Raw genomic sequence first — 57,671 nt, 5'->3', positions numbered from 1 at the left:
CCAGCATTGCGGCATCGTCGGGACCCTGGGTTCCGGCTTCTATGGCGCACTGGAAAGCGGTCTGCACACCACGCCGAATCCGATCGCCGTGCAAGCGACCCTGGGCGACCTGAAAAAGGCCGGCGCCAAAGCCGTGGCCATGGAAGTCTCGTCCCACGGCCTGGATCAGGGCCGGGTCACGGCGCTGGCGTTCGACGTCGCGGTGATGACCAACCTGTCCCGCGATCATCTGGATTATCACGGCACCATGGAGGCGTACGCCGAGGCCAAGGCCAAGCTGTTCGCCTGGAATGATCTGAAGTGCCGCGTGGTCAACCTCGACGACGATTTCGGTCGACAACTGGCCGCTGAAAAACGTGAGTCGCGCCTGATCACCTACAGCTTGCTCGACAGCAGCGCTTATCTGTTCTGCCGCGAAGCGCAGTTCGACGACCATGGTGTGCGCGCCACATTGGTGACGCCGCAGGGCGAGCATCATTTGCGCAGCACGCTGCTGGGTCGTTTCAACCTGAGCAACGTACTGGCTGCCGTCGGCGCCTTGCTCGGTCTGGACTACGCCCTCGACGAAATACTCAAGGTTCTGCCGAAACTCGAAGGCCCGGCCGGTCGCATGCAGCGTCTGGGCGGCGGCACACAGCCGCTGGTGGTGGTCGATTACGCCCACACCCCGGACGCGCTGGAAAAAGTCCTGACGGCATTGCGCCCGCACGTCAAAGGTCAGTTGCTGTGCCTGTTCGGCTGCGGCGGCGACCGTGATCGCGGCAAGCGTCCATTGATGGCCGAAGTGGTCGAGCGTCTGGCCGATCAGGTACTGGTTACCGACGACAACCCGCGCACTGAAGATCCTGCGGTGATTTTCGATGACATCCGCGCCGGGTTCACCGCTGTGGATAAAGTCACGTTCGTGGCGGGCCGTGGTCAGGCGATTGCGCAATTGATTGCCGGCGCCTCGGCTGACGACGTGATCGTCCTGGCCGGTAAAGGTCACGAGGACTATCAGGAAATCAACGGCGAGCGCCACGCGTTCTCCGATCTGGTCGAAGCCGATCATGCCCTCACCGCATGGGAGGTGGCCCATGCTTAAGGCCCTGACATTAAGTGAACTGACCAACGTGCTCGATGCACGTCTGATCAGCGGCGATGCGCGTTTCGACGGCGTCAGCATCGACAGTCGCGCGATCAAGCCTGGCCAGCTGTTCATTGCCCTGACCGGTCCGCGTTTCGACGGTCATGACTACCTGAACGATGTTGCCGGCAAAGGCGCCGTCGCTGCCTTGGTCGAACGCGAAGTCGCTGACAGCACCTTGCCGCAACTGCTGGTCAAGGACACCCGTCAGGCCCTCGGTCAGTTGGGTGCATTGAACCGCGCCGCGTTCACTCAGCCGGTCGCCGCCATTACCGGCTCCAGCGGCAAGACCACGGTCAAGGAAATGCTCGCGAGCATCCTGCGCACTCGCGGCGCCGTGCTCGCCACTCGCGGTAATCTGAACAACGACCTGGGCGCACCGCTGACCTTGCTCGAACTGGCCCCGGAACATACCGCGGCCGTGATCGAGCTGGGGGCTTCGCGCCTGGGCGAAATCGCCTACACCGTGGGCTTGACCAAGCCGCACGTGGCGATTCTGAACAATGCCGGCACCGCTCACGTCGGTGAGTTCGGCGGCCCGGAAAAAATCGTCGAGGCCAAAGGCGAGATCATCGACGGCCTGGCGGCTGATGGCGTGGCGGTGCTCAACCTCGACGACAAGGCTTTCGGTATCTGGAAGCTCCGAGCCGGCGGACGCAAGGTGCTGACCTTCTCCCTGGGCAATCCTCAGGCAGACTTTTACGCCAGTGACCTGAGCACCGATGCCCGGGGTTGCCCGGCTTTCAACCTGCATACACCTGAAGGTGTCGAGCATGTTCAGTTGAACCTGCTCGGTACCCATAACGTCGCCAATGCCATGGCCGCCGCCGCTGCCGCTCACGCCTTGGGCGTGTCGCTGTTCGGCATCGCCACTGGGTTGGGTGCCGTGCAACCGGTCAAGGGTCGCACCGTCGCGCAACTGGCGAAAAACGGCATGCGCGTGATTGATGACACTTACAACGCAAACCCCACCTCCATGTGCGCCGCCGTTGATATACTCGCCGGCTTTTCCGGCCGCACCGTTCTGGTGCTCGGGGATATCGGCGAGTTGGGCGATTGGGCGGAGCAGGGGCACCGCGACGTGGGTGAGTACGCCCGGGGCAAGGTTTGCGCACTTTACGCAGTCGGACCGAACATGGTTCACGCCGTAAAGGCATTCGGTGAACAGGCGCATCACTTCGGCACGCAAGCCGAACTGATCCAGGCCCTCGACGCCGAGCAGGACACAAACACCACCATTTTGATCAAGGGTTCGCGCAGTGCAGCGATGGAAAACATCGTTGCGGCTCTGTGCGGGTCCAGTCTGGAGAAACATTAATGCTGCTGCTGCTAGCGGAGTATCTGCAACAGTTCTACAAAGGCTTCGCGGTCTTCCAGTACCTGACCCTGCGCGGGATCCTCGGTGTACTGACCGCGCTGGTTTTGTCGCTGTGCTATGGCCCGTGGATGATCCGCACCCTGCAGAACCGTCAGATCGGTCAATCCGTTCGTAACGACGGTCCGCAATCGCACCTGTCCAAATCCGGTACGCCGACCATGGGCGGTGCGCTGATTCTGTCTTCGATCGGTGTCAGCACCCTGTTGTGGGCTGACTTGAGCAACCGTTACGTGTGGGTCGTGCTGCTGGTGACCCTGCTGTTCGGTGCCATCGGCTGGGTCGACGATTACCGCAAGGTCATCGAAAAGAACTCCCGTGGCTTGCCGAGCCGCTGGAAGTACTTCTGGCAGTCGGTGTTCGGCCTCGGTGCGGCGATCTTCCTTTATATGACCGCTGCCACTCCGGTGGAAACCACCCTGATCCTGCCGATGCTCAAGGATTACAGCATTCCGCTGGGCGCCGGTTTCATTGTGCTGACCTACTTCGTGATCGTCGGTTCGAGCAACGCGGTCAACCTGACCGACGGCCTCGACGGTCTGGCGATCATGCCGACGGTGATGGTCGGCGGTGGCCTGGGCATTTTCTGCTACCTGTCGGGTAACGTGAAATTCGCCGAATACCTGCTGATTCCTTACGTTCCGGGCGCGGGCGAGCTGATCGTGTTCTGCGGCGCGCTGATCGGTGCCGGCCTGGGGTTCCTCTGGTTCAACACCTATCCGGCACAAGTGTTCATGGGCGACGTCGGTGCACTGGCGCTCGGCGCGGCACTGGGCACCATTGCGGTGATCGTCCGGCAGGAAATCGTCCTGTTCATCATGGGCGGCGTGTTCGTGATGGAAACCCTGTCAGTAGTCATTCAGGTTGCCTCCTTTAAGCTGACCGGTCGCCGTGTGTTCCGCATGGCGCCGATTCACCACCACTTTGAACTCAAGGGCTGGCCCGAGCCGCGTGTGATCGTCCGTTTCTGGATCATCACCGTGATTCTCGTGCTGATCGGCCTTGCCACCCTGAAGCTGAGGTAGAACGAGTGTCTCTGATCGCTTCTGACCACTTCCGCATCGTTGTCGGCCTCGGCAAGAGCGGCATGTCCCTGGTTCGCTTCCTGGCGAACCGGGGCGTGGCGTTTGCCGTGGCCGATACGCGGGAGAATCCACCGGAACTGGCCACGCTCAAGCGTGACTATCCGCACGTGGAAGTGCGTTGTGGCGAGCTGGACGTGGAATTCCTGTGCCGTGCCGACGAGCTCTACGTGAGCCCCGGCTTGGCGCTGGCGACCCCGGCCCTGCAAGCCGCTGCAGCGCGAGGCGTGAAACTGTCCGGCGACATCGAGCTGTTCGCGCGTAACGCGCAGGCGCCGATCGTGGCCATCAGCGGTTCCAACGCGAAAAGCACCGTCACCACCCTGGTCGGCGAGATGGCGGCAGCGGCGGGCAAGCGCGTTGCGGTCGGCGGCAACCTCGGCACTCCGGCGCTGGATCTGCTCAGCGACGACGTCGAGCTGTACGTGATGGAACTGTCGAGTTTTCAGCTGGAAACCACCGACCAGCTCAACGCCGAAGTGGCCACCGTGCTGAACATCAGCGAAGACCACATGGACCGCTACAGCGGCCTGCCGGCGTATCACCTGGCCAAACACCGGATCTTCCGCGGCGCGAAGCAGTTCGTGGTCAACCGTCAGGATGCGCTGAGCCGTCCGCTGATGGGCGAGGGCCAGCCTTGCTGGACCTTCGGCCTGACCAAACCGGACTTCAAGGCTTTCGGTATCCGCGAAGAAGACGGCGAGAAGTATCTGGCCTTCGAATTCCAGAACCTGATGCCGGTGCGCGAGCTGAAGATTCGTGGCGCGCACAACCAGTCCAACGCCCTCGCGGCACTGGCGCTCGGCCATGCGGTGGGCCTGCCGTTCGATGCGATGCTCTCGGCACTGCGCACTTTCGCTGGCCTCGAACATCGCTGCCAATGGGTGCGTGATCTCGATGGCGTGGCGTACTACAACGATTCCAAAGCGACCAACGTTGGCGCCGCTCTGGCCGCCATCGAAGGCCTCGGTGCGGACATCGCCGGCAAGGTCATTCTGATTGCCGGTGGCGATGGCAAGGGTGCCGAATTCAACGATCTGCGCGATCCGGTAGCGGCCAACTGCCGCGCCGTAATCCTGATGGGCCGCGACTCTGACAAGATCGGCGAAGCCATTGGCGACGCCGTGCCGCTGATTCATGCCGGTTCGCTGGTCGAAGCCGTCGAGCAATGCCGTGCGGTCGCCCAACCGGGTGACGTGGTGCTGCTGTCGCCAGCCTGCGCCAGTTTCGACATGTTCAAGAATTACGAAGACCGTGGTCACCAGTTCGTCCGCGCCGTGGAGGATCTGGTATGAGTCTGCGCAATATCATCAAGCCGTACCCGTCGCCGATCATCACCGGGCGTGGCATCGACCTCGACTTCCCGATGCTCGCCGGTTGCCTGGCGCTGCTGGGCCTGGGCCTGATCATGATTGCCTCGGCGTCCACCGAAGTGGCGGCGGCGCAATCGGGCAGCGCGCTGTACTACATGATTCGCCACCTGATCTACGTGGCGCTGGGCCTGGGTGCCTGCATCGTGACCATGATGATTCCGATCGCCACCTGGCAGCGTCTGGGCTGGATGATGCTGATCGGCGCATTCGGTCTGCTGGTGATGGTGATCGTCCCGGGGATCGGCCGTGAAGTGAACGGGTCGATGCGCTGGATCGGTTTCAGCTTCTTCAACGTTCAGCCCTCCGAGATCGCCAAGGTGTTTGTGGTGATCTACCTCGCCGGTTATCTGGTACGTCGTCAGAAAGAAGTGCGCGAAAGCTGGATGGGCTTCTTCAAGCCATTCATCGTGCTGCTGCCAATGGCCGGCCTGTTGCTGATGGAGCCGGACTTCGGTGCCACCGTCGTGATGATGGGGGCGGCGGCGGCCATGCTGTTCCTCGGCGGGGTCGGGTTGTTCCGCTTCTCGCTGATGGTGGTGTTGGCGGTCGGCGCCGTGGTCCTGCTGATTCAAATGCAGCCGTACCGGATGGCGCGTCTGACCAACTTCGCCGACCCGTGGGCCGACCAGTTCGGCGCCGGCTATCAGTTGTCGCAGGCGTTGATCGCTTTCGGTCGCGGTGAGTGGCTGGGCGTCGGCCTGGGCAACAGCGTGCAGAAACAGTTCTACCTGCCTGAAGCACACACTGACTTCGTGTTCTCGGTACTGGCCGAAGAGCTGGGCGCGGTCGGTTCGCTGTGCACCGTGGCGCTGTTCGTGTTCGTGTGTATTCGCGGCATGTACATCGGCCTGTGGGCCGAGAAAGCCAAACAGTTCTTCGCCGCTTACGTGGCTTACGGTCTGTCGTTCCTGTGGATTGGTCAGTTCCTGATCAACATCGGGGTGAACGTCGGCCTGCTGCCGACCAAAGGCCTGACCTTGCCGTTCCTCAGTTATGGCGGCAGTTCCCTGGTGATCTGCTGCGCCTGCCTCGGCTTGTTGCTGAGGATCGAGTGGGAGAGTCGAACCCACCTGGGCAGTGAAGAGATGGAATTCCATGAGAGCGACTTCGCCGAGGAGCCGAACCATGGGCGCTAACGTATTGATCATGGCCGGCGGCACCGGCGGCCACGTGTTCCCGGCGCTGGCCTGTGCCCGCGAGTTTCAGGCGCGCGGCTACACCGTGCACTGGCTCGGCACACCACGCGGGATCGAAAACGATCTGGTCCCGGCGGCCGGCCTGGAACTGCACCGCATCCATGCCACCGGTTTGCGTGGCAAAGGCAAGCTGTCGCTGCTCAAGGCGCCGTTCATGCTGCTCAAATCGGTGTGGCAGGCGCGGGCAATCATTCGTCGGCTGAAGCCGGTGTGTGTCGTCGGCTTCGGAGGTTATGTGACCGGTCCAGGCGGTCTTGCCGCGAAACTGGCCGGTGTGCCGGTGATCGTTCACGAGCAGAACGCCGTGGCCGGCACCGCCAATCGGTTGCTGGTGCCGTTCGCCGCCCGGGTGTGTGAAGCGTTCCCCGACACCTTTACTCTGTCGGACACCCGCCGTACCACCGGAAACCCGGTGCGCAGCGAGCTGTTCCTCGAAACATCGCGACCTGCCCTGGCCGGCCGCAAAGCGCGTTTGCTGATCCTTGGCGGTAGCCTGGGCGCAGAACCGTTGAACAAGTTGCTGCCTGAAGCCCTGGCCCAAGTCGCTGCCGATTTGCGCCCGGAAGTGTTTCATCAGGCCGGCAAAAACCACGATGAAGTGACTGCAGAGCGCTACCGCGCCGCCGGCGTGGACGCGCAGGTGCAGCCGTTCATCAAAGACATGGCCCAGGCCTATGGCTGGGCTGACCTGGTGGTGTGCCGCGCAGGCGCGTTGACCATCAGTGAGCTGGCTGCCGCCGGTCTGCCGTCGATGCTGGTGCCCTTGCCCCACGCGATCGACGATCACCAGACCCGCAATGCCGATTATTTGGCCCGCGAAGGCGCTGCCTTCCTGATGCCGCAAAGAACGACTGGTGCTGCGGACCTTGCCGCGCGCCTGACAGAGGTCTTGATGCAACCGCAACGACTTGAAGAAATGGCCCGAGCGGCCCGCCGTCTGGCGAAACCCGATGCCACCCGTAGCGTGGTCGACACCTGTCTGGAGGTGGCTCATGGTTGAGAATCAGAAAGCCATGCCACAACCGGAAATGCGCCGCATCCGACGCATCCACTTCGTCGGTATCGGCGGCGTGGGCATGTGCGGCATCGCCGAAGTGTTGCTGAACCTGGGCTATGAAGTGTCTGGTTCCGACCTGAAAGCCTCGCCGGTGACCGAGCGCCTGGAATCGTTCGGTGCGCACATCTTTATCGGCCACCGTGCCGAGAACGCCGCGACTGCCGATGTGCTGGTGGTCTCGAGCGCTGTGAACACCTCCAACCCGGAAGTGGCGACCGCCCTCGAGCGTCGCATTCCGGTGGTGCCGCGTGCCGAAATGCTCGCCGAACTGATGCGCTATCGCCACGGCATCGCCGTCGCCGGTACGCACGGCAAAACCACCACCACCAGCCTGATCGCTTCGGTGTTCGCCGCCGGTGGCCTGGACCCGACGTTCGTCATCGGTGGTCGTCTGAACGCGGCGGGCACCAATGCCCAACTGGGCACCAGCCGGTACCTGATCGCCGAAGCCGATGAAAGCGATGCGAGCTTCCTGCACCTGCAACCGCTGGTGGCAGTGGTGACCAACATCGACGCCGACCACATGGCGACCTACGACGGTGACTTCAACAAACTGAAGAAAACCTTCGTCGAATTCCTGCACAACCTGCCGTTCTACGGTCTGGCGGTGATGTGCCTGGACGATCCGGTGGTGCGGGAAATCCTGCCGCAGGTCAAACGTCCGACCGTGACCTACGGCTTCAGCGAAGACGCCGACGTACGCGCGATCAATGTGCGCCAGCAAGGCATGCAGACGTTCTTCACCGTGCTGCGTCCGGATCGTGAGCCACTGGAAGTCTCGGTAAACATGCCGGGCAACCACAACGTGCTCAACTCGCTGGCGACCATCTGCATCGCCACTGACGAAGGCGTCAGCGATGAAGCCATCGTCCAGGGCCTGTCCGGGTTCCAGGGCGTGGGCCGACGTTTCCAGGTCTACGGCGAACTGCCAGTGGACGGCGGCAACGTGATGCTGGTCGACGACTACGGCCACCACCCGACCGAAGTCGCCGCGGTGATCAAGGCCGTGCGCGGTGGCTGGCCGGAGCGCCGTCTGGTGATGGTCTACCAGCCACACCGCTACAGCCGCACCCGCGACCTGTACGACGATTTCGTCAATGTCCTGGCCGACGCCAACGTGCTGCTGCTGATGGAAGTCTATCCGGCCGGCGAAGAGCCGATTCCGGGCGCCGACAGCCGCAAGCTGTGCAACAGCATCCGCCAGCGCGGTCAGCTCGACCCGATCTACATCGAGCGTGGCGTCGATCTGGCGCCGCTGGTCAAGCCGCTGCTGCGTGCCGGTGACATCCTGCTGTGCCAGGGCGCAGGTGATATCGGCGGACTCGCGCCGAAGCTGTTGAAAAGTGAATTGTTCGCCGGCGCCGTGGCCGCGTCGGTCGAGGGGAAGTTGAAATGACTGCTGCCTACGCCAACCTGTTCTCCACTATCGCGCCGAAAGACTTCGGCCGTGTCGCCGTGCTGTTCGGTGGCCTGAGTGCCGAGCGTGAGGTTTCGCTGAAGTCCGGTAATGCTGTGCTCGAAGCGCTGCAGAGCGCCGGGGTGGACGCGTTCGGCATCGACGTTGGCGCCGACATTCTGCAACGTCTGCTCAGCGAAAAGATCGACCGCGCCTTCATCATTCTTCACGGCCGTGGCGGTGAAGATGGAACGATGCAGGGCCTGCTCGAAGTGGCGGGAATTCCGTACACCGGCAGCGGCATTCTGGCCTCGGCCCTGGCGATGGACAAACTGCGCACCAAGCAGGTCTGGCATAGCCTCGGGATTCCGACGCCGCGTCACGCCGTGCTGTGCAGCGAAGCCGATTGTATTTCGGCGGCGACGGAACTGGGCTTCCCTTTGATCGTCAAACCGGCGCATGAAGGTTCAAGTATCGGGATGGCCAAAGTGAGTTCTGCGTCCGAGTTGATCGACGCATGGAAAGCGGCCAGTACCTACGATTCGCAAGTCTTGGTCGAACAATGGATTCAAGGTCCGGAGTTCACCATCGCCACCCTGCGTGACCAGGTGTTGCCTCCTATTGCCCTGGGTACACCGCACACGTTCTACGACTACGACGCCAAGTACATCGCCAACGATACCCAGTACCGCATTCCGTGCGGGCTGGATGCCGCCAAGGAAAAGGAACTCATGGATCTCACGGCCAAGGCCTGTGAGGCGCTGGGTATTGCCGGTTGGGGCAGGGCGGACGTGATGCAGGACGCCGACGGGCAGTTCTGGTTTCTCGAAGTGAACACCGCTCCGGGCATGACCGACCACAGTCTGGTGCCGATGGCTGCCCGTGCGGCCGGTCTGGATTTCCAGCAACTGGTTCTGGCCATTCTGGCCGCCAGTGTTGAAGACGCTAGAGGTTAAGACGATGCAAGGCGCTCAGCTCAGACATCAGTCACCCGCACCCGGCCGTAAGCCGGTGCCGCGGGGTGCCAGCCGAATGGTGGCCAAAGAGCCGATGTCTGCGCGCCTGCCGAAAGCCAACTTCGGTTTTCTGAAAAGCCTGTTCTGGCCAGTGCTGCTGGTGGTCCTGGGGTTTGGCACTTACGAAGGCGCGCAGCGGTTACTGCCGTACGCCGACCGGCCAATCACCAAGATCGCCGTGCAGGGCGACCTGAGCTACATCAGCCAGCAAGCGGTGCAGCAGCGAATCGCCCCGTACGTGGCGTCGAGCTTCTTCACCATCGACCTGGCCGGTATGCGCACCGAGCTTGAGCAAATGCCGTGGATTGCCCACGCCGAAGTGCGCCGGGTATGGCCCGATCAGGTGGTGATCCGCCTCGAAGAGCAACTGCCCGTGGCCCGTTGGGGCGACGAGTCGCTGCTGAACAATCAGGGCCAGGCGTTTACGCCCAAGGAACTGGCGAACTACGAACACCTGCCACAGCTGTTCGGTCCACAACGGGCCCAGCAGCAAGTGATGCAGCAATACCAGGTGCTGAGCCAGATGCTGCGGCCGTTGGGCTTCTCGATTGCACGCCTGGAACTGCGTGAACGCGGGAGTTGGTTCCTGACCACCGGTGCCGGCAGTTCCGGCCCCGGCATCGAGTTGCTGCTGGGACGCGGCAACCTGGTGGAAAAGATGCGCCGCTTCATTGCCATCTATGACAAGACGCTTAAAGACCAGATTACGAACATTGCGCGCATCGATCTGCGCTACGCCAACGGCCTCGCCGTTGGCTGGCGGGAACCTGTAGCGCCGACGACAGCCCAACCCGCTGTCGCAAAGAATTAAGAAGAGGCAGGACCCATGGCAAACGTGCAAAGCGGCAAAATGATCGTCGGTCTGGATATCGGCACCTCCAAAGTGGTGGCGCTGGTAGGCGAGGTCGCGGACGACGGCACGCTGGAAATCGTCGGTATCGGTACTCACCCGTCCCGCGGCCTGAAGAAGGGCGTGGTGGTGAATATCGAGTCCACCGTGCAATCGATCCAGCGCGCGATCGAAGAAGCCCAACTGATGGCGGGCTGCCGCATTCACTCGGCGTTCGTCGGCGTGGCGGGCAATCACATTCGCAGCCTGAACTCCCACGGCATCGTCGCGATTCGTGATCGCGAAGTGAGCTCCGCTGACCTCGAGCGTGTACTCGACGCCGCCCAGGCCGTGGCGATCCCGGCTGACCAGCGCGTGCTGCACACCCTGCCGCAGGATTACGTGATCGACAACCAGGAAGGCGTCCGCGAGCCTCTGGGCATGTCCGGCGTCCGTCTGGAAGCCAAGGTTCACGTGGTCACCTGCGCCGTCAACGCCGCACAGAACATTGAAAAATGCGTGCGTCGCTGCGGTCTGGAAATCGACGACATCATTCTCGAGCAACTGGCCTCGGCCTACTCGGTGCTGACTGACGACGAAAAAGAGCTGGGCGTGTGCCTGGTCGACATCGGCGGCGGCACCACCGACATCGCGATCTTCACCGAAGGCGCGATCCGCCACACCGCAGTGATCCCGATTGCCGGTGATCAAGTGACCAACGACATCGCCATGGCGTTGCGCACCCCGACCCAGTACGCCGAAGAAATCAAGATCCGCTACGCCTGCGCCCTGGCCAAACTGGCCGGTGCCGGTGAAACCATCAAGGTGCCGAGCGTCGGCGACCGTCCACCGCGTGAACTGTCGCGTCAGGCTCTGGCCGAAGTGGTCGAGCCGCGTTACGACGAACTGTTCACCCTGATCCAGGCCGAGCTGCGTCGCAGCGGCTACGAAGACCTGATCCCGGCGGGCATCGTCCTGACCGGCGGTACGTCGAAGATGGAAGGCGCCACCGAACTGGCCGAAGAAATCTTCCACATGCCGGTCCGCCTCGGCGTGCCGCATGGCGTCAAGGGCCTGGATGACGTGGTGCGCAACCCGATTTATTCCACTGGCGTGGGTTTGTTGATGTACGGCCTGCAGAAGCAGTCCGACGGGGTTTCGTTCTCCGGCATCGGCAGCCGCGACAGCTACAGCAACGAAGAGCCACAGGCGCCGTTGCTGGACCGATTGAAGAAGTGGGTTCAAGGCAACTTTTAGAAGCAGCTCGGAGCGTCAAGCTTCAAGCGGCACGCAATAGCAGTAGATGCACCGCAACAAACAGCAGTAGGCGAAAAAACTAGAGAATGTAAGGAGAGGGAAAATGTTCGAACTCGTAGACAACATCCCCGCAAGCCCGGTAATCAAAGTTATCGGTGTTGGCGGTGGCGGCGGCAACGCTGTCAACCACATGGTCAAGAGCAACATCGAAGGCGTTGAGTTCATCTGCGCCAACACCGATGCTCAAGCGCTGAAAAACATCGGCGCGCGGACCATCCTGCAACTGGGCACCGGCGTGACCAAAGGTCTGGGCGCTGGCGCCAACCCTGAAGTAGGTCGTCAGGCCGCTCTGGAAGACCGTGAGCGCATTGCCGAAGTCCTGCAGGGCACCAACATGGTGTTCATCACCACCGGCATGGGTGGCGGTACCGGTACCGGTGCTGCGCCGATCATCGCCGAAGTGGCCAAGGAAATGGGCATTCTGACCGTTGCTGTCGTAACGCGTCCGTTCCCGTTCGAAGGCCGCAAGCGTATGCAGATCGCCGATGAAGGCATCCGCATGCTCTCCGAAAGCGTCGACTCGTTGATCACCATTCCCAACGAGAAGCTGCTGACCATCCTCGGTAAAGACGCAAGCCTGCTGTCGGCTTTCGCCAAGGCAGACGATGTACTGGCCGGTGCCGTTCGCGGTATCTCCGACATCATCAAGCGTCCGGGCATGATCAACGTCGACTTCGCCGACGTGCGTACCGTGATGAGCGAAATGGGCATGGCGATGATGGGCACTGGCTGCGCCAGCGGTCCGAACCGTGCACGTGAAGCCACTGAAGCGGCGATCCGCAACCCGCTGCTGGAAGACGTGAACCTGCAAGGCGCGCGCGGCATCCTGGTGAACATCACCGCCGGTCCTGACCTGTCCCTGGGTGAGTACTCCGACGTGGGTAGCATCATCGAAGCCTTCGCTTCTGAGCACGCGATGGTCAAGGTCGGTACCGTGATCGATCCGGACATGCGCGACGAACTGCACGTTACCGTGGTTGCCACCGGTCTGGGCGCGAAAATCGAGAAGCCTGTGAAGGTCATCGACAACACCGTTCACACTTCGATGGCGGCTGCTCAGGTGCAACAACCGGCTCCGACCCGTCAGGAAGCACCCGCGGTGAACTACCGTGATCTGGACCGTCCGACCGTCATGCGCAACCAGGCTCAGGCCGGTGCTGCGGCTGCCGCGAAGATGAATCCGCAAGATGACCTGGACTACCTGGACATCCCGGCTTTCCTGCGTCGTCAGGCTGATTGATGGAATGTATCAGGGCTATGAAGGTGATTGGTGTTCAGCAAAGGCTCGGTCTGCTATCATCGCCAGCCTTTGTTGATACCAGTTCGCAATTTGCGCTGAAGCGGCCCAAGCCATGATTAAACAACGCACACTGAAAAATATTATCCGTGCCACAGGTGTAGGCCTGCACTCCGGTGAGAAGGTCTATCTGACCCTCAAGCCTGCGCCTGTCGACACTGGCATTGTGTTTTGTCGCGCTGACCTCGACCCTGTGGTGCAGATTCCTGCCCGCGCGGAAAACGTCGGTGAAACCACTATGTCGACGACGCTGATTAACGGCGACGTCAAAGTGGACACGGTAGAGCACTTGCTCTCGGCCATGGCTGGCCTGGGCATCGATAACGCCTACGTCGAGCTCTCCGCGTCCGAAGTCCCGATCATGGATGGCAGCGCTGGACCTTTCGTATTCCTGATTCAATCGGCTGGCCTGGAAGAACAGGACGCCGCCAAGAAATTCATCCGCATCCTGCGTGAAGTGACAGTGGAAGACGGCGACAAGCGCGCCACTTTCGTCCCTTTCGAAGGGTTCAAGGTGAGCTTCGAGATCGATTTCGATCACCCGGTATTCCGGGACCGCACCCAAAGTGCAAGCGTGGATTTTTCCAGCACTTCGTTCGTAAAAGAAGTCAGCCGCGCCCGTACCTTTGGTTTCATGAGTGATATCGAGTACCTGCGCAAGCACAACCTCGCACTCGGCGGCAGCGTTGAAAACGCAATCGTGGTCGATGCCGATGGCGTACTGAACGAAGACGGTCTTCGCTATGAAGACGAATTCGTGAAGCACAAGATCCTCGATGCCATTGGCGATCTGTACCTGCTGGGTAACAGCCTGATTGGTGAGTTCAAAGGCTTCAAGTCCGGTCATGCACTGAACAACCAGTTGCTGCGCAAGTTGATTGAGCAGACAGATGCTTGGGAAGTGGTGACGTTCGAAGACGCCAGTACCGCACCGATCTCTTACATGCGCCCGGTTGCGGCAGTGTAAGTAAAAAACCTCTCTAGTTTTTTGAAGGCCATCCTCGGATGGCCTTTTTTTATGCCTGTGGTTTCTCTAGTGCCTGATCTGGCCTCTTCGCGAGCAAGCTCGCTCCCACAGGGGAATGCACTTCAAAGGTGGGAGCGAGCTTGCTCGCGAAGGCGCCGGTGCAATCGCCACAGACCTTTCAGGTAGCCACCACCACCCGATTGCGCCCACCTTCCTTGGCCTGATACAGCGCCTTGTCCGCCGCAAACAACAGCTGCTCCAGCGTCATTTCCTTCGCCGCCGTCCACGTCGCGATGCCAATGCTCACGGTCATCGGCCACTCCGCGCCGTCGACCAACGGCAACTGCTCCACCGCCTGACGAATATGCTCGGCAATCTGCTGTGCGCCATGGCCATCGGTCTCGGCCAGAATCACCGAAAACTCCTCGCCGCCATAGCGCGCCACCAGATCCGCCGGTCGCCGCACATTTTCGGTGATGACCTTGGCCAGCGTCTTCAGCGCCCGGTCGCCGGCCTGATGGCCATGCCGGTCATTGAACGCCTTGAAGTGATCGGCATCGATCATCATCACCGACAACGGCTGGCCTGAACGCTGGGCGCGGAACCACTCGTGGCGCAACGACTGATCGAGCATGCGCCGGTTGGCCACGCCGGTCAGTGCATCGGTCGCGGCCAGTTGCGCCAGCTCGCGCTCGGCGCGCTGGCGCAAACGCAGCTCCCGGGCGAGCAGCCAGGTCAACCAGAGTAATCCGGCGCAGAGCACGCCGGTGGCACCACTGATCAGTATCGCGGTACGGCGCCAGGTGCCGAACACTTCATCGCTGGACAGCGCGACCATCACCGTCAGGGGCAGATTGCCGACCCGCGAATAGGTGTAGAGGCGTTGCTGATGGTCCATGCTCGAGGTGCTGGTGAAACTGCCATTGCCGTCCTTGTCGCCCAGTATCCGCATCACGTTTGGTCGGTTGCCGAAACTTTTGCCGATGGAGTCGCTTTGCAGATACGGCTTCTGCGCCAACAGGACGCCGTCGCTGTTGATGATGTTCAGCGTGCTGTCTTTGCCGATGTCGAGGCTGTTGAACAACTGATCGAAGTAGTCGAGCTTCATCGACGCCACCGCCACGCCGACGAACTCGCCGGTGTCCGAGGAGATCCGCCGGCTGAAGCTGATGCGCCACTGGTTGGCCTCGTCGCAATCGCAGCGGGTTTTGAATGGACGACTGATGAACATACCGGTGTCGCGGTTTAAGGCATGGGCGAGGAAGTACTCGCGGTCGGCAAAGTTGCCCGGCTTGGGCACTATCCGTGAAGAGTCGGCGACCACATCGCCGTGCTTGTCGAGCAACAGGATGTCGCCCTTGAAGCGGGCCGTCGTGGAGCGGTCGAACAGCGCCAGATGGCGGATCTGCGGGGTGACGTCGTGCAAGTCATCGCGTTGGGCGGCGGCGATCAGGCCTTGCAGGGTCAGGTCGTACAGTTCGACCGTGCGCAGCACGTCGGCGTCGATCAACTGCGCGATGGTGGTAGCGCTGCGGGTGGCCGTTTCCTGAGCGCTGGCGTGCTCGCGAATCAGTAGAAAAGTGACGATGCACAGAATCGCGATCACCGTCAGCGAACTGCCGCAGATCAGCAGCAATTCGGGGCGTCCGGTCTTGCCCGCAGGTGAGGTACGGTTCGCGATCATGGTGGGGGCTGTCGGTTGAGGAGATCTTGTTAGCGTAGTTGCACAAACACTGAATCGACTGTGGCGAGGGCGCTTGCTCGCGCTGGGCCGCGTAGCGACCCCTCTTTTTTGCGGAGGGGCCTGCTGCGCAGTCAAGCGGGAGCAAGCGCCCTCGCCACAGGATCTGTGCGAGTCGCGCCTGACTTTGGGGTGATCTTAGAAGACGTTGATCGGGTAGTCGATGATGACACGGTATTCATCTGTGTCAGTGTCGATCGCGCCGTAGCCGTTGCCGCCACGGTTGGTCGCCCATTGCAGGCGTATCGCGAGGTCTTTGGCCTGGCCGCTCTGCACCAAGTATTTCAGGTCGATGTCGCGCTCCCAGTGCCTGGCGTTGCGACCGTCGGCGCTGTACCACGAGGCGTAACCTTTGCTGGCCGGGTCGACCTTGGTCAGGTCAACGGTACCGCGCGAGTAGGACACCGCCGAGGTCAGGCCCGGCATGCCGAGACCGGCGAAGTCATACGCGTACTTGAGCTTCCACGAGCGCTCGTTCGGGCCATTGAAGTCCGAGTACTGCTGGGAGTTGTCGAGGTAAACGCTGTCACCCTGGCTGATGTAGTCGAACGGCGTGTTGCCGTTGACCCGTTGGTACGCGGCCGTGACGCTGTGGCTGCCGATGCCGACGGTGAAATGCAGGCTGTAGGTGTTGTTGTCGATGTCACCCAGCAATGCGTCGCCGGTGTCCTGCGTGTGATAGAAGTGCAGGCCCGGGTTGAGGCTGACCAGATCGTTAAGCGTCCAGGTGTAGTCGAGGTCGTAGTAGTACTGGTTCCAGATGTCCTTCAGCTCGGCGACGTACAGATTGCTGGTCAGGCCTTCGACGCCGCTCCAGGAAACCCCGGCCCAGTTCAGATGGCGGCTCTCGTCGCCCTCGGCGAGTTGGCCGTACGAGGTGCCGATGCGCTGGCGACCGCTCTGGTTGTAAGGCTTGGTGAAACTGGCCTGGCCACCCTCGAACATCCAGCCGTCGAAGCTGTGGTTGGTCAGGCTGACGCCACGGAAGGTCTGCGGCAGCATACGGCTGTCACCACCAGCGATCACCGGGTTGGTGAGGAACAGGTCGCCGGCCTTCAACTCGGTATCGAACGCACGCATTTTCAGGGTGCCGCCGGCAGTCGAGAATGCGCCCGGTGCCTTGCCGTTGCCATCGCTCACCGGGAGGATGCTCGAACCATCCGTGCCGCCACCGCCATCGAGCTTCAGCCCGAGCATGGCGTGCGCGTCGATGCCGAAGCCGATGGTGCCTTCGGTGTAACCCGACTGGAAGATCCCGAGAAACCCCTGGCCCCACTCGATGTTGTCGTCCGTCTGCTGCAGACGGTTGCGATTCATGTAGTAGTTACGGGCGTTGAGGTTGAGGCTCGCGCCTTCAACGAAACCTGCTTTGGCCGCTTCGTCGGCCTGGGCGGCGGGAACAATCGTTGCGGCGATTGCAATGAATAACGGGGTATAGCGGACTGGGTAACGCACTTGCGGTAAAGCTCCTTGGGTCAACTGACCCCTCAATGTCTTGAGGGGCTGGATGTTTCTTGTTGTTACAGACGAACCGGATGGCTTTCAGACCACAACGAAAAAAGGCCGCTGAACATCAGCGGCCTGGAATGACGACGGTTGAACGGGAAGAGCCAAACAACCGCGTCGAGGGAAACGTAGGAACGGCGCGCGACTCAGCTGTCCTTCTCGGACGCTTTAGCCTGGGAAGCGGCGGCCTGCGGGGCTTGTGTGGCGTCTTGCGATTTGGCCATCACTTCTGCCTGAGACTGTTCGAATGCGTGAGCGCGAGCGGCATTCTGCGCTACGAACGACTGCGATTCTTCAGCCATCGCCATCGGCGACAGGATCAACGAGGACAAAACGAAAGCGCTGGCAATACCCATACTGTTGGACATCTTGAAAACCTTCTTGCTTGGCAAGTGCTGTTTGGTGCGGGCAAAGATAAGGTTGCCGGGCGTTGGGAAACAGCGTGATTTTCATAAATGACTGTTACAGCAGAAGCAAAAGTCACCCCCTCACCCCAGCCCTCTCCCCCAAGGGGGCGAGGGGGAAAGGGAGCAGATCTCCATGCTTTTCAAAGCCTGAGTTCGACTGGCTATTTCAGGTCGGTGTATTTCGGAACAACAACGCGGTCAGTCCCAAGTTGGCGAGGGGGAAAGGGAGCAGACCTCCATGCTTTTCAAAGCCGGAGTTCGACTGGCTATTTCAGGTCGGCGTACTTTGGAAGAACAACGCGGTCAGTCCCAAGTAGGCGAGGGGGAAAGGGAGTAGATCTCCATGCTTTTCAAAGCCTGAGTTCGACTGGCTATTTCAGGTCGGCGTACTTCGGAAGAACAGCGCGGTCAGTCCCAAGTGGGCGAGGGGGAAAGGGAGCAGGTCTCCATGCTTTTCAAAGCCTGAGTTCGACTGGCTATTTCAGGTCGGCGTACTTTGGAAGAACAGTGCGGTCAGTCCCAGTGGGCGAGGGGGAAAGGGAGCAGATCTCCATGCTTTCAAAGCCTGAGTTCGGCTGGCTATTTCAGGTCGGTGTATTTCGGAACAACAACGCGGTCAGTCCCAAGTTGGCGAGGGGGAAAGGGAGCAGATCTCCATGCTTTTCAAAGCCTGAGTGCGACTGGTTATTTCAGGTCGGCGTATTTCGGAACAACAACGCGGTCAGTCCCAAGTGGGCGAGGGGGAAAGGGAGCAGATCTCCATGCTTTTCAAAGCCGGAGTTCGACTGGCTATTTCAGGTCGGCGTATTTCGGAACAACAACGCGGTCAGTCCCAAGTAGGCGAGGGGGAAAGGGAGCAGGTCTCCATGCTTTTCAAAGCCTGAGTTCGACTGGCTATTTCAGGTCGGTGTATTTCGGAACAACAGCGCGGTCAGTCCCAAGTAGGCGAGGGGGAAAGGGAGTAGATCTCCATGCTTTTCAAAGCCGGAGTTCGACTGGCTATTTCAGGTCGGCGTATTTCGGAACAACAACGCGGTCAGTCCCAAGTAGGCGAGGGGGAAAGGGAGCAGGTCTCCATGCTTTTCAAACCCTGAGTGCGACTGGCTATTTCAGGTCGGTGTATTTCGGAACAACAGCGCGGTCAGTCCCCTCTCCCTCTGGGAGAGGGTTAGGGTGAGGGGCTTTTCAGACCGGCAGATAAATCCCGAAGGTATTCATCCCTCGATCGCTGCGCACAAACACATCCCCGCCATGCATCAGCGCAATCGCCTTGACGATCGCCAGCCCCAAACCATGGTTGTTGCCGCTGTTGCTGCGCGACGCATCCACTCGATAGAAGCGCTCGAACAGGCGCGGCAAATGCTCGCTGGCAATCGGCGATCCGGGGTTGGCCACGCCGATGCTCACCTGGTGCTCTTCCACCTCGATGTGCACTTCGATCACCTGGCCCGGCCCGGTGTGCTGCACCGCGTTGCTCAACAGATTGATCAACGCCCGACGCAAATGCGCGATCTCGATCCGCACCTGCGCATCGCCACTCACGTGTACCTGTACTTGCGCGTCTTCGAGGATGAAATCCAGGTACTCCAGCGTGGTCGCCACTTCATCGGCCAGCGAAGCTTCGGTGAGCCTGGTCGCCTTGCTGCCCTGGTCGGCGCTGGCCAGAAACAGCATGTCGTTGATGATCGAGCGCAGCCGTTCCAGCTCTTCAAGATTGGATTGCAGCACCTCGAAATAATGCTCGGCAGAGCGCCCGCGGGTCAGTGCGACCTGGGTCTGGCCGATCAGGTTGGTCAGCGGTGAGCGCAGTTCATGGGCCACGTCGGCGTTGAACGATTCCAGCCGCGAATAGGCTTGTTCGACCCGTTCCAGCGTCGAGTTGAACGAGTCGACAAACTGCTCAAGCTCCGGCGGCAACGGCGACATCCGCAAGCGCCCGGCCCGCAGTGGCGGCGCCAGTCGTTGCGCCTCCTGAGACAGTTTGATCAGCGGTTTGAGGCCGATGTGCGCCACCCAGTAACCCAGCGCGGAAGCCATCAACACCCCGGCAATCGCCAGGCCGATCAGGGCGATCAGCAGGTTGTGCTGGGTCTCGTGGAAGGTCTCGGTGTCGATGCCGATCATGAAGCGCAGCGGCGGACGCTGATCCTTGGCCGGCAGTTCGGTGAGCAGCACTTTCAGCGGATAGGGATGATCGGGCAACTGCAGGTCATGCATGCCCGTCGGGCCTTTGGCGAAGGCGCGGATCAGCGCATCCGGCTGACCATATTCGTAGCCCGGATCACCACTCACCACCCAGAACCGAATGCGTTTGTCCTCTTCGCCCAGCAGCTTCAGCTTGGCGTTGATCTTCACCCAGTGTTCCGGCGTGCCGTAGCGATTGAGCGCCGACTCGAGCACGCTGTAACGTGCGTCCAGTTCGGCTTCCGGCAGCAGGCCGAGGCCCTTGTCGACCTGCTGATACAACGCGCCGCCGATCAACAGAAACACCAGCAGCGCCACCAGCGTAAACATGCCGCTTAAACGCAGGGCAATCGAGTTACTGGACACCGCGGCTCTCCAGCACATAACCCATGCCGCGAATGGTGTGCAGCAGTTTCTCGTCGAACGGCCCGTCGAGCTTGGCGCGCAGGCGTTTGATCGCGACTTCGACGACGTTGGCATCGCTGTCGAAATTGATATCCCAGACCATCTCGGCAATCGCGGTTTTCGAGAGGATTTCACCCTGGCGGCGGGCGAGGACGCTCAACAGCGAGAACTCTTTGGCGGTCAGATCCAGTCGGGTACCGGCCCGAGTGGCCTTGCGGCTGATCAAATCTATCCACAGGTCGGCGATGCTCACCTGCACCGGTTCATGGCCGCCGCTGCGCCGGGTCAGCGCTTGCAGGCGCGCCACCAGTTCGAGGAAGGAAAACGGCTTGCCGAGGTAATCGTCGGCGCCGTCGCGCAGGCCTTTGATCCGGTCTTCGACCCGTTCGCGGGCGGTGAGCATGATCACTGGCGTCTGCTTGCGCGCCCGCAACGCGCGCAGCACACCGAAGCCATCCAGGCCCGGCAACATCACGTCGAGGACAATCACCGCGTAGTCGCCTTCCAGCGCCAGGTGCAGGCCTTCGACGCCGTCGCGGGCCAGATCCACGGTGTAACCCTGTTCCGTCAGACCGCGGTGCAGATAATCCGCGGTTTTTTCCTCGTCTTCGATAATCAGAACGCGCATGACCCTGCCTCAGTCTGTGGTCGCCAGTGCCGCCGTGGGTACTGGTTTGGGGCGGTGAAACAGCCGCTCAAGCCACAAGTATATGACCGGCGTGGTGAACAGCGTCAGCATCTGGCTGACCAGCAACCCGCCGACCACGGCGATCCCCAGCGGCTGGCGCAGTTCGGCGCCGGTGCCATAGCCGAGCATCAGCGGCAGGGCGCCGAGCAGGGCGGCGAGGGTGGTCATGATGATCGGCCGGAACCGCGTGATGCACGCCTCGAAAATCGCCTCCTGCGGCGACAGCCCTCGATTACGCTGCGCTTCAAGGGCGAAGTCGATCATCAGGATGCCGTTCTTCTTGACGATACCGATCAGCAACACCAGCCCGATCAACGCCATGATCGAAAAGTCCTGGCCGCAGATCCACAGCATGATCACCGCACCCAAACCTGCCGCCGGCAGCGTCGAGATGATCGTCAGTGGATGCACGAAGCTCTCATAAAGCACGCCGAGAATGATGTACACCGCCACCAGCGCCGCAAGAATCAGCCACGGCTGACTGGCCAGCGAACTCTGGAACGCCTGCGCCGCGCCCTGGAAATTGCCGCTGATCGCCGTCGGCATGCCGATCTCGGCCTTGGCCTGATCGAGCAGGATCACCGCATCACCCAGTGCCACGCCGGGCGCGAGGTTGAACGACAGGTTGGCGGCGGGGAACATGCCGTCGTGGGCAATCGACAGCGGACCGATGGTCGGCGCGTCGAATTTGGCCAGCGCCGATAGCGGCACCATCTCGCCACTCAACGGCGAGCGCAGGTAAAAGTAATTGAGGCTTTCGGCCTTGCCACGTTGTTTGGTGTCCAGCTCCAGAATCACGTTGTACTGGTTGACCTGGGTCTGGAACTCATTGATCTGCCGTTGGCCGAAGGCGTCGTACAGCGCCTCGTCGACATCGCTCGCGGTCAGGCCGAAACGTGCGGCGGCGCTGCGGTCGATGCTGATGTGGGTGATGCTGCCGCCCAGTTGCAAGTCGTTGGAGATGTCGCGGAACGCCGGGTTGCTGCGCAGTTTTTCGGTCAGGCGTTGGGTCCATGTCGCGAGGGTTGCGCCGTCGTTGCTCTTGAGCACGTATTGATACTGTGCGCGGCTCGGGCCGGAGCTGAGGTTGATGTCCTGGCCGGCGCGCAGATAGAGGACGATGCCGGGGACTTTCATCAGTTGCGGACGAATCCGGTCGATGAACTGACTGGCCGAGACATCACGGTCGCCGCGTTTTTTCAAAGCAATCCAGAAGCGCCCGTTGGCGATGGTCTGGTTGCTGCCGGACACACCCACCGAGTGGGAAAACGCTTGCACGGCCGGGTCGGCGGCGACGATTTCGGCCATCGCCAGGTGTTTTTTCACCATGTCGCCGTAGGAGATATCCGCCGCGGCTTCGGTGGTGCCGAGGACGAAACCGGTGTCCTGCACCGGGAAGAAACCCTTGGGGATAAAGATGTAACCGCCAATCGCCATCGCCAGCGACAGGCCAAACACACCAATCATCAGTTTCTGATGGGCGAGGGCGCGGCGCAGGCCTTTCTCATACCAGCCGAGCAGGCGTTCGCTGAAGCCCGGTTTATCGCTGGCGTGATGCGCCGGTTTACGCATGAACAGCGCCGCCAGCGTTGGCGCCAGGGTCAGCGACACCACCACGGAAATCATGATGGTCGAGGTCGCCGTCAGGGCGAATTCCTTGAACAGCCGTCCGACCACGCCGCCCATGAACAGCAGCGGAATGAACGCCGCCACCAGCGAAAAGCTGATCGACACCACGGTGAATCCGATCTCGCCGGCGCCCTTGATCGCCGCTTCGCGCATATCGTCGCCGGCCTCCAGATGTCGGTGGATGTTTTCCACCACCACAATCGCATCGTCGACCACGAAGCCGACCGCGACGACGATCGCCACCAGCGTCAGGTTGTTCAGGCTGAAGCCCAACAGGTACATGAGGGCGAAACTGGCGGTCAGCGACACGCCGAGTACCGCCGACACAATCATCGTCGCCGACAGCTGGCGCAGGAACAGCGCCATCACCGCCACCACCAGCAGGATCGCGATCAACAGGGTGATCTCGACTTCATGCAGCGAGGCACGAATGGTCTGGGTGCGGTCGATCAGGGTTTTCACCTGCACCGAGGCCGGCAACATGGCTTCGAGGCCGGGCAGGGCGGCTTGAATGCGGTCAACGGTTTCCACAATGTTGGCGCCGGGCTGGCGCGAGATCACCAGGTTTACCCCCGGTTGATCGCCGGCCCACGCTTGCACATAGTCATCTTCCGAACCGTTGATAACGTTAGCGACATCTCTTAGGTGAACCGGGGCGCCGTCCTTGTAGGAAACGATGAGCTGGCGGTATTCCTCGGGCTGGAACAACTGGTCGTTGGTCGACAGCGTGGAAATACTCGACTCGCCATACAGCGCACCTTTGGCCAGGTTGAGGCTGGTCTGCTGTATCGCCAGACGAATGTCGGCGAGGGTCAGGCCGATCGCCGCCAGTTTGTCGGCTGAGGCTTGGACGCGGATTGCCGGACGTTGCTGACCGGTGATGTTGATTTGGCCTACACCGTCGATCTGACTGATCTGACGCGAGAGCAGGGTTTCCACCAGGTCGCTGAGTTCGGTGCCGGGCATCTGCGTCGAGCTGACGCTGAGGATCAGCACCGGGCTGTCGGCGGGGTTGACCTTCTTCCATGTCGGCAGCGTCGGCATGTCCTTGGGCAGTTTGCCGGCGGCGGTGTTGATCGCCGCCTGGACTTCTTGTGCGGCGGTGTCGATGCTCTTGTCGAGGGTGAATTGCAGGGTCAGCAAGCTGGAGCCGAGGGCACTGCTGGAGGTCATCTGGGTCATGCCGGGAATGGCGCTGAATTGCACCTCCAGCGGCGTAGCCACGGACGAGGCCATGGTGTCGGGGCTGGCGCCGGGTAACTTCGCCGAAACTTGAATCGTCGGAAATTCCGCTTCCGGCAGTGGGGCAATCGGCAAGCGCGGGAAGGCAATCGCGCCGACCAACACCAAGGCAATCGTCAGCAGAATCGTCGCGACCGGGTGGTCGATGCACCACGTGGAGATGCCTTTGTGCTCCTTCATGGTTTCGGCTCCGCTTGCACCACCTGTGGTGGCTCGCTCATGACCTGCACCGTGGAACCAGGTTTGAGCCGCGACTGGCCGTCGGTCACCAGCACGTCACCGGCCTTCACGCCTTTGATGATGTCCTGGCCGCTGCCCTGATAAACCATCTGCACTTGTACGACTTCGACCTTGTCGCCGTTCACCCGGTAGACGAAGTGTTGATCGAGCCCACGTTGTACGACGGTGGGCGGGACCACCAGCGCATCTTTGTCGAGGGCTGTCTGAATTTTTACCGTCACCAGCAGGCCGGGCCAGAGCTTCTGGCTGGCGTTGTCGAACTCGGCCTTGGCGCGGATGGTGCCGGTGTTGGCGTTGATCTGGTTGTCGATCAGGGTCAGGTGGCCTTCGCCGAGCAGGTTGCCGGTTTCGCCGTCGGTGTCGGCGCCGATGTAGGCCTTGACCGGGGCGTGTTGCTGGTCGTTGATCAGGCCTTGCAGGGTCGGCAGCATTTGCTGGGGCAGGGAGAACTCCACGGCGATCGGGTCGATCTGGGTCACGGTGAACAGGCCCTGGGCATCGGTCATGCGCAGGAAGTTGCCTTCGTCGACGGTACGAATACCGACGCGACCGGTGACCGGGGAGCGAATCTGCGTGTAGGACAGTTGTACCTGCGCCGCGTCGATCGAAGCCTGATTGCCTTGGGCGGTGGCTTTCAGTTGGTTGACCAGGGCTTGTTGCTGATCGTAGGTCTGCTTGGAGACGCCGTCGTCGACGCTGAGCAGTTTGTAGCGTTTGAGGTTGACCAGGGCGACTTGCAGTTGCGCCTGGCTTTCGCCCAGTTGCGCGCGGGCCTGGTCGAGGCTGGCGCGGATGGAGCGGTCGTCGATGGTGGCCAGCAGGTCCCCTGCTTTGACGAGTTGGCCTTCTTTGACGAGGATTTTGGTGAGGATGCCGTCGACTTGCGGGCGAACGACCACGCTGTGGAGCGAGAGTACCGAGCCGATGCCGCTGGTGTAGCGGGGGACGTCTTTTTCGCTGACCGCGATCACTCGCACGGGGATGGCGGTGGGGGTGGCGAGTTTGGCCGGGGCGGGTTTGATTGCCCACCATGTGCCTGCGGCGGCCAGGACGATCACTAGGGCTAGCAGGGCTTTGTTCTTTTGGATTCGCATGCGGGGTGGGCGCCGGACGGAGTTTGGGCAGGGTTAGGGTCTTTATAAACTTGTTTTGGGGTCAGGAGGGTGACGGCTAGCTGTCGGCGCTGTCAGTTTTCTCTGTGTGTATATCCGTTGCTGCGGGTGTGGCTGATTACGGTTCCGCCCTTACGGCGGGTCACTTTTTCCAGACGCCGAAAAAGTAACCAAAAAGGCTTGCTCCTACGTGCGGCCCGCTCGCTGGGGCTCGGGGTTCCTTCGCTCCGGGACCGATCCGGGCGCAGCGCCTCCGGTTTGCTTCGCTGCACCTCCTCTCGCTGTGTTTGGCTGCGCCAAACGGTCGCTGCGCTCCCACGCCCTGATCAATCCCTCCACTCAGCCTTCCGATGTCGCCTTACAGATCAAAAGCCGCAGCCGAGCTAACGCTCATCCTGTTGAGTGGTGAAGAGCGGGTGTTTGGCTTTGGATTTGTGGTGGATTCGCCCCTCATCGGAACGCCGCCCGCCCAGCCCTCTCCCGAGGGAGAGGGAGCCGATTTGTGTGCTTTTCAAGATCCAAATTCAACGAGGTATTGCACGTCGGCGTACCTCCCGCAAACACCACGGTCAGTCCCCTCTCCCTCCGGGAGAGGGCTAGGGTGAGGGTTGGCTTTTGGTTGTTTAAATTTGTGTCGAATAATCAGAACCTTCCCACAAGATTTTCAGGTTGTCCGTCGGACGTGCGCTCTCTAGTCTTTGGTTGTCGCCGACAACTCGGTGATCGGGTGTGAGAACCCGTAGGAACTGTTAATCCAACACCAGTACCACCATAATTGCCGCCGGCTATTTGCTGCCCTGCAATTTTTATGGCGGCTGTGTGCGGGCGAACTTCGGTTCGGCCGGGCTTGTTCCTACCGGTTTCTCACTCCGCACATAGCTGCCACCACTCCGCCGCGTGAGAAACGGCATGTGTTGGCTTTTGATTAGGAACATTTCCATGACTAAGCCCGTACCCGATCCCCCCATCCAAACCACCACCCCACTCGAAGACGCCCTCCGCGCCGACGACCAGCTCAAAACCCGCGAAGCCATCAAGCGCGCTCTCGATTTCTACCTCTGCCCCGAACCGGTCAAACCGCGTCAGCCCAGTACGATGTTCCTCATCCAGCCGAACATCGACACCGAAAGCCTGCTTGCCCACGCCTGCGAATCGCTGGCTTCAGCCAATGTCATGGCCGGTGATCTGGCCGATCAGCTCAGTCGCCCGCAGCGCAGTACGGCGCTGGCGATCCAGCAGATCGTCATGCTCGCCGAGCTGGCGGTGAACCGGGCGCTGGATAGGGTTGATCCGCAGACGTAGTCCGTCTGAACAGCATGTCACCGTGCTGCACGAATAGGCTCGCTCCTACAAGGGGATCGCATTCCAACTGTAGGTGTGAGCCTGTTCGCGATGGCGATTGTTCGGTGACCGCTGCCTCTGGAAATATTCGAACGGTTGATAAGTCCCAAAAAGGGACCTATCGTTCCCTTTTTGGGACTCTTGGCCTTCACAGTGGAAACTCTCTCTCTAAGCGAAGCGCTATTTACCACCACTCAACAAAAGGTATTGGGTCTGCTGTTTGGTAAGCCTGACCAGACTTTCTATGCCAACGAGATCGTGCGCTGGGCGCGGGTTGGCAAAGGCAGTCTCATGCGTGAACTCGACCGTCTGCAGCGAGCCGGTGTGTTGCGCATGACAAAGGTGGGCAATCAGAACCATTACCAGGCCAATCCCACATGTCCCATCTATGCCGAACTACTGGGCATCGCTCGCAAGACGTTTGGCATCGCTGAGCCTCTGCGTCAGGCATTGCAGCCGTTTACCGAGCAGATCACCTGGGCGTTTGTCTATGGCTCCATCGCCAAAGACACAGCAAACACACTCAGTGACATTGATCTCATGCTGATCGGCGAAGGCCTGCACTACAGTGACGTCATGGAACGGCTCATGCCCATGGAGGAACAATTGGGTCGTCCCATCAACCCGACGCTTTACACCCCGCAAGACTGGGCGGCAAAACTGGCTGCGCAAAACAGCTTTGTCTTGCGGGTGGTGCAGCAGGAAAAAATCGTTCTGTTAGGGGCAAACCCTTTGGAGTCCAAGGATGGGCAGCAACGAGAGTCTGGAGAATCTTCTACGTAGCGGTGGGCTGAAAGCGGAGCCGCCGGATCGCAAGGAGTGTGAGGGCTTGATGCGCTCGGCCATGGATCGGCTCAAGGATGCGCAAACTTCTACGTTGTCTTTTTCCAGCCGTTTCGACTTGGCTTATAACGCAGCGCACGCGTTGGCGCTGACGGCGCTCCGATTGAGTGGCTATCGATCAGATAAACGCTACCTGGTCTTTCAGTGTCTGGTGCATACGGCGCATATCAGCAAGGTTCAGGTGCGATTGTTCGCGTTGTGTCATGAGCGGCGCAATCTCGCGGAATACGAAGGGTATATGGATGAGGATGACGCGCTTCTGGCGCAGTTGTTGGAAAGCGCCTCGCAATTGTTGAGCAACGTCCAGCAACGAATGAACTGACATCCGGCACGGCTTGCGATCCTGACTAATCTCTTAAAGATCCGCCTCTATGAGCGGATACAGCTTGTATGGCTCAGGCCGCGCACGGTCCAAATCTCTCTGGGCCGTCCACTTCGGGAGTGTCTTGAAATGAAGCTGAAAACCGCTCTGCCGTATGTGCTTCTGTTGGTTCCACTCACAGCCTTCGCCGCGCCGGCCAGTCAATCCGGCGAGATCCGCTTCACCGGGCAAATCGTTGACTCGGGCTGTCAGGTCGGACCGGTCGGGGCGTTTGCTGCTCGTGAGTCTCGCCAGATCGAAATCAAGCCCGGCGTGAAAGTCGATGTCGACACTGAGCGCAACGCTTGCAGTCATCAGGCGCTGCCGATTTCCATGCGTTACGAAGCGCTGAAGACATCGACTGACAAAGGCATCGTGATCATCACCTACCTGTAAACCGTTCGGCGTGCGCTGCAAATCTTCAGGTGCCGAGCCATGGCGCACAGGTATACTGCGCGCCTTCGCGGCTCACTGATCGGGCCCGACTTTTTGCTTTCCGGAGCTTTTATGACTTCCCCGACCCTGCCGCCGGTTGACGACGCTGTGAGCGATGTCTCGGCTGAACTGGCCGATACCAGCGACACCAAAGCCGAAATCCCGGCCTTTAAGTTCCCCTTCAAACCGGGCGAACTGGCCGCAGCCAAAGGCTCGAACCAGCCGTGGTACAAAAACGGCGCCAAGAACGGCCACACCAAGACCCCGGGCATGGCGCCGCCGGGTACCCGTCGTTCGATGGGCAAGCGCTGAGTTTTATTCCCGCCCTGCGCCATCGACTGCGATTTTCGGTCGCAGTGATGGCTAAGTGCTCAGATCCTGAGCCAGATCAATATTTGACCAATTGGTGCGCTTAGAGTCAGCAGCCCTGCCGACTCTTTCCAATAAAACGAGCGCGCTATTCATGAAGATCAATCTCCCGGTGACCGGTCGCAATGTCGATGTGGCGCTGGATGCGAACATTCTCTCGACCACCGATCTGACCAGCGCGATCACTTACGCCAACGACGACTTCATCAAGATCAGCGGTTACAGCCGCGATGAGTTGCTGGGTGCGCCGCACCATCTGTTGCGTCATCCGGACATGCCGGCGCAGGCGTTTGCGCATATGTGGCAGACGCTCAAGGGCGGGCGGTCGTGGATGGGGCTGGTGAAAAATCGCTGCAAGAACGGTGATCATTACTGGGTCAGTGCCTATGTCACGCCGGTGACGCAGAACGGTAAGGCGGTGGAGTATCAGTCGGTGCGCACGCGGGCGGATGCGCGGCAAGTGGCGGCGGCGGAGCTGGCGTACGCGCAGTTGCGCGGCGAGCGTGTGACGCGCTGGCAACCGCAAGCCTTGGGGGTGCGGACCAAGGTCACGGCGCTGGCCAGTGCGCTGCTCGGCGTTGTGCTGGGTGCCGAGACCTGGTTGCAGCCGGATTCTGCCTGGTTGAACCTGGCAGCATTTGTGTTGGGCAGCGGCGCTTGTGCGTTGGCGCTGCGCTGGATTTTGTGCCCGCTGGAGCAACTGGCCGAGCGTGCGCGGAGCGTTGCGGACAATCCGTTGAGTCAGTCTGTGTATACCGGACGTCGCGATGAAATCGGCCAGATCGAGTTCGCCTTGCAGATGCTCGAAGCGCAGGTCGGCGCGGTGCTCGGGCGTATCGGCGATGCGTCGCAACAGTTGGCCGGACACGCTGCGCAACTGGTCGATCACCTGCAAAGCAGCCATAACAGTTCACTGCAGCAGCAGGCGGAAACCGACCAGGTGGCGGCGGCCATTCACCAGATGGCCGCGAGTGTCGCGCAGGTTGCCAGTCATGCGCAGCAGGCGTCTGTAGCGGCGGATATGGCCGGAACGGAAACCCGTGAAGGGCATTGGCTGGTCGGTGAAAGTCGCAGCGCCGTGTTGCGCCTGGCTGAAGAACTTGGCCGGGCGACCGAGGTGATTCATCAGCTCGAAGGCCACAGCAGTGAAATTTCCGGTGTGCTGGAGGTGATCCGCAGCATCGCCGAGCAAACCAATCTGTTGGCCCTCAACGCGGCGATCGAAGCCGCACGCGCCGGCGATGCCGGGCGCGGGTTTGCCGTGGTGGCGGATGAGGTTCGCGGGCTGGCGCAACGCACGCAGCAATCGACCAACGAGATTCAACGAATGATCAGCACCCTGCAGAACGGCGCGCGCGATGCGGTGCTGGTGATGCAGCAAAGCAGTGAGCATGTGGATAACAGCGTCGAACAGGCGCAGCGGGCGGCGCGGGCGCTGGACGGGATCAGCGAGCGGGTCGAGCAGATCACCGAGATGAGCCTGCAGATTGCGGCAGCGGTGGAGCAGCAGAGCGCGGTGAGCGAGGACATCAACCGCAACATCGTCAGCATTCGTACGGCGTGCGAGGTGACGGTGGATGAGGGGCGCGAGAGTCAGCGCAATTCCGAAGATGTGGCGGGGCTGGCGGGGGATTTGAGGTTGCTGGCGCGGGAGTTCTGGGGGCGGCGGCAGGTTCGCGATTGAGGGTGTGCTCACTTGCGCTATCGCGAGCAGGCTCACTCCTGCAAGGGAATGCATTTCAAATGTAGGGGTGAGCCTGCTCGCGATGAGGTCCGGGCGGGCGCTATAGAATCTGGATCAGGCCGCCCGCAACGAAATAAACGCATACGTCTGCGCCGGCTCCGTCACCACCTGTGCCCCGGCCGCCAACACTTGCCCGGCCACATCATCGCCCGACAGATGAAACACCCACTCACTCGGCGCCATCGTCAACGGCTGGGCAGTCACCTGATCAATCACTGCCGCAAACGCCTCCATATTCGGCAAGTAGGCAGTAAACCCGTCCCCCTTCAGCGCCGTGGTACGAATCCCCAGCATCGCGCAGATCGCGTCCTTGATGCCGATGTCATCGCGATCGGCCTGGCGCGAGCGTTGAATCAATTCAACCAGCGCCTGATCGACCAACTCGCCCCCGGCAATCAGCACGGGCCCCTGTTGCCAGGACTCCGGCGGGCAATCCTTGGCAGCAGGGGTGAGCGGGATATGCGGATTGATTTCCGCCGGGTAAATACGACACACCAGCGGCCGGCGCTCGTAGATGCGGCACAGGTTGTCTTCGTCAAGATTCCGGCAGGGACCGACGTTGTATGCGGCGAAGGTGATTGCCACATGGGCGTCTGTCGTGCCGCTGCGAACGAGCGCTGAACGCCGTTCGGCATGTTCTCGCTGCTGCGCCGGCAAACCCAGGCCATTACCGAGAAAAGCCTCCACCAGCACGATCACCTGACCGCCATCCGCCGCCCACATGCGGGCCTCGGCCAGGGTCAGCGGGACATGGTGGTCGGTGCAGCATTTGCCGCAGCCTACGCAGGAAAACGTCGTATTCATTGAGCGATCTGTCTTCAATCAGGGCGTGAAACGGTGGCGGAAAACCACCGCACAGGCGCGGATCGAAGCAAGTTATGCGCCACTCACTGCGCTTTGCCGGTCGGACGAATCGAGTCCCACTCGGTGACGAAGGCGGTTTTTGCCTTTTTGTTGTACAGGCACAGCTCGGTGCCCTGCTGGCCTTTCATGTGTTTTTGCGGGTATTGACCTTGTAGCAACACGGCGGTGTAGCCGACGCGGTCGTCGAATTGCGCGGGTGTGCCGACCGGTTTGGCGTTTTTCAGGCCACTGGCCTTGGTACAACTGGCGAGCACGGTTTTGTCGTAGGCGGCCCAGGCGTCGGGGCTGGAGGCGTTGGCCTGGGAGGTGAGGGCGGTGAGGCAGAGCAGGCTGAGGGTGAGCACTTTCATGGTGGGCGTCCTTGGTCGTGAGTGGCCAAGGTTGGAGTCTGCCTGAGAAAGGAAGTTGCCTGTGCTGGCCTGCTCGCGAAAGCGGTCGATCAGTCCGGCACCAGTTCCCGGCGGACCACATACATCCCGGCACTTTCATACAAGCGCTGCGCGCGCCGGTTGTCTTCCAGCACCTTCAGATCAACAAACCCCTCGCGCCGTTGCTGAAATACCTTGAATGCATTGAGCAACAACGCCCGGCCCAATCCACGCCCTTGCATGCGCGGATGCACCACCAGATTCTTGATATATGAGCTGGTCCAGCATTGCGCCACGCCGACCACACCTTCGCCGTCACGGGCAATCAAGCACAGCGACGGATCGTATTCGGGATCGGTCTCGAATTGCTGCTGCCAAGTGTCCAGCGCCGGCACCCGGCCGCCGCCTTCGCGGTAGCCGAGTTGCATTAGGGCGTGCACGTCCGGCGCGAGTTCGACGGAGTACGTACACAGTTCAATGCCTTGAGGCCAAAGCGCATCCGGCGCGTCCTTGGCAAGATCGCGCCGCATCAAAAAACAATACGTCTGAGCCAAGACTCAGTGACCGTTGGCCGCGACGTGTTTGGCCGCTTCGATCAGGCGTTGAGTCAGCTCTGGTGAGGAGAACTTGGTCAGCACCGCATTTGCTCCGGCCAACCGGGCCTTTTCGCTGTTCATCGCGCTGTCGAGCGAGGTGTGCAGCAGCACGTAGAGGTGGGCGAAGTCCGGGGTTTCGCGCAGGGTGCGGGTGAAGGCGTAGCCGTCCATCTCGGACATTTCGATGTCGGAGACGATCAGGTTGATCTGCTGCGCGGTGCCTTGCAGGTCGAGCAGGCAGTCGATGGCTTCCTTGGCGCTGCGCGCAGTGTGGCACTGCAGGCCGAGGTTGCGCAGGGTGTGCACCGATTGCTGCAGCGCCACCTGACTGTCATCGACCACCAGAATCCGCGCATTGCCGAGGACTTCGGCGTCTTCCATGCTCAGGTCGGTCGGGGCCATTTCGATCTGCGCCGGGGCGATGCTGTGGATAACCTTTTCGATATCCAGCACCTGCACCAGCGTGCCGTCCACCGAGGTCACGCCGGTGATGTAGGCACGTGAGCCACCGGAACCGAACGGTGGCGGCTTGATGTCGGTGGTCAGGCAATGGACGATTTTGCTCACGGCCTGCACGTGCAGGCCCTGTTTGGAGCGGCTGACATCGGTGACGATCAGGCAGCCGCCGTTCGGGTCTTCCAGCGGGCGCTCGCCGATCGCGCGGCTGAGGTCGATCACCGACAGCGACGCGCCGCGCAGGGTGGCGATGCCTTTGACGTGCGGGTGCGACTCCGGCAGCTTGGTCAGCGGCGGGCAGGGGATGATTTCACTGACTTTCAGCAGGTTGATCGCCATCAGCTTGCCGCTGCGCAAGGTAAACAGCAGAAGCGAAAGTGAATCTGCGCGGGCTTTGGTGGAAGACATATAAACCTTCTGTGGAAAAAGGTGATGGGCGAGGGGCAAATCGCCAGAAACTATTGATGCCGGGTTATCGGCGTCAAAAGGTTGGGCTTTAGGTTAGTTGTCGGGTAGTCGGCCTGGGTTGATCGCTGTTCTCTCGATCACTGCCCCTCACCCCAGCCCTCTCCCGGAGGGAGAGGGGGCCGATTGGGGGATATTGTAGTAATTCACCGACCTGAACCTGCTCTGCCGAATCCATAATCGACTCGATGTCTCAGGTCGGCGTATGGCGCAAAACACCTCGATCAGTCCGCTCCCCCTCCGGGAGAAGGGGCCGATTGGGGGATATTGTAGTAATTCACCGACCTGAACCTGCTCTGCCGAATCCATAATCGACTCGATGTTTCAGGTCGGCGTATGGCGCAAAACACCTCGGTCAGTCCCCTCTCGCTCCTCCCGGAGGGAGAGGGGGCCATTGGGGGATATTGTAGTAACTCACCGACCTGAACCTGCTCTGCCGAATCCGTAATCGACTCGATGTTTCAGGTCGGCGTATGGCGCAAAACACCTCGGTCAGTCCCCTCTCGCTCCTCCCGGAGGGAGAGGGGGGCGATTGGGGGATATTGTAGTAATTCACCGACCTGAACCTGCGCTGCCGAATCCATAATCGACTCGATGTTTCAGGTCGGCGTATTACGCAAAACACCTCGGTCGGTCCCCTCTCCCTCGGGGAGAGGGCTAGGGTGAGGGTGCTTTTAGCTCTTCATCCCCAGACGTTTAGCCATGCGGCCCAAGTTCGCCCGATCCAGCCCCAACTCCCGCGCCGCACTCGCCCAGTTATCCTGATTGCGTTCCAGCGCCGCACTGATCAAACGCCGCTGATACTGCTCGGTAGCACTGCGCAGATCCCCGCTGATCAGCGGCATCTCAGCCACGACACCGGCAACCGGCTCAACCGAGTTATCCACAACCTCACGCGGCAGATCCAGATCTGCCGCACTGAGGCTGAGGATCTTCGGCCGCACTTTGCAGTTGCCCAAGGCCTTCAGCGCGCTGCGACCGATCAAGTGTTCCAGTTCGCGCACGTTGCCCGGCCAAGTGTAGGCGAGCAACGCTTCCTGGGCGTCGCTGCTCAGGCGCAGGCTGTTGAGGCCCATGCGCGAGCGGTTCTGTTCCAGAAAAAAGCCGCTGAGCAACAACACATCACGCCCGCGATCGCGCAATGCCGGCACCCGCAGTGGGTACACGCTCAAGCGATGGTAGAAGTCGGCGCGATAACGACCGCTGCGCACTTCTTCGGCCAGGTCGCGGTTGGTCGCGGCGATCAGGCGTACATCGACCTGATGTTCCTTGTCCGAACCCAGCCGCTGTAACTGGCCGCTCTGTAACACGCGCAACAACTTGGCCTGCACGGTCAGCGACAACTCGCCGACTTCATCGAGAAACAGTGTGCCGCCATTGGCCAGTTCGAACTTGCCGCGACGGTCGCTGGTGGCGCCGGTGAAGGCGCCGCGCACGTGGCCGAACAGTTCGCTCTCGACCAGCGTGTCGGGCAGCGCGGCGCAGTTGAGGCTGATAATCGGTTGGTCGGCGCGCGGTGACGCGGCGTGGATGGCTTGGGCGACCAATTCCTTGCCGACCCCGGTTTCGCCAGTGATCAACACGGTCAGATCGCTGCCGCCGACCAGGTTGATTTCTTCCACCAATTTCTTGAGCGCCTTGCTCTGACCGATCATTTCGCGGTGCTGCTGGCCGCTGGCCTGGCGATAGACCTCGGCGCGCTGGTGTTCGTCTTCGGCGCGGACGGCCAGGCGTTCGATGCGCTCGGCGGCGTTGACCGTGGCTGAGGCGAGGCTGGCAAAGGCTTGCAGGACGTCGAGTTCGATCGGCTCGAAACGCTCGGGATCGAGGGCGTCAAGGGTGATCAGGCCCCAGAGTTTTTCATCGACGAACAGCGGGCACCCGAGGCAGTCGTGGACTTCGAGGTGATCGGCGAGGCCTTCGACCAGGCCGTCATAAGGATCAGGCAAATCGCTGTCGGCGGCGAACCGTGTCGGCCCGGCGCCGGCCAGCAGAATTTCAAAGCGCGGGTGCTCGCTGACTTTGAAGCGCCGGCCCAGGGTGTCGGTACTCAAGCCGTCCACCGCCAGCGGCACCAGCGATTCACCTTCCAGGCGCAACAATGCGGCGGCATCGCACGGCAGGAGGGCGCGCATGGCCTGGAGCAGGCGTCGATAGCGCTCGCCCTCGGGCAGTTCGCGGGACAGATCGGAGACTAAAGGCAGCAGCGCGGTGAGCAGGGATTTGGCAGACATGGTGATGTAGTCAAAGAGACAAGATGTAGTCGGGATGACTATAAAGGTCTTTGTGTCGAAATGACTACGTGTTTTTTAAATCATTGATTTGTATGAATAAAATATCTGGCACGAAAACTGATAAGCCTAAGGCAACTTATCAAAAAAGCTCAGGAGTCACTCTTATGCTTAGCGTCCAGGATCGTGCCATCGTCAAATCCACTGTGCCTCTGCTCGAAAGCGGTGGTGAGGCGCTGATCACGCATTTCTATCGCATGATGCTCTCCGAATACCCCGAAGTCCGTCCGCTGTTCAACCAGGCGCACCAGGCCAGCGGTGATCAACCGCGTGCCTTGGCCAACGGTGTGCTGATGTACGCGCGCCACATCGACCAGCTCGACCAATTGGGCGATCTGGTGGCGAAGATCATCAACAAGCACGTGGCCCTGCAAATCCTGCCGGAGCACTACCCGATTGTCGGCACCTGCTTGCTGCGCGCCATTTCCGAAGTGCTCGGCGATGAGATCGCCACGCCCGAGGTGATGAGTGCGTGGGGGGCGGCGTACGGTCAGTTGGCCGAGATCCTGATCGGCGCCGAAACCGCCATCTACGATCAGAAAGAGCAAGCTGTCGGCGGCTGGCGCGGGGCGCGTGAGTTCATCGTGGCGGCGAAGGTCGAAGAAAGTGCGGAAATCGTTTCCTTCTACTTCGAACCGGCCGACAAAGGCCCGATCCTTGCGGCTGAACCGGGTCAGTACATCGGCATGAAGCTGATCCTCGACGGCGAAGAAGTCCGCCGCAATTATTCGCTGTCGGCGCTGGCGAACAACGGTCAGTACCGCATCAGCGTTAAACGCGAACCGGGTGGTCGCGCCTCCAACCACTTGCACGATCACTTGCACGTCGGCTCGAGCATTCAGCTGTTCCCGCCATCGGGCGAATTCACCCTGACTGCCAGCGATAAACCGCTGGTGTTGATCAGTGGCGGCGTGGGCATCACGCCGACGCTGGCGATGCTCGAAGCGGCGCTGGAGAGCGAGCGGCCGGTGCACTTTATCCACTGCGCGCGCAATGGCAGCGTGCATGCGTTCCGCGACTGGATCGACGGGTTGGCGGCGCGGCATCCGCAACTCAAGCGGTTTTATTGCTATGCCGAAGACGACGGCGTCAGTCCGGCGGCGGACAAGGTCGGGATGTTGACTCAGGAGCAGTTGGGCGAGTGGCTGCCAGCGCAACGGGATGTCGACGCTTACTTTCTTGGGCCGAAGGGTTTTATGGGGGCGATCAAGCGCCATCTGAAAGCGCTGGGCGTGCCGGAGCAGCAGAGCCGGTATGAGTTCTTCGGGCCGGCTGCTGCTTTGGAATAACTCCTGAGACCGAGTCGTCTGCATCGCGGGCAAGCCCGCTCCCACAGGATTTATGTCGTACACAGCATCTGTGAACGATGCCAGACCTGTGGGAGCGGGCTTGCCCGCGATTGGCCGTTATGCGGTCCTGATTATTAAATTCTGTTTAAAGGTTAATCGTTTCTTAACCGGTTTATCGTTTATTCCCCGATGCTGATGATAGGCGCTCGTTCGTTGACCTGATCAGGATCGCCCCATGTCGCACTTCATCTTCGCTCGTCGTTTCAGCTTCGCAGCCATCGGTCTTTCGGCCGCGTTGCTGGCCAGCCCTTTTGCTTTTGCCGAATCTGCCCTGATAAAACCGCAGACCCTGATCGTCGATCAGAGCCTGTCCAAGGCACAGGTAGAAGCCATGGAACTGGCCGCACGGCGCTATGGCAGTTTCTGGAATTCCGGTGAAGAGGCCCTGGCCACGGCAGCCTTGTCGCCGCAATTTGTCGACAAGACACCGCCCGAAGGCCGGGTGCAGGGACCGACCGGACCGTTGCTGGCGTCGAAGTTCTTTCGTACGGCGGTGCCGGACCTGAGCTGCGAGATCGAACAAATGATCATCGCCGGAGACCGCGTGGTGGTGCATCTGCACTTTCGCGGGCACTTCAGCGGCACGTTCAAGGCTCTCAAAGGGCAGGGCCAGCGTGTAGACTTCCGGGCAACCGATATCTATCAGATCGACAACGGTCGCATCGCGGCCAATTGGCATATCGAAGACAACATCAGCCTGATGGCGCAACTGCAAGCGCAGCCGCCGGCCAGCTGAACCATGGACATACAAGGGAAACGCGATGAGCGAGGAAACGATTCGACTGGGACGTGAGCGGCGCTTTCTGGTGCTGCTGGGGATTATCTGCCTGGCACTGATCGGCGGTGCGCTGTACATGCAGATTGTGTTGGGTGAGGCACCGTGTCCGCTGTGCATCCTGCAGCGTTATGCACTGCTGCTGATCGCGCTGTTCGCCTTCGTTGGCGCGGCCATGCGCAGCCGCCGCAGCATCACCGTGTTCGAAGTGCTGGTGGTCATTTGCGCGATTGCCGGCGCCGGTGTTGCCGGGCATCACGTCTACACCCAGTTCTATCCGGCAGTGAGTTGCGGCATTGATGTGCTGCAGCCGATTGTCGATGACCTGCCGCTGGCGAAGATCTTCCCGCTGGGCTTCCAGGTCGACGGTTTCTGCTCGACGCCGTACCCGCCGATTCTCGGTCTGTCGCTGGCGCAATGGGCACTGCTGGCATTCGTGCTGGTGGTGATCCTGGTGCCGCTGCTGACCTCGCGTAACCGAAAAACACTGCGCTGAGTCAACTCTTCGGCGGATTGGCCGATACAGAAAACGCCCCGATTTGCGGATCAGCTCATCGGGGCGTTTTGCATTTCAGAGTGTTTGTGAAATCACCGTGACGAATGGCAAGGATGGGTGCGACAGGTGTGCGACATGTTGTCACACAGAGCGTGTCGCAAGCCGATTGAACGACACGGAATGGCGTAATGTTACAAAAAAGGATTGGTCTGTTTCGGTATTTTTCTGGTTTTGCACGTGTGTGCCAGATCAGGCAGTTTTAACAAGCTCCGGGAGATGGCCAGAGGCCTTTGAATATCGGGCTTTGCGCCGATTCGGTGCTGGGAGAAAGCGTTCAGAGCTGTCTGAACTGAGGTGGATAGACCTACATTTTTTGGTGTTTTTGTTGAGAATTGATTTCGATAAGATGCGGAACTTTTGCAAAAACGGTGATTGATTGTTGCTCTGAGCGATAAAAATTATTTCGGGATAAGACATGGTGTATAGGGCGCTACCTATCTACAATCGCCCGCATTGAATTCCCGGCACTGTTCAACCTTTATTAAGGAACTGGACAGGAAGTCGGGTGTCGAGCAGGCCGAAAGGCTTTTGAGACACCCAGGTGTCGGTGCCTTCCAACTTTCCGCACCAAATGGAATTGGTCTGTAACAAGGCCTTTGACCACGAATTCGAATAAGAACTGACCGCTGTCCCAAGGTTTTGTCGAGCGTCTGACGCGCGACGGGCGGCCCTTATTCAATCCAAAGAAAATGCCAACCCTTGGCAGGGTGAAGTGTTGGCGATCAAAACCCAACTGCATTGCGCAAGCTGCTTTAGAGGTCGTGAGATGAGTAAAAACAGGTACCCCAGATTACTAGGCCTAGTGCCGCTGCTCGGCACGTTGTTGCTGGGAGGCTGCAACATGACCTTGCTCAATCCAACGGGCCAGGTCGGCCTGGAACAGCGCAACCTGATCATCACCGCCACGCTGCTGATGCTGTTGGTCGTTGTGCCGGTTATCGTCATGACCTTCCTGTTCGCCTGGAAGTACCGCGCGTCCAACAAGAACGCCGTGTACACCCCGAAATGGTCGCACTCGACCAAAATCGAAGTGGCAGTCTGGACCATTCCGGTCCTGATCATCATTGCCCTGGGTTACATCACCTACATTTCGACCCACGAACTGGACCCGTATCGTCCAATTCAATCCGACGTCAAGCCAGTGACCATCGAAGTCGTTGCGCTGGACTGGAAGTGGCTGTTCATCTACCCGGAACAAGGCATTGCCACGGTCAACAAGATCGTGTTCCCGGCGCACACGCCAATCAACTTCAAGATCACCTCTGACGCTGTGATGAACTCGTTCTTCATCCCGGGTCTGGGCGGCCAGATCTATGCGATGGCGGGCATGCAGACCAAGCTGCACCTGATCGCTGACCGCAACGCTGAAATGGACGGTATCTCCGCCAACTACAGCGGCGCGGGTTTCACCGGTATGAAATTCAAGGCTATCTCCACCACTCAGGAAGATTTCGACGCCTGGGTAAGTGAAGTCAAGAAGTCACCTAAACAGCTTGATCAAGCTGAATATGCGGCCCTTGCCAAACCGAGCCAGAACAACCCAGTCGAGCTCTACTCCTCGGTCACGCCGAACCAGTTCCAGATCATCGTCGACAAGTACGAAGGTATGAAGCCGGGCAAGCCGCTGAAGCACGAGAAGAAAGAGAAAGAAGTGGCGGCCACGGAAATTGACTCGAGTTCGCATTCAGCTGCCGGGGCAGAGGAGTAAACGATGTTTGGTAAATTAAGTTGGGAAGCAGTCCCATTCCACGAGCCGATCGTGATGGTGACCATCGCCATGATCGCCCTCGGTGGTCTGGCGCTGTTCGCTGCAATCACCTACTTCAAGAAGTGGACCTACTTGTGGACCGAGTGGTTGACCTCGGTCGACCACAAGAAAATCGGCGTGATGTACATCATCGTTGCCATGGTCATGCTGCTGCGCGGTTTTGCCGACGCCATCATGATGCGTACCCAGTTGGCCATGGCCACCGAGGGTTCGCCTGGCTACCTGCCACCTGAACACTATGACCAGATCTTCACCGCTCACGGTGTGATCATGATCATCTTCATGGCGATGCCATTCTTCACCGGCCTGATGAACCTTGCAGTGCCGCTGCAGATCGGCGCGCGTGACGTTGCGTTCCCGTTCCTGAACTCCCTGAGCTTCTGGCTGCTGGTGTCCGGCGTTGTGCTGATCAACCTGTCCCTGGGCGTCGGCGAATTCGCCAAGACCGGTTGGGTTGCCTACCCACCATTGTCGGGTCTGCAATACAGCCCTGGCGTGGGTATGGACTACTACATCTGGGCGCTACAGCTATCCGGGTTAGGTACGACGCTGACGGGGGTTAACTTCCTCGCGACCGTACTGAAAATGCGTACCCCTGGCATGAAACTGATGGACATGCCGATCTTCACCTGGACCTGCACCTGGGCAAACGTTCTGATCGTGGCTTCGTTCCCGATCCTGACCGCGACCCTGGCACTGCTGACCCTTGACCGTTACATGGATTTCCACATTTTCACCAATGAACTTGGTGGCAATCCAATGATGTACGTCAACCTGTTCTGGGCCTGGGGCCACCCTGAGGTTTACATCCTGATCCTGCCGGCATTCGGCATCTTCTCGGAAGTGATCTCGGCGTTCACCGGCAAGAAACTGTTCGGCCACCACTCGATGATCTACGCCTCGGGCGCGATCTCGGTACTGGGCTTCATGGTTTGGCTGCACCACTTCTTCACCATGGGTTCGGGTGCGAGCGTCAACGCCTTCTTCGGTCTGGCGACGATGCTGATTTCCATCCCGACGGGTGTGAAGCTGTTCAACTGGCTGTTCACCATCTATCAGGGCCGTCTGCGCTTCACCAGCCAGGTTATGTGGACCCTGGGCTTCATGGTGACCTTCGCCATCGGCGGCATGACCGGCGTACTGCTGGCCATCCCGGGTGCTGACTTTGTGCTGCACAACAGCCTGTTCGTGATCGCGCACTTCCACAACGTGATCATCGGCGGTGCGGTATTCGGTTACATCGCTGGTTTCGCGTTCTACTTCCCGAAAGCGTTCGGCTTCAAGCTGCACGAAGGCTGGGGTAAAGCAGCGTTCTGGTTCTGGATCTCGGGCTTCTTCGTCGCGTTCATGCCGCTCTATGCACTGGGCTTCATGGGCATGACCCGTCGTCTGAATGCCACCACCAACCCTGAGTGGGTACCGTACCTGTACGTTGCCATGTTCGGTGCGGTGATGATCGCTGTCGGTATTGCCTGCCAGCTGATCCAGCTCTATGTGAGCGTGCGTGACCGTAACAAGCCAGAGAACGTTTGCGATCACGGTGACCCGTGGAATGCACACACCCTGGAATGGTCGACCTCGTCGCCACCTCCGTTCTACAACTTCGCTGTGCTGCCTAAGGCTGACTGCATCGACCCGTTCACCGAAGCCAAGGAAAACGGTACTGCGTACCAGCGTCCGGCCAAGTACGAGCCGATCCACATGCCGAACAACACCGCCACTGGCGTGGTGATGGGCGCACTGTTGACCGTCTTCGGTTTCGCGATGATCTGGCACATCTGGTGGTTGGCGATCGCCAGCCTGGCCGGCACCGTCATCTACTTCGTGATCCACGCTGCACGTGACGACCAGGGCTATATGGTTCCGGTTGAAACGATCGAGCGTATCGAAGCCGAGCAGCACAAGCGTCTGGTCGCGGCAGGGAAGATCCCGGCCGGTGCCACCCGTGTTGAAACCTCGTTGGAACAGGCTTAAACCATGTCGAATTTAGTGACCAATGTTGGACACGCCCATGGTGACCATGGGCACGATGACCATCACCACGACTCGGGCGAGATGACCGTATACGGTTTCTGGCTCTACCTGATGACCGACTGCATTCTGTTTGCGTCGATCTTCGCGGTGTACGCAGTACTGGTAAACAACGTTGCCGGTGGCCCGTCGGGCCACGACATCTTCGAACTGCCATACGTGTTGGGCGAAACCGCTCTGCTGTTGTTCAGTTCGATCACCTACGGCTTCGCCATGCTGGCGTTGTTCAAAGGCAAGAAGCAGCAGGTTCTGGGTTGGTTGTTCATGACCTTCCTGCTGGGCGCCGGCTTTATCGCCATGGAGATCAACGAGTTCCACCTGCTGATCTCCGAGGGCTTCGGTCCTAGCCGTTCGGGCTTCCTGTCCGCGTTCTTCACCCTGGTCGGTACCCACGGTCTGCACGTATCCGCAGGTCTGATCTGGATGGGCATCATGATGTACCAGGTCAACAAGCACGGCCTGACGGCGACCAACAAGACCCGTCTGAGCTGCCTGAGCCTGTTCTGGCACTTCCTGGACGTGGTGTGGATCTGCGTATTCACCGTTGTTTACCTGATGGGGACTCTGTAATGGCTAATGCACACTCCCATGACAGCCATGATGCTGGCCACGGCAGCGTAAAGTCGTACGCCATTGGCTTCATCCTGTCGGTGATCCTGACCGTCATCCCGTTCGGCCTGGTGATGTACCCGAGCCTGCCGAAGGCCACCACGCTGGCAATCGTTCTGCTGTTCGCAGTGATCCAGGTGATCGTTCACCTGTATTACTTCCTGCACCTGGACCGTTCCATTGCTCAGCGTAACAACGTGATTGCATTCGTCTTTACGGCGATCGTGATCCTGCTGCTGGTTGGCCTGTCGCTGTGGATCATGTTCAGCATCCACACGTACATGATGGCGAAGTGAGGTAAGACCCGATGTCGCTCAAGCACTTTATCCAAATCACCAAACCGGGGATCATTTTCGGTAACGTGCTTTCTGTGGCAGGCGGGTTCTTCCTGGCCTCGAAAGGGCATGTCGATCTGGCGGTGTTTCTGGCAGCCATGATCGGCACCTCCCTGGTTGTAGCGTCCGGTTGCGTGTTCAACAACTGCATCGACCGCGACATCGACCTGAAGATGGAACGCACCAAGAACCGGGTGCTGGTGCAGGGCTTGATCTCCCTGAAACTGGCCCTGGTTTACGCGACCATCCTTGGTGTTCTCGGCGTTGCGTTGTTGTACAAGGTAGCCAACCCGTTGGCCGCGCTGTTCGCGGTCATCGGCTTCATCATCTACGTCGGCTTCTACAGCCTGTACCTCAAGCGCAAGTCGGTTCACGGCACGCTGGTGGGCAGTCTGTCGGGCGCCATGCCGCCAGTGATCGGTTACGTCGCCGTAACCAACAGCTTCGACATGGCCGCGCTGACCCTGCTGGTGATGTTCAGCCTGTGGCAGATGCCGCATTCCTACGCCATCGCGATCTTCCGCTTCAACGATTACCTGGCCGCATCGATTCCGGTGCTGCCCGTTAAGCGCGGGATTCAAGTGGCCAAGAAGCACATCCTGCTCTACATCCTGGCGTTCCTCGTAGCGACCTTGATGCTGACCTTCAGCGGTTACGCCGGCATGAGCTACCTCGCCGTTGCCGCGGCCATGGGCATGTACTGGCTGTACATGGCCTGGACCGGCTACAAGGCAGTGGATGACACGGTCTGGGCACGCAAGCTGTTCGTGTTCTCGATCTTCACCATCACTGCGTTGAGCGTCATGATGTCCCTGGACTTCAAGGTGCCCGCAGAGCTGCTGCTGACGTACGCGCCGTAAGGTTTCGAGGCTTCAAGAAAAACCCCGCACATTGAGAGATGTGCGGGGTTTTTTGTTGGGTGGATTATGCTGATTTGATGTGCCGCCAATGGCCGCAACGCAACAAGCGCTTCAGGCAGGCAGGTTGCGGTATCGCCGCAAACCTCCTAGATTTGGATCCAGCCATGTCAGTGATAGCGCCATGCCATTCCCTCGGCGCTCAACTGTTTTACTCCGCGATATTTCACGCATAGATCAAGAGGCTGGGCGAAATGACTGAGAGGATGACCTGTGATGAACGCTTCATTGCCCTGGCCCAAGAGCTGAACTACGACATTTATGGCGAGAACACCGCCGGTGGCAATTACGCGCCGCTGATCCGTCATCATGATGAGCTTTACATCAGCGGTATGGTGCCGCGCACTAACGGCAAGATTCAGTACCCGGGGCGTGTCGGCCTGGAGTTGACCCTCAAGGATGCGCAGGCCGCCGCCAGCATCAGTGCGATGCGCTGCCTGGCGCTGATCGTCGATGCGGTGGGTTCGCTGGACAAGATCAAGGCGTTGTTGCGAGTCACCGTGTACGTGAAGTCGACGCCGGACTTTGTTGACCTTAGCGAAGTGGCCAACGGCGCGTCGGACGTGTTCAGCCATGTGCTCGGCGATGCCGGCCGGCACACGCGCAGCACGGTCGGTGTGTATCAGTTGCCGAAGAACGCGGCGATTGAAGTGGACATGATTGTAGCGTTGCATCCGTCGGCTTGAAGGTGATTTGGCAGCTTGCCCTCACCCTGACCCTCCCGAAACGTCAGACCGCCCGTAGGGAGAGGGGACTGACCGAGGCGTCTTGCGCTATACATCGACCTGAGAGATCGAGGCGATAGCGGATTCCGCACAGCACTTTCATTTCGATGCGTCGCTTCAATATCTCCCGATCGGCTCCCTCTCCCTTGGGAGAGGGCTGGGGTGAGGGGCTGGGATTTACGCCATTCCACTAATGCCCGCCGAAAACCAAAAAGCCCCGCCTGAATCTCAGCGCGGGGCTTTTTCGTACAGCAGCTGTGCTATTACTGCGCGGCGATGCTGTAGCCATCGAACGCGGTCTGCTGTTGCAGCGCGGTGATGATGTTCTTGCGGTTTACCGCCTGCTCAGTGCCGGCGTTGTCGAGGAACGTTTCGCTTTCCAGTTCCGCTTCTTCGCCTTCACCGACGAAGGTGAAACCGAGGAATTCCAGCGCTGCACGGTCAACGTTCAGGCGCGAACGCGGAGTGCGCAACGGCAGCGTTACGCTCATACCGTCCTTGCTGATGGTGAAAATTTCGACTTCTTTCTTCTTGGCCGCTTTGCTCTTGCCACCGCTCGGGTTGCTGATCGCCTGATGAGTCTGGTTCAGCACTTTCAGCGCCAGGCCATAAACGATTTCCTGAAACGCCGGATCGTCCTTGAAGCTGGACAGGATGCGGCCGATCGAGAACTTGCTGCTCAGGTCTTCCAGGGCTGCAATGTCGGCGGCTTCGGCGTCTTTCAGGCGCTTGAGTTCGCCCATCAGCTCGTAGGCCTTGTCGTCATCGAAGCTGTCGTGCGCTTGACGAATCGCGGCGCGCAGTTCGCGGATCTGGTCGCTTTCGCGGGTGGACTGGAATGCATCCAGCACCATCTCGCTGATGATTTTGGCTTGTGGGAGGTGTTGTGAAAGATTGATGGAGTTTTCGTATTCCGCTTTGGACGATTCGGTGACTACGGATTCAGCGGTGTTGAAATCGGACATTGAAATTTCACTACTTTTTTAACTTGAGTGGAGATGAGAAAGCGCGAGGTCTTTTTCAGGCCGGTTAATTTAGGGGAGCGGGGCGGTGTTGTCACGGAACAACAGGCCGGCGGTGCGGATTATTTGTCCGGCGCGTCCGAATTGACCGAGCGCATCATCCACTGTTCAGCGGTTTGCTGATCGGTCGGCAATGAGAAGCGAAAAGTCGCGCCGCGCCCCGCGACATCCAGCAACTGAATCTCGCGCCCGTGCAGTTGCAGGATGCGGTGCACGATACGCAGCCCCAGCCCGCCATCCCGCCGGGCACCACCGATATTGAACGGTCGCAGGAACAGACCTTCGCGCAACTCCGGGGCGATACCGGGGCCGGTGTCGCTTACCGTCACCTCGACCCGTGCGCCATGGGGCTGCAGATCGAATTCGAGTTCGCCGCCCTTGGGTGTATGGCGCAAGGCATTGTCCACCAGGTTGGTCAGCACCCGTTCGATCAACCCGAGATCGGCGCAGACCGTCGGCAGGTTAGGCACGAAATGTGCCTTGAGTTCCACCTGTCGCGCTTCGGCCGTCAGCTCGAATTTCTGGAAGATGTCCTGCACCAGATCGAGCAGGGAAAAACGCTCCGGCACCGGTTGCACGAAACCGTGTTCCAGACGCACCAGTTCCAGCAGCGATTGCGCCAGCCCGCCGACCTTGCGGCTTTGATCGAGGGCGATGCCCAGATAGCGCCGGCGTTCTTCGGGCGAGAGTGTGGCGTCCTTGAGTGACAGGGTTTCCAGATAACCGTGCAACGAGGCCAATGGGGTGCGCAGGTCATGGGAAATGTTTGCCACCAGTTCGCGGCGTTCCTGATCCTGGCGGGTCAGCGAGCGCCATTGTTCACCGAGGCGGTTTTGCATCTGGCGGAAAGCGGCGTCGAGTACGGCGATTTCATCCGGATCGGCGCTTTTATCCACAGGTGCCGAAACAACAGATTGCGGAGCACCGTCGATATCGAAGCGGCTGACGGTTTCCGTCAGGCGCCGTAGTGGCCGGGTGATCAGGTTGAACGCGGTCAGACCGGCAATCAGACACAGCAACGCGACCAGCCCGATCGACAACAGCGCCGTATTGAGCGCGGCGCTGGTGGCGCCGCGTTCGGCGTAGCGGTCGTGTGCTTCGCCAAGCAACACCACGTACAGATAACCGGCGGCCTTGCCGTCGACCTGCAACGGCGCTGCACTGAACACTTTGCGTCCGTCGACGCTGCGCGGGTCATCGCCGAGAATCGGCAGCGGCTGGTCATTGAGCAACTGGCGGATTGGCGCCAGATCGACCTGTTGACGGCGGATCCGGCCTTCCGGTGCCGCATTGCCGACAATCTTGCCCTCGGTATCGAGCAGGTACACCTCGACACTCGGATTCACCAGCATCAACTGGCTGAACAGTTCGCGCACGGCGCCGGGCATCAGCCCGTGGCTGTCCATCAGCACCGTGTCGTGGGCGATGTGTTGTGCCAGATCCCGCGACAGACCTTGCACCACCTCCAGCTCATGCATCTGACTGGAGCGCACCTGCAGCCATGCCGATGTGCCGCAGCACACCAGCAACAGCACGGCGAATACCAGGGACAGGCGCTGCGTCAGGTTCAGTTTCATGGCTGCTCGGTACCGAATTTATAACCGCGGCCCCACACCGTGAGGATACGTGCGGGCTGCGCCGGATCCTTCTCGATCTTCGCCCGCAAGCGGTTGATGTGGGTGTTCACCGTGTGTTCATAACCTTCGTGGCTGTAGCCCCAGACGGCATTGAGCAGGTCCATGCGCGAGAACACTTTGCCCGGCTGGCGGGCGAAGAAATACAGCAGATCGAACTCTCGCGGGGTGAGGTCCAGCCGCTGCCCGTCGAGGCTGACTTCTCGGGTGATCGGATCGATGGACAGGCCGTCGAGGCTCAGGCTGCCGGCGTCCATTTTCAGGTTGCGCGCCATCGCATCGACCCGGCGCAGCAAGGCCTTGACCCGGGCCACCAGTTCCAGCATCGAAAACGGTTTGGCCAGGTAATCGTCGGCGCCCAGCTCCAGGCCAAGAATGCGGTGCAATTCGCTGGAGCGCGCGCTGGTGATGATGATCGGTGTATAGCGCGCCATGGCCCGGGCGCGGCGGCAGATCTCCAGGCCATCGACGCCCGGCAGCATCAGGTCGAGGATCAAGGCATCCCAATGCCCCTGCTGCAACAAGCGCATGCCCTCATCGCCGTCGGCACTGTGAATCACCTCGAATTTTTCGTCGCGCAGGTGCAGGCAGATAAGGTCGGCGATGTGCTGGTCATCCTCGACCACGAGGATGCGTCTGGTCTGTTCCATGAAGCTCAATCCTTCGGCGCAATGCGCGCATTGTGCGGGTTTTCTCTCGGGTGAGTTATCACGAATTCGTTAACTCCCTGTGAGGATTTGGCGATCAACCCAAGCCTAGGCTGTGTTCCGCAAAGGGCATTTGGAATTTTGGGAGACGGCCATGTTTTCACGGCGACAGGTTCTGTTAGCGAGCGGCGGGCTGGGGCTTGCAGCGCTGGTGGCGGGTGTATTGCCAAAATTGTCGACTGGCACTGCACTGGTCAGCGAAGCGCATGCGGATGAAGCATTCGAGGTGAGCCACAGCGACAGTGAATGGCACTCGATCCTCAGTGACGAGCAATACCGGATCCTGCGCAAGGAAGGCACCGAGCGTGCCTACACCAGCCCCCTCAACAATGAACATCGCACGGGCACATTCGCCTGTGCCGGGTGTGATCTGGCGCTGTTTTCATCCGCCACCAAATTCGACAGCCGCACCGGATGGCCGAGTTTCTGGGCGCCGTTGGAGCACGCCGTGGCCACGCGTCAGGACCGCTCCTTCGGCATGTCCCGCGAAGAGGTTCACTGTCGTCGCTGCGGCGGACATCTGGGGCATGTCTTCGATGACGGACCGAAGCCCACCGGCCTGCGTTATTGCATGAACGGGCTGGCGATGACCTTCAAAGCTGTGGTGGCCTGAGCCATGAATCACGGGCGATCTTCACTTCAGACAGGACGGATTTATGTGGCTCTTGGTTCTCGCTTATCTCGGTGGTGTGCTGACGATCGTCAGCCCGTGCATCCTGCCGGTACTGCCTTTTGTCTTCGCTCGCACCGGGCAACCGTTTATCAAGAGTGGCTTGCCGCTATTGGCCGGGATGGCGCTGACCTTCGCGCTCGTCGCCTCGTTGGCGGCGGTGGGCGGCGGCTGGGTGGTGCAAGTCAATCAGTACGGGCGCTGGCTCGCGTTGCTGTTCGTTGCACTGTTCGGGCTGACCTTGCTGCTGCCGGGTGTGGCCGAGCGCCTGACCCGGCCCCTGGTGTCGGCCGGCAATCGTCTGTCGGAGGTCGCCGGGCAGGACAACCGTCCACGTCCCGGCGCGTCGTTTCTGATCGGCGTCGCCACGGGGCTGCTCTGGGCGCCTTGCGCCGGGCCCATTCTGGGACTGATTCTGACCGGCGCCGCGCTGCAAGGGGCAAGCATCGCCACCACGCTGTTGTTGCTCGCCTACGCGGCGGGCGCCGCGACTTCACTGGCGGCCGCGCTGTTGCTGGGCGGTAAGGTGTTTGCGCTGATGAAGCGCTCGATCGGCACGGGGGAGTGGATCCGGCGTGGGTTGGGCGTGGCGATGCTCGCGGGTGTCGCGGCGATTGCGCTGGGCCTCGACACTGGGCTGCTGGCACGGCTGTCGACGGCATCCACTGGCGGGATTGAACAGGCACTGGTCGGCAAATTGTCCGGCAAGTCGGCGTCTGATAACGGAACGATGATGGCGCAGATTCCTGCCATGGGCGGAGCAATGAAAGTTGCCGATAAGGCACCGGGAACACTCCCGGTTGAAGGCCAGTTGCCGCCGCTCAATGGCGCCGTGCAATGGCTCAATTCGCCACCGCTGGACGCCCAGGCATTGAAGGGCAAAGTGGTGCTGGTGGATTTCTGGACTTACTCCTGCATCAATTGCCTGCGCACGCTGCCGTATGTCAAAGCCTGGGCCGAGAAGTACCGCGATCAGGGCCTGGTGGTGATCGGCGTGCACGCCCCGGAGTTCGCCTTCGAGCGTGATGTAGGCAACGTCACCAAAGCCATGAAGGAGTTGGGCATCAACTACCCGGTGGCGATCGATAACGACTACAAGATCTGGCGCGCCTTCAACAATGAATACTGGCCGGCGCATTACTTTGCCGACGCTCAGGGACGCATTCGTTATCACCATTTTGGCGAAGGCGACTACGCCGAGTCGGAACGGGTCATCCAGCAGTTGCTGCGTGAGGCCGGAGCGAAAACCGTGGCCGACGGCTTGATCAACGCCGATGGCAAAGGTGTGCAACAGGCGCCGGACATGAATCAGGTGCTGTCGCCGGAAACCTATGTCGGCTACCAGCGCGCGGAACATTTTGTAGCGCAAAGCGGCCTGGTGCCTGACAAGGTCGCGACCTATAACCCACCGGCCAACCTGACCCTCAATGACTGGAGCCTCGGCGGCCAATGGGTCGTCGGTGCCGAGCGCGCCACCGCCAGCGCACCGGCCAGCCGTATTGTCTACCGCTTTCACGCCCGCGATCTGCACTTGGTGCTGGGGCCGGGCGCGGAGGGCAAACCGGTGCGGTTCAAAGTGTCGATTGACGGTCAGGCGCCGGGTGATACCCACGGTATGGATGTCGCTGCGGATGGCAGCGGCCGCGTGACCGAGCAGCGCCTGTACCAGTTGGTGCGGCAAACCGATGCGGTGAGGGATCGAACTTTCACCATCGAATTTCTTGACCCGGGCGTAGCGGCCTACGCCTTCACCTTCGGCTGATCAGGAGTGCGCAAGATGAAATCTCAAAACAACTGGCGGCGTGGGTTATTGGGCGTCGCGATGGCTGGCGTGATCGGTCAGTGCTCGGCCTTTTCTTTCGGGGCCGAGGACGCGGTGGTCATTCCGCCGCCGGCCCTTGATGAAACCACGCAGGCGCACAGTGAAACCGCAGTGTTTGCCGGTGGTTGCTTCTGGGGCGTGCAAGGGGTTTTTCAACACGTCAAAGGTGTGCAGAAAGCCGTCTCCGGTTACGCCGGTGGTGCCGCGAACACGGCGCAATACGAGCGGGTCAGTGAAGGCGACACCGGTCATGCCGAGTCGGTACAAGTCACCTTCGACCCGACGCAAGTCAGCTACGGCAGCCTGCTGCAGATCTACTTTTCGGTGGCCCACAACCCGACTGAACTCAACCGCCAGGGCCCCGACAGCGGCACGCAATACCGCTCGGCGCTGTTCCCGGTCAACGCCGATCAGCAACGCGTGGCGCAGGCCTATATCGCGCAACTGGATGCGGCGCACGCCTATGGCAAACCCATCGTGACGAAACTGGAAACCTATAACGGCTTCTACCCGGCGGAGGACTATCACCAAGACTTCCTGACGGAGCATCCAAGCTATCCGTACATCGTCATCAACGACATGCCGAAAGTGGCGCAGTTGAAGCAGTTGTTTGCGCAGCGTTATCAGGACAAGCCGGTGTTGGTGAAGGGCGGATCTTGATGTTTCACGTTCTGCCCCCACGTCCGCATCGCAAACTCCACGAACCGCCGCAGCTTCGGCAGGCGATAACGATCCGGGGCATACAGCAGGTGCAACGGGCGGCTGGGAGGCTGGTAGTCGGGGACGACTGTCACCAGTCTGCCGTCGCGCAGGTCCTGTTCCACCAGCGCATCCGGCAGCATCACGATGCCCATACCGGTGCGCGCCGCCTGGTGCAAGCCGGCGGAGGTGTTCATCAGCATCGGTCCGCTGACATCCACCAGAATCTCGCCGTCCGGGCCGCTGAGGCGCCAGCGCTTTTCCACCGATTGCCAGTCATCGCCGGCGGGGTAGGCGAATGACAGACAGTCGTGTTGTTGCAGCTCTTCCGGGGTTTGCGGCATACCGCGTCTGGCAACGTATTCCGGTGATGCGCACACGGTCAGGGTGTAGTCGATCAGCGGCCGCGCGATCAGGTTCGACTGTTCGAAATGCCCCAGCCGAAATGCTACATCCAGACCACTTTCCAGCAGATCCGGGCGGCGGTTGGTCAGCACCACGTCCATTTTCACCAACGGGTATTGCAGGGAAAACTCGCTGAGCGCCGGCGCCAGGCGTTCGACGCCGAAGGTCAGCGGTGCGGTGATGCGCAGCAGGCCACGCGGTTGGTCGAGTGCCTGTTCGGCCAGGCGTTCGGAGTCAGCCACCAGCCCCAATACATCCAGACAACGCTGGTAGTAAACACTGCCAAATTCGGTAAGCCGCTGACGGCGCGTGGTGCGTTGCAGCAGTTGTACGCCGAGCCGTTGCTCCAGCGCCCGCAGGTGATTGCCGACCATGGTCGTTGACATGTCGCACTGCAACGCGGCTGCCGTCATGCTCCCGGCTTCAACGACTTTGACGTAAACGTTCATCGACTGGAACAGGTCCATTATCAAGCCCTGCTTTTAAATGAAAGAAGTTTTGCCGAGTTTATCCAGTTCTGGTGGCTAACCATACTGCAGACACACCGACCTGCACTGGAGTTTGAAATCATGACCGCCGCCCTGATGAACACTTACCAACCGCTGGCCTTGAGTTTCACTAAGGGCCTGGGCACTCGCCTGTGGGATCAGGCCGGTCGTGAATATCTCGATGCCGTCGCTGGCGTGGCGGTGACCAATGTTGGCCATTCGCATCCGCGCATTGTCGCTGCCATCAGCGAGCAGGCAGGGCTGCTGTTGCACACGTCGAACCTGTACAGCATCGACTGGCAGCAGCAACTGGCCAAGCGGCTGACCGGGTTGTCGGGGATGGATCGGGCGTTCTTCAACAACTCCGGTGCTGAAGCCAACGAAACCGCATTGAAACTGGCGCGTTTGTACGGCTGGCGCAAAGGCATCGAACAGCCGCTGGTGGTGGTCATGGCCAACGCGTTTCATGGCCGCACGCTGGGCACCTTGTCCGCCAGCGATGGCCCGGCGGTGCGCTTGGGCTTCAACGAACTTCCGGGGAATTTCATCAAAGTGCCGTTCGGTGATCTGGTGGCGCTGGAGCAGGTACAGCAAAAGCATGGCGAGCGGATCGTTGCGATTCTCGTCGAGCCGATTCAAGGCGAAAGCGGCGTACAACTGGCTCCACCCGGTTACCTGAAAGCCCTGCGTGACCTGTGCAGCCGGCGCGCCTGGCTGCTGATGCTCGACGAAATCCAGACTGGCATCGGCCGCACCGGCCGGTGGTTCGCGTTCCAGCATGAAGACATCGTTCCGGATGTGATGACCCTGGCCAAGGGACTGGGCAATGGCGTACCGATCGGCGCCTGCCTGGCACGGGGCAAGGCGGCGGATCTGTTCACGCCCGGCAGTCATGGCAGTACGTTCGGTGGCAATCCGCTGGCTTGCCGGGTCGGTTGCACGGTGCTGGATATCATCGAAGAACAGGGGCTGCTGGAAAACGCGCGGATTCAGGGGGATCGCCTGTTGACTCGCCTGCGCGCAGAACTGGCAGACAATCCCAATGTACTGGCGATTCGTGGGCAGGGCTTGATGATCGGTATCGAGTTGAAACAGCCGGTGCGTGATCTGACGCTGATTGCCGCACGGGATCATGGGTTGCTGATCAACGTTACGCGTGGCAAGACGATACGGCTGCTGCCACCGCTGACGATTGATGAGCGCGAGGTGGGGATGATTGTCAGAGGTGTGGGGCTTGCTGTAACCGCGCACTGACAGGCAACCGATGACACCTGTGGGAGCGAGCCTGCTCGCGATGGCGGTGGGGCAGTCGATACTTATATTGAATGATCAATCGCATGCGCGAGCAGGCTCGCCCACATTGGAAAAATGCGTGGCGCTAATCAGGATAATCCGTCAACTCCGGCGCCAGCATCCGCGTCTTCACCGCCCCATTTGAATTGTGCTGAATGATCTCGCTCGGCTGCCCCTGTTCATTGAAAAACACCTGCCCGATCCCCGCCGAATTCCACAAGCGTTCACCGGCCTCTGCATGTTCGGGCCTGTACGGCACGATGCGCATGCGTCGGCGTTTGGTAAACCAGTTGAGTGGCGAGCGCGGCGAGTAGAGCCAGCGATTGAGCCGGTCGAACCACTCCAGCAAGGTTTTCGGAAACTCGTTCTTGATCCCGCTGCTGGTGATCTGCCAGATCCGTGGACCGGCCTTGCGGTGTCGGATCAGCACTTCGTAGACGAAGGAATAATGCACATCGCCCGACAGCACCACGTAGTTACCGGGGGTACGCGAGTGTCGGAAAATATTCAGGATCACCTGTGCGGCGCCGCGATGGGCCATCCAGTTTTCCGCGTCCACCAGCAGCGGGTAACCGCACCAGCTGAACAGCTTCTGCACGGTTTCAATCAGCTTCACGCCGAAGATCGGCGCCGGTGAAACGATGATCGCCGACGGGTGATCGAGCAACGCCTGCTGCAACTCGCTCAAGGCTTCCCAGTCGAGCAAGCCCGACGGTTGCTTGAGCGCCATTTCACTGCGCCAGCGGCGGGTGCGGGTGTCGATGACCAGCAGCGCCGGACTGCTCGGCAATACGAAATGCCAATTCTGAAAACGCAGCAGGTCATCAATCAGCGCGTCCTGTACCGGGCTGTCGAGGTACTGATCATCGCCGCTGGCGCTCAGGCATCGGGTTTTCTCCAGGACATCCTTGAAGGCATCAGGGTTATTGCCCCAGCCCTGGCACAACATATACGCGATCAAGGCGTTACCGATGATGCGTTTGGAGAACGGATGGCCGTAGGCCGTTTCCTCCCATTGCGCGGACAGGTTCCAGTCATCGGTGATGTCGTGATCGTCGAAAATCATCAGGCTTGGCAGGTGCGCTAACGCCCGGGCGACATTGCCCAAGCCGGCCTTGAAGCCAATGATGCGAGTCTGTTCGAGGGTATAGCGCTTGAGCCGTGCAGGCGTCAGTTCGGGCGTTTGCGGATTGATCAGCGTCCAGGCCGTCGGCGACCACACCAGCAAGTACATCGCCATGACCTCGGCGAAGGTCACCAGATGATTGTCGGCACTGCTGCTGGTGAAAATCGGCTTACGCGCGCCACCGAAAAATCGCTCACGCAAGGTCTCGTTGCTTTCCAGCGCCGGTAACAAATCCGCGCGGTGGTAGTAACTGGCCGGGTGTTCGTAAAGCCTGGCGCTGTCGCTGACGACGGCGCCTTCGAGGTGTTCGTCGTACAGGCCAAGGCGTTCGATCAAGGCGTGGATCGCCCGCAGCATCGGGCCGGCAACGTCGTCGGCGTAGACCTGGTCACCGCTCATCATCAACAGTGCCGGGCGTTGTTGCGGATCGGTTTCGTCTGCCAGCAATTGGTCGACACACAGCAAGCCATCGGTTGCCGGATGATGCGGCTTGCGACAGGACCCATGCAGCAGTTGGTCGATCCGCGAGCGCAGGACGAAGTTCGGGCTCGTCGCATCGCCGTACAGCAGATGCGGCGCCCAGTCGGCGATGCCGGATGTGTGGTCGATCAGCAGGTCATAGTCGATTCGCGTATCGCCGGGCAGGGCGCTATCGAGAGGAACATCAATCAGATGAACAAATGCTTTGCGCCCGACAGGAATGACCGTGCATTTCCCGGCGTCGAGAGGGATATCTCCTACACCTTGCAGGCGCAAGGTCAGCGACAGTTGTCGGCTGCCCACCAGCCATAGCACCAGTCGCGTCGGTTCCAGCCGTCGCAGCAGCGGGCCGGCCAAAACGGGAGGCAGCGGATTCAGTTCAGCAAGTGTCGGGGACATTCCGGGGCAAAGCTCAAGGCGCACAAGCCGGCGATGATAGCGCAGCCGGCGCCTTGAACCCTTAAATGAGGCTTAAGACTCGATCTTCTTCAACTTCAGACCGAGCAGGCGCCACGCGGCCTTGTCAGTGTCTTTACCGTCCACTTGTTGAACCGAGCAGTCGAAACCGTAGCTGACGTTGTCGCCCAACATGTTGCGAGCGCTGACGGTGCTGCTGATGGTGTAGGTCTGATCCTTGAACCGCTGGCTGCTCGCGCTCTTCGCACTGGCGATCGCGGTCGACGCGGAAAAGCGCATGGCGCTCTTGATGAAGGGTTCGCAAATCATGAACGCCATCAGGGACCGGTCCGCGTTCGGATGAGTGCCGGCCAATCGGCGCGAAACGGCAAAGTCGTTGTGCACGTTGTCCTTGAAGTCCTTCTCCAGCAGTGACGCGGGCAGGCGTTTGCTGTAGTTCGGCAGAAGGGCGGACTCGGGCGGAGAAGGCTCGTTCTGTGGTTCGCTGGCGACGTAGGTCGCAAGATTGTCGGAATCGGCAGGGGTCGATGCGATCACCGGTACAGGCTCCATTGACCTTTCTACTTCTGGCATGAGTGCTGCCGCGGCGCGCTCTGTTTCGCGGCTATCGGTTTGCGCCGGTGCCACTGGAAACAACGAAAACGTAATCGACAGCACGACCATTGCCACGATGAAACCGCCCGCTGCACCAACGATATTGCCGTAGAAGATATTCCAGCTACCGCGGTTCTTAACCACCCAGCGCCACATGAAACCCCAAGCCGCGACAAACGCCAGAAAACGCAGAAACTCCATTCGATCCTTTCCTTAATACTTCGAAACCTGAAATCAACGCACGCCCGAAGTGAACGCTGACGATGGGCGGCAAGATAGCAAAACAGTCACGCCGTCCGATCATGTGTTGGGGAAATAATTCACCGCAAGCAGCAGCAAGGTCGTCATGCCGGCGGCGAAGCCACACACCGCGCCCAGCAACTGACGCGCAACCGGATGTTCGGGTTGGCGGCGATTGGCAATCCACAACCAAACCCCCGCCAGAACCCCCGCGCTTGTGATGAACACCACCAGACTGCGATTGAGGTTTGGTGTCGCCATCGACGTACCAATGACAGCGCCGTAAATCAGCGTGAACACAATACCGGTCACCACGCTACTTCCGGCGCCAGCAAGGTTGGCAAGTAACAAGTTCCACTCACCCCGTTGTTTCACCACCCACATCCAGGTTCCGGCCATCACTGACAAGCACAACAAAGCATCCATTGGTTTATTCCCGAGTGCGCGATTATTGAGGCGGTTGAGATGCCTCCTGCGAAGTGGACGGCAAGATAGCAAAATAGTAGCTTTGCGCCACTTTCTTCAACAACGTAACGGACTACGCATGCCGATTGTTTCTTCTGTCTCGCGCCTGCTCGGCGCATTCCTCTTCGCCATCGTAATGACCCCGGCGTTTGCCGGCTGGGATGAAACCCCGGAGGTCGCCTGGAAAGGATACCTCTCCGATTGTCAGGGTTTTCAGCAAGTAGTGAACAACGTTCAAAACGGGGTCATGACGACCAGGCAAGCGATGAACCGCGTCGACAGCTTGAATCACACTCTTTACGTCCATCGCGATCACCTCGCGCAGGCAAACCTTGCCTCTCCCGAATATGCCCGTTGCGAAAACGTCATTGCGCAAGCGTTCGAGATCCGGAACAAGGAAGAGGAGGTCCTGGTTGCAGAGCTTCAACAGCAATACTTCAAAGATCAGGCCGAGCACCAGGAGTCTCCGGAATACAAGCGCGCCCGCGCCCTGGGCTTTAGCGACGTCGGCGGACTTGGCAAGCTCAAAGAGCTCGCCGAGGATTCGGAAACGGATGGCGAAGACTACTTGAAGACCCTGATGATCACGGTCGACTGGGGCTGCGGCCGACATTTCCGCGCCGTGCAGTACGTCAAACCCTATGTCATCTACACCGCCCATCCCGATGAGGGCAACTGCGCCATCTATAAAGGGGTGGCGGTGCTGGGCGGAGAAATGGTGGAGAGGGGCGACACCATCGATCAGGAAGCGGTTTTTCAATACGTGGGATGGAAGAAACTGGAAGGGCCAGATGGGTTTCCCATCGACATTCGAGTGGTAAAGGTACTGAAGTAATCCGAAGGGATGTTTCTTCAGATCGCGCGTCTGTTTACAGAATGTCCTTCAAATAACCCTTGAGCGCGAGGAGCGGCTGATCGAGTTGCTCCAGCGATTGCGCCTGACTGAAGTCGGCTGACAACTTGTGCAGCTCACGCCCCAGCGGTTTCTCGACACCGCCCAACGCATTCATCGCCAACCCCAGGCACTCGTTCAGCTTGAATTGGATGGTCTGGATATCACGACGTTTCACCAGCAACTCGAACACGTCTTTCTGGTAATCCCCCATGACCATGTCATCCCGCAGAATCGGGCTCAGGCCCTCTTCCTCATAAGCGAGTTTGAGGGAGAACAGGGCGACGGTTTCCAGTGACGTTTCCATGCAATGAATCCTTTGAGATGTCCTGTT

Annotated in this window: 52 protein-coding genes and 1 pseudogene (1 of these 53 only partly in view); 33 read left to right on the top strand and 20 right to left on the bottom strand. The window is 60.1% G+C overall.

Translation table 11 applies throughout. The annotated features are described in order from the left end of the window. From HV782_RS24070 to lpxC, 12 genes are all read left to right on the top strand, one after another. On the top strand, positions 1–1,084 hold the 3' portion of the coding sequence (locus HV782_RS24070) for a UDP-N-acetylmuramoyl-L-alanyl-D-glutamate--2,6-diaminopimelate ligase (protein ID WP_186748490.1). It extends 380 nt beyond the left edge of the window; the window shows 1,084 of its 1,464 coding nt (coding positions 381–1,464); its start codon lies beyond the left edge, outside the window; the stop codon is at positions 1,082–1,084. Continuing rightward, entirely contained in the window at positions 1,077–2,444 is a 1,368-nt protein-coding gene (locus tag HV782_RS24065; protein ID WP_123463140.1) for a UDP-N-acetylmuramoyl-tripeptide--D-alanyl-D-alanine ligase, read from the top strand. Before HV782_RS24070 ends, HV782_RS24065 begins: the two co-directional genes overlap by 8 nt. Then, positions 2,444–3,526, top strand: coding sequence for a phospho-N-acetylmuramoyl-pentapeptide-transferase (mraY, locus tag HV782_RS24060; protein WP_015096766.1), 1,083 nt, complete (start codon positions 2,444–2,446; stop codon positions 3,524–3,526). The genes HV782_RS24065 and mraY overlap by 1 nt, the downstream gene beginning before the upstream one ends. A gap of 5 nt (positions 3,527–3,531) precedes the next feature. Then, positions 3,532–4,878 carry a UDP-N-acetylmuramoyl-L-alanine--D-glutamate ligase gene (gene murD, locus HV782_RS24055; RefSeq protein ID WP_186748491.1) on the top strand — a complete coding sequence of 449 codons (1,347 nt, stop codon included), beginning with the start codon at positions 3,532–3,534 and terminating at the stop codon, positions 4,876–4,878. After that, positions 4,875–6,092 (top strand): putative lipid II flippase FtsW, encoded by a 1,218-nt coding sequence (gene ftsW / locus HV782_RS24050; protein WP_047296416.1) that lies wholly within the window; start codon positions 4,875–4,877, stop codon positions 6,090–6,092. Before murD ends, ftsW begins: the two co-directional genes overlap by 4 nt. Beyond that, complete coding sequence (gene murG, locus HV782_RS24045; protein ID WP_123463144.1) at positions 6,082–7,152, top strand: undecaprenyldiphospho-muramoylpentapeptide beta-N-acetylglucosaminyltransferase; 1,071 nt, start codon at positions 6,082–6,084, stop codon at positions 7,150–7,152. Before ftsW ends, murG begins: the two co-directional genes overlap by 11 nt. Further along, positions 7,145–8,605: a UDP-N-acetylmuramate--L-alanine ligase gene (gene murC, locus HV782_RS24040; protein WP_123463146.1), complete on the top strand. Its 1,461-nt coding sequence runs from the start codon at positions 7,145–7,147 to the stop codon at positions 8,603–8,605. Before murG ends, murC begins: the two co-directional genes overlap by 8 nt. Continuing rightward, a complete protein-coding gene (locus tag HV782_RS24035) occupies positions 8,602–9,561 on the top strand; it encodes a D-alanine--D-alanine ligase (protein WP_186748492.1) in 960 nt (319 codons plus the stop codon). Before murC ends, HV782_RS24035 begins: the two co-directional genes overlap by 4 nt. 4 nt (positions 9,562–9,565) lie before the next feature. After that, positions 9,566–10,432, top strand: a complete 867-nt coding sequence (locus tag HV782_RS24030) for a cell division protein FtsQ/DivIB (RefSeq protein ID WP_123463150.1) — start codon at positions 9,566–9,568, stop codon at positions 10,430–10,432. A 15-nt stretch (positions 10,433–10,447) separates the two neighbouring features. Beyond that, positions 10,448–11,707 carry a cell division protein FtsA gene (ftsA, locus tag HV782_RS24025; RefSeq protein ID WP_123463152.1) on the top strand — a complete coding sequence of 420 codons (1,260 nt, stop codon included), beginning with the start codon at positions 10,448–10,450 and terminating at the stop codon, positions 11,705–11,707. A 103-nt stretch (positions 11,708–11,810) separates the two neighbouring features. After that, positions 11,811–13,007, top strand: a complete 1,197-nt coding sequence (gene ftsZ / locus HV782_RS24020; protein ID WP_123463154.1) for a cell division protein FtsZ — start codon at positions 11,811–11,813, stop codon at positions 13,005–13,007. Between the two features lie 112 nt (positions 13,008–13,119). Then, a complete protein-coding gene (gene lpxC / locus HV782_RS24015) occupies positions 13,120–14,031 on the top strand; it encodes a UDP-3-O-acyl-N-acetylglucosamine deacetylase (protein WP_007916984.1) in 912 nt (303 codons plus the stop codon). Positions 14,032–14,209: 178 nt separating this feature from the next. On the opposite strand, the gene HV782_RS24010 is transcribed toward lpxC, so the two are convergent. The 7 genes from HV782_RS24010 to HV782_RS23980 all read right to left on the bottom strand — a co-directional run bounded on the left by HV782_RS24010 (position 14,210) and on the right by HV782_RS23980 (position 25,167). Then, positions 14,210–15,715 (bottom strand): sensor domain-containing diguanylate cyclase, encoded by a 1,506-nt coding sequence (locus HV782_RS24010; RefSeq protein ID WP_128613752.1) that lies wholly within the window; start codon positions 15,713–15,715, stop codon positions 14,210–14,212. A 195-nt stretch (positions 15,716–15,910) separates the two neighbouring features. Next, positions 15,911–17,227, bottom strand: a complete 1,317-nt coding sequence (locus HV782_RS24005) for an OprD family porin (RefSeq protein WP_186748493.1) — start codon at positions 17,225–17,227, stop codon at positions 15,911–15,913. Between the two features lie 197 nt (positions 17,228–17,424). Beyond that, positions 17,425–17,646 carry a hypothetical protein gene (locus HV782_RS24000; RefSeq protein ID WP_123463160.1) on the bottom strand — a complete coding sequence of 74 codons (222 nt, stop codon included), beginning with the start codon at positions 17,644–17,646 and terminating at the stop codon, positions 17,425–17,427. 1,224 nt (positions 17,647–18,870) lie between these two features. After that, positions 18,871–20,235 (bottom strand): heavy metal sensor histidine kinase, encoded by a 1,365-nt coding sequence (locus HV782_RS23995; RefSeq protein ID WP_186748519.1) that lies wholly within the window; start codon positions 20,233–20,235, stop codon positions 18,871–18,873. Then, positions 20,225–20,902, bottom strand: a complete 678-nt coding sequence (locus HV782_RS23990) for a heavy metal response regulator transcription factor (RefSeq protein WP_025109277.1) — start codon at positions 20,900–20,902, stop codon at positions 20,225–20,227. Before HV782_RS23990 ends, HV782_RS23995 begins: the two co-directional genes overlap by 11 nt. A gap of 9 nt (positions 20,903–20,911) precedes the next feature. Continuing rightward, positions 20,912–24,013, bottom strand: coding sequence for a multidrug efflux RND transporter permease subunit (locus HV782_RS23985; RefSeq protein ID WP_186748520.1), 3,102 nt, complete (start codon positions 24,011–24,013; stop codon positions 20,912–20,914). Then, a complete protein-coding gene (locus HV782_RS23980) occupies positions 24,010–25,167 on the bottom strand; it encodes an efflux RND transporter periplasmic adaptor subunit (protein WP_186748521.1) in 1,158 nt (385 codons plus the stop codon). Before HV782_RS23980 ends, HV782_RS23985 begins: the two co-directional genes overlap by 4 nt. 957 nt (positions 25,168–26,124) lie before the next feature. Here HV782_RS23980 and HV782_RS23975 point away from each other — a divergent pair. The 7 genes and pseudogenes from HV782_RS23975 to HV782_RS23950 all read left to right on the top strand — a co-directional run bounded on the left by HV782_RS23975 (position 26,125) and on the right by HV782_RS23950 (position 30,218). Continuing rightward, positions 26,125–26,487: a DUF6124 family protein gene (locus tag HV782_RS23975; protein ID WP_128614843.1), complete on the top strand. Its 363-nt coding sequence runs from the start codon at positions 26,125–26,127 to the stop codon at positions 26,485–26,487. Positions 26,488–26,679: 192 nt separating this feature from the next. Beyond that, complete coding sequence (locus HV782_RS23970) at positions 26,680–27,309, top strand: nucleotidyltransferase domain-containing protein (protein WP_128614844.1); 630 nt, start codon at positions 26,680–26,682, stop codon at positions 27,307–27,309. Then, positions 27,272–27,691 (top strand): hypothetical protein, encoded by a 420-nt coding sequence (locus tag HV782_RS23965; RefSeq protein WP_128614845.1) that lies wholly within the window; start codon positions 27,272–27,274, stop codon positions 27,689–27,691. Before HV782_RS23970 ends, HV782_RS23965 begins: the two co-directional genes overlap by 38 nt. 129 nt (positions 27,692–27,820) lie before the next feature. Further along, entirely contained in the window at positions 27,821–28,126 is a 306-nt protein-coding gene (locus tag HV782_RS23960) for a type 1 fimbrial protein (protein ID WP_123463169.1), read from the top strand. 111 nt (positions 28,127–28,237) lie between these two features. Continuing rightward, positions 28,238–28,477, top strand: a complete 240-nt coding sequence (locus HV782_RS23955) for a hypothetical protein (RefSeq protein WP_123463171.1) — start codon at positions 28,238–28,240, stop codon at positions 28,475–28,477. Between the two features lie 151 nt (positions 28,478–28,628). Then, positions 28,629–28,910: pseudogene (locus HV782_RS29075) on the top strand (PAS domain-containing protein); the annotation flags it as partial. 204 nt (positions 28,911–29,114) lie between these two features. Further along, entirely contained in the window at positions 29,115–30,218 is a 1,104-nt protein-coding gene (locus HV782_RS23950; RefSeq protein WP_371921272.1) for a methyl-accepting chemotaxis protein, read from the top strand. A 114-nt stretch (positions 30,219–30,332) separates the two neighbouring features. Here HV782_RS23950 and HV782_RS23945 read toward each other — a convergent pair whose 3' ends face one another. The 5 genes from HV782_RS23945 to norR form a co-directional block, all read right to left on the bottom strand. Further along, entirely contained in the window at positions 30,333–31,082 is a 750-nt protein-coding gene (locus tag HV782_RS23945; RefSeq protein ID WP_186748523.1) for a YkgJ family cysteine cluster protein, read from the bottom strand. Between the two features lie 83 nt (positions 31,083–31,165). After that, a complete protein-coding gene (locus tag HV782_RS23940; RefSeq protein WP_186748524.1) occupies positions 31,166–31,492 on the bottom strand; it encodes a hypothetical protein in 327 nt (108 codons plus the stop codon). Positions 31,493–31,581: 89 nt separating this feature from the next. Beyond that, a complete protein-coding gene (locus HV782_RS23935) occupies positions 31,582–32,040 on the bottom strand; it encodes a GNAT family N-acetyltransferase (RefSeq protein ID WP_128614849.1) in 459 nt (152 codons plus the stop codon). 27 nt (positions 32,041–32,067) lie between these two features. Next, positions 32,068–32,970 carry a chemotaxis protein CheV gene (locus tag HV782_RS23930; RefSeq protein ID WP_025109268.1) on the bottom strand — a complete coding sequence of 301 codons (903 nt, stop codon included), beginning with the start codon at positions 32,968–32,970 and terminating at the stop codon, positions 32,068–32,070. Between the two features lie 731 nt (positions 32,971–33,701). Next, positions 33,702–35,261: a nitric oxide reductase transcriptional regulator NorR gene (norR, locus tag HV782_RS23925; RefSeq protein WP_123463181.1), complete on the bottom strand. Its 1,560-nt coding sequence runs from the start codon at positions 35,259–35,261 to the stop codon at positions 33,702–33,704. A gap of 164 nt (positions 35,262–35,425) precedes the next feature. Here norR and hmpA point away from each other — a divergent pair, with 164 nt between their 5' ends. From hmpA to HV782_RS23880, 9 genes are all read left to right on the top strand, one after another. Then, positions 35,426–36,607, top strand: coding sequence for an NO-inducible flavohemoprotein (hmpA, locus tag HV782_RS23920; protein WP_123463183.1), 1,182 nt, complete (start codon positions 35,426–35,428; stop codon positions 36,605–36,607). 235 nt (positions 36,608–36,842) lie between these two features. Next, a complete protein-coding gene (locus tag HV782_RS23915; RefSeq protein WP_186748525.1) occupies positions 36,843–37,403 on the top strand; it encodes an ester cyclase in 561 nt (186 codons plus the stop codon). 25 nt (positions 37,404–37,428) lie between these two features. Further along, a complete protein-coding gene (locus HV782_RS23910) occupies positions 37,429–37,938 on the top strand; it encodes a disulfide bond formation protein B (RefSeq protein WP_123463187.1) in 510 nt (169 codons plus the stop codon). An 826-nt stretch (positions 37,939–38,764) separates the two neighbouring features. Next, complete coding sequence (cyoA, locus tag HV782_RS23905) at positions 38,765–39,706, top strand: ubiquinol oxidase subunit II (protein WP_007916947.1); 942 nt, start codon at positions 38,765–38,767, stop codon at positions 39,704–39,706. Between the two features lie 3 nt (positions 39,707–39,709). Continuing rightward, positions 39,710–41,740: a cytochrome o ubiquinol oxidase subunit I gene (gene cyoB, locus HV782_RS23900; RefSeq protein ID WP_103304511.1), complete on the top strand. Its 2,031-nt coding sequence runs from the start codon at positions 39,710–39,712 to the stop codon at positions 41,738–41,740. 3 nt (positions 41,741–41,743) lie between these two features. Then, the gene (cyoC, locus tag HV782_RS23895; RefSeq protein WP_034156084.1) at positions 41,744–42,367 is read left to right on the top strand and encodes a cytochrome o ubiquinol oxidase subunit III; all 624 of its coding nucleotides are present in this window, start codon (positions 41,744–41,746) and stop codon (positions 42,365–42,367) included. Next, positions 42,367–42,702 (top strand): cytochrome o ubiquinol oxidase subunit IV, encoded by a 336-nt coding sequence (gene cyoD / locus HV782_RS23890; protein ID WP_128614851.1) that lies wholly within the window; start codon positions 42,367–42,369, stop codon positions 42,700–42,702. The genes cyoC and cyoD overlap by 1 nt, the downstream gene beginning before the upstream one ends. Positions 42,703–42,713: 11 nt before the next feature. Then, the gene (gene cyoE / locus HV782_RS23885) at positions 42,714–43,601 is read left to right on the top strand and encodes a heme o synthase (RefSeq protein WP_007916939.1); all 888 of its coding nucleotides are present in this window, start codon (positions 42,714–42,716) and stop codon (positions 43,599–43,601) included. A gap of 251 nt (positions 43,602–43,852) precedes the next feature. Next, on the top strand, positions 43,853–44,344 hold the full coding sequence (locus tag HV782_RS23880; protein ID WP_123463189.1) for a RidA family protein: 492 nt from the start codon (positions 43,853–43,855) through the stop codon (positions 44,342–44,344). A 302-nt stretch (positions 44,345–44,646) separates the two neighbouring features. Here the strand turns inward: HV782_RS23880 and HV782_RS23875 are convergent, their stop codons facing one another. From HV782_RS23875 to HV782_RS23865, 3 genes are all read right to left on the bottom strand, one after another. Continuing rightward, entirely contained in the window at positions 44,647–45,348 is a 702-nt protein-coding gene (locus tag HV782_RS23875; protein WP_123463191.1) for a hypothetical protein, read from the bottom strand. A gap of 119 nt (positions 45,349–45,467) precedes the next feature. Continuing rightward, the gene (locus tag HV782_RS23870) at positions 45,468–46,982 is read right to left on the bottom strand and encodes a sensor histidine kinase (protein WP_186748526.1); all 1,515 of its coding nucleotides are present in this window, start codon (positions 46,980–46,982) and stop codon (positions 45,468–45,470) included. Then, positions 46,979–47,689 (bottom strand): response regulator transcription factor, encoded by a 711-nt coding sequence (locus tag HV782_RS23865; protein WP_128614853.1) that lies wholly within the window; start codon positions 47,687–47,689, stop codon positions 46,979–46,981. The genes HV782_RS23870 and HV782_RS23865 overlap by 4 nt, the downstream gene beginning before the upstream one ends. Before the next feature lie 151 nt (positions 47,690–47,840). Between HV782_RS23865 and msrB the strand changes: the two genes are divergently transcribed. The 3 genes from msrB to msrA are packed head-to-tail and all read left to right on the top strand — an operon-like array spanning position 47,841 to position 50,898. Then, positions 47,841–48,359, top strand: coding sequence for a peptide-methionine (R)-S-oxide reductase MsrB (msrB, locus tag HV782_RS23860; RefSeq protein ID WP_128614854.1), 519 nt, complete (start codon positions 47,841–47,843; stop codon positions 48,357–48,359). 43 nt (positions 48,360–48,402) lie between these two features. After that, positions 48,403–50,178: a cytochrome c biogenesis protein DipZ gene (locus HV782_RS23855; protein WP_186748527.1), complete on the top strand. Its 1,776-nt coding sequence runs from the start codon at positions 48,403–48,405 to the stop codon at positions 50,176–50,178. Between the two features lie 15 nt (positions 50,179–50,193). Beyond that, positions 50,194–50,898, top strand: coding sequence for a peptide-methionine (S)-S-oxide reductase MsrA (gene msrA, locus HV782_RS23850; protein ID WP_186748528.1), 705 nt, complete (start codon positions 50,194–50,196; stop codon positions 50,896–50,898). Here msrA and HV782_RS23845 read toward each other — a convergent pair. Beyond that, a complete protein-coding gene (locus HV782_RS23845) occupies positions 50,862–51,809 on the bottom strand; it encodes a LysR family transcriptional regulator (RefSeq protein ID WP_128614857.1) in 948 nt (315 codons plus the stop codon). The genes msrA and HV782_RS23845 overlap by 37 nt on opposite strands. A gap of 102 nt (positions 51,810–51,911) precedes the next feature. Between HV782_RS23845 and HV782_RS23840 the strand changes: the two genes are divergently transcribed. Continuing rightward, positions 51,912–53,084: an aspartate aminotransferase family protein gene (locus HV782_RS23840; RefSeq protein WP_186748529.1), complete on the top strand. Its 1,173-nt coding sequence runs from the start codon at positions 51,912–51,914 to the stop codon at positions 53,082–53,084. Between the two features lie 124 nt (positions 53,085–53,208). Here HV782_RS23840 and HV782_RS23835 read toward each other — a convergent pair whose 3' ends face one another. From HV782_RS23835 to HV782_RS23825, 3 genes are all read right to left on the bottom strand, one after another. Further along, positions 53,209–55,128 carry an alkaline phosphatase D family protein gene (locus HV782_RS23835; RefSeq protein ID WP_186748530.1) on the bottom strand — a complete coding sequence of 640 codons (1,920 nt, stop codon included), beginning with the start codon at positions 55,126–55,128 and terminating at the stop codon, positions 53,209–53,211. 72 nt (positions 55,129–55,200) lie between these two features. Continuing rightward, the gene (locus HV782_RS23830; RefSeq protein ID WP_186748531.1) at positions 55,201–55,941 is read right to left on the bottom strand and encodes a hypothetical protein; all 741 of its coding nucleotides are present in this window, start codon (positions 55,939–55,941) and stop codon (positions 55,201–55,203) included. Between the two features lie 99 nt (positions 55,942–56,040). Beyond that, a complete protein-coding gene (locus HV782_RS23825) occupies positions 56,041–56,406 on the bottom strand; it encodes a hypothetical protein (RefSeq protein ID WP_123463202.1) in 366 nt (121 codons plus the stop codon). A gap of 118 nt (positions 56,407–56,524) precedes the next feature. On the opposite strand from HV782_RS23825, the gene HV782_RS23820 reads away from it, so the two are divergent. Continuing rightward, positions 56,525–57,280, top strand: coding sequence for a hypothetical protein (locus tag HV782_RS23820; protein ID WP_128614993.1), 756 nt, complete (start codon positions 56,525–56,527; stop codon positions 57,278–57,280). A gap of 34 nt (positions 57,281–57,314) precedes the next feature. On the opposite strand, the gene HV782_RS23815 is transcribed toward HV782_RS23820, so the two are convergent. After that, positions 57,315–57,644, bottom strand: coding sequence for a hypothetical protein (locus HV782_RS23815; RefSeq protein WP_128614992.1), 330 nt, complete (start codon positions 57,642–57,644; stop codon positions 57,315–57,317). Between the last annotated feature and the right edge of the window lie 27 nt (positions 57,645–57,671).

This window comes from Pseudomonas monsensis, assembly GCF_014268495.2.
Classification (GTDB): Bacteria; Pseudomonadota; Gammaproteobacteria; order Pseudomonadales; family Pseudomonadaceae; genus Aquipseudomonas; species Aquipseudomonas monsensis.
Note: the sequence above shows the minus strand (reverse complement) of the source record. Positions and strands in the feature narration are given on the sequence as shown.

Excerpts from the sequence above, each read along its gene's own strand:
- HV782_RS23935 (WP_128614849.1), bottom strand. The coding sequence starts at position 32,040 with ATGCGGCGCGATCTTGCCAAGGACGCGCCGGATGCGCTTTGGCCTCAA.
- HV782_RS23980 (WP_186748521.1), bottom strand. The coding sequence starts at position 25,167 with ATGCGAATCCAAAAGAACAAAGCCCTGCTAGCCCTAGTGATCGTCCTG.
- HV782_RS24030 (WP_123463150.1), top strand. The coding sequence starts at position 9,566 with ATGCAAGGCGCTCAGCTCAGACATCAGTCACCCGCACCCGGCCGTAAG.
- cyoE (WP_007916939.1), top strand. The coding sequence starts at position 42,714 with ATGTCGCTCAAGCACTTTATCCAAATCACCAAACCGGGGATCATTTTC.
- msrA (WP_186748528.1), top strand. The coding sequence starts at position 50,194 with ATGAAATCTCAAAACAACTGGCGGCGTGGGTTATTGGGCGTCGCGATG.
- HV782_RS23855 (WP_186748527.1), top strand. The coding sequence starts at position 48,403 with ATGTGGCTCTTGGTTCTCGCTTATCTCGGTGGTGTGCTGACGATCGTC.
- cyoC (WP_034156084.1), top strand. The coding sequence starts at position 41,744 with ATGTCGAATTTAGTGACCAATGTTGGACACGCCCATGGTGACCATGGG.
- ftsW (WP_047296416.1), top strand. The coding sequence starts at position 4,875 with ATGAGTCTGCGCAATATCATCAAGCCGTACCCGTCGCCGATCATCACC.
- ftsZ (WP_123463154.1), top strand. The coding sequence starts at position 11,811 with ATGTTCGAACTCGTAGACAACATCCCCGCAAGCCCGGTAATCAAAGTT.
- HV782_RS23975 (WP_128614843.1), top strand. The coding sequence starts at position 26,125 with ATGACTAAGCCCGTACCCGATCCCCCCATCCAAACCACCACCCCACTC.
- mraY (WP_015096766.1), top strand. The coding sequence starts at position 2,444 with ATGCTGCTGCTGCTAGCGGAGTATCTGCAACAGTTCTACAAAGGCTTC.
- HV782_RS24010 (WP_128613752.1), bottom strand. The coding sequence starts at position 15,715 with ATGATCGCGAACCGTACCTCACCTGCGGGCAAGACCGGACGCCCCGAA.
- murG (WP_123463144.1), top strand. The coding sequence starts at position 6,082 with ATGGGCGCTAACGTATTGATCATGGCCGGCGGCACCGGCGGCCACGTG.
- HV782_RS23865 (WP_128614853.1), bottom strand. The coding sequence starts at position 47,689 with ATGGAACAGACCAGACGCATCCTCGTGGTCGAGGATGACCAGCACATC.
- HV782_RS23910 (WP_123463187.1), top strand. The coding sequence starts at position 37,429 with ATGAGCGAGGAAACGATTCGACTGGGACGTGAGCGGCGCTTTCTGGTG.
- HV782_RS23820 (WP_128614993.1), top strand. The coding sequence starts at position 56,525 with ATGCCGATTGTTTCTTCTGTCTCGCGCCTGCTCGGCGCATTCCTCTTC.
- cyoA (WP_007916947.1), top strand. The coding sequence starts at position 38,765 with ATGAGTAAAAACAGGTACCCCAGATTACTAGGCCTAGTGCCGCTGCTC.
- hmpA (WP_123463183.1), top strand. The coding sequence starts at position 35,426 with ATGCTTAGCGTCCAGGATCGTGCCATCGTCAAATCCACTGTGCCTCTG.
- norR (WP_123463181.1), bottom strand. The coding sequence starts at position 35,261 with ATGTCTGCCAAATCCCTGCTCACCGCGCTGCTGCCTTTAGTCTCCGAT.
- HV782_RS23845 (WP_128614857.1), bottom strand. The coding sequence starts at position 51,809 with ATGGACCTGTTCCAGTCGATGAACGTTTACGTCAAAGTCGTTGAAGCC.
- HV782_RS23930 (WP_025109268.1), bottom strand. The coding sequence starts at position 32,970 with ATGTCTTCCACCAAAGCCCGCGCAGATTCACTTTCGCTTCTGCTGTTT.
- HV782_RS24035 (WP_186748492.1), top strand. The coding sequence starts at position 8,602 with ATGACTGCTGCCTACGCCAACCTGTTCTCCACTATCGCGCCGAAAGAC.
- HV782_RS23830 (WP_186748531.1), bottom strand. The coding sequence starts at position 55,941 with ATGGAGTTTCTGCGTTTTCTGGCGTTTGTCGCGGCTTGGGGTTTCATG.
- ftsA (WP_123463152.1), top strand. The coding sequence starts at position 10,448 with ATGGCAAACGTGCAAAGCGGCAAAATGATCGTCGGTCTGGATATCGGC.
- msrB (WP_128614854.1), top strand. The coding sequence starts at position 47,841 with ATGTTTTCACGGCGACAGGTTCTGTTAGCGAGCGGCGGGCTGGGGCTT.
- HV782_RS23815 (WP_128614992.1), bottom strand. The coding sequence starts at position 57,644 with ATGGAAACGTCACTGGAAACCGTCGCCCTGTTCTCCCTCAAACTCGCT.
- HV782_RS23880 (WP_123463189.1), top strand. The coding sequence starts at position 43,853 with ATGACTGAGAGGATGACCTGTGATGAACGCTTCATTGCCCTGGCCCAA.
- HV782_RS23945 (WP_186748523.1), bottom strand. The coding sequence starts at position 31,082 with ATGAATACGACGTTTTCCTGCGTAGGCTGCGGCAAATGCTGCACCGAC.
- HV782_RS23840 (WP_186748529.1), top strand. The coding sequence starts at position 51,912 with ATGACCGCCGCCCTGATGAACACTTACCAACCGCTGGCCTTGAGTTTC.
- murC (WP_123463146.1), top strand. The coding sequence starts at position 7,145 with ATGGTTGAGAATCAGAAAGCCATGCCACAACCGGAAATGCGCCGCATC.
- HV782_RS23990 (WP_025109277.1), bottom strand. The coding sequence starts at position 20,902 with ATGCGCGTTCTGATTATCGAAGACGAGGAAAAAACCGCGGATTATCTG.
- HV782_RS23965 (WP_128614845.1), top strand. The coding sequence starts at position 27,272 with ATGGGCAGCAACGAGAGTCTGGAGAATCTTCTACGTAGCGGTGGGCTG.
- HV782_RS23870 (WP_186748526.1), bottom strand. The coding sequence starts at position 46,982 with ATGAAACTGAACCTGACGCAGCGCCTGTCCCTGGTATTCGCCGTGCTG.
- HV782_RS23955 (WP_123463171.1), top strand. The coding sequence starts at position 28,238 with ATGACTTCCCCGACCCTGCCGCCGGTTGACGACGCTGTGAGCGATGTC.
- lpxC (WP_007916984.1), top strand. The coding sequence starts at position 13,120 with ATGATTAAACAACGCACACTGAAAAATATTATCCGTGCCACAGGTGTA.
- HV782_RS23835 (WP_186748530.1), bottom strand. The coding sequence starts at position 55,128 with ATGTCCCCGACACTTGCTGAACTGAATCCGCTGCCTCCCGTTTTGGCC.
- cyoD (WP_128614851.1), top strand. The coding sequence starts at position 42,367 with ATGGCTAATGCACACTCCCATGACAGCCATGATGCTGGCCACGGCAGC.
- HV782_RS23960 (WP_123463169.1), top strand. The coding sequence starts at position 27,821 with ATGAAGCTGAAAACCGCTCTGCCGTATGTGCTTCTGTTGGTTCCACTC.
- HV782_RS23940 (WP_186748524.1), bottom strand. The coding sequence starts at position 31,492 with ATGAAAGTGCTCACCCTCAGCCTGCTCTGCCTCACCGCCCTCACCTCC.
- HV782_RS23915 (WP_186748525.1), top strand. The coding sequence starts at position 36,843 with ATGTCGCACTTCATCTTCGCTCGTCGTTTCAGCTTCGCAGCCATCGGT.
- HV782_RS24065 (WP_123463140.1), top strand. The coding sequence starts at position 1,077 with ATGCTTAAGGCCCTGACATTAAGTGAACTGACCAACGTGCTCGATGCA.
- HV782_RS23985 (WP_186748520.1), bottom strand. The coding sequence starts at position 24,013 with ATGAAGGAGCACAAAGGCATCTCCACGTGGTGCATCGACCACCCGGTC.
- HV782_RS23875 (WP_123463191.1), bottom strand. The coding sequence starts at position 45,348 with ATGTCCGATTTCAACACCGCTGAATCCGTAGTCACCGAATCGTCCAAA.
- HV782_RS23825 (WP_123463202.1), bottom strand. The coding sequence starts at position 56,406 with ATGGATGCTTTGTTGTGCTTGTCAGTGATGGCCGGAACCTGGATGTGG.
- cyoB (WP_103304511.1), top strand. The coding sequence starts at position 39,710 with ATGTTTGGTAAATTAAGTTGGGAAGCAGTCCCATTCCACGAGCCGATC.
- HV782_RS24000 (WP_123463160.1), bottom strand. The coding sequence starts at position 17,646 with ATGTCCAACAGTATGGGTATTGCCAGCGCTTTCGTTTTGTCCTCGTTG.